This window comes from Pseudomonas sp. Sample_16, from assembly GCF_004307665.1.
In the GTDB taxonomy this organism is placed as follows: domain Bacteria; phylum Pseudomonadota; class Gammaproteobacteria; order Pseudomonadales; family Pseudomonadaceae; genus Aquipseudomonas.
The window spans coordinates 1-55923 of sequence record NZ_RCOB01000068.1 but is presented as its reverse complement, the minus strand read 5'-3'; the positions used below and the strand labels follow the sequence as shown (position 1 = coordinate 55923).

The following is a 55923-nucleotide window of genomic DNA, read 5'->3' as shown; positions in this document are numbered from 1 at the left end:
ATGATATTTCGGCTGTTGCTTCGCGGCGGGGCATTAGGCGCGAAGTTTTTGCTGGTGTTGGCCATCACCCATTACCTGGGTTATGAAGCACTGGGCTTTTACGGCGTGGTGGTCGCGGCGTCGTTGATCGCCTCGAAGTTCTACAGCGTCGGGTTCAGTTCCGAGATCAATCGATTGATCAGCGTGGGTGGGACGTCGCGGCGGGTGGTCGACAAGGTTTTGCTGTTGTATCTGGCGGTGGGGTTGCTGCTGTCGGTGGTGACAGTGCTGGTTTACTCGCTGTTCCAGGCCGTCGAGGCGACGACTGCGCTGATCCTCTGTGTGACGCTGGTACTGCTCACCGAACACCTGTCCTTCGAAATCAATTCCTTCGTGTTTTCCGCGCAGAAAGCCACGGCGGGTGCATTGCTGTTTTTCGTCAAGACCGGTCTGTGGGCGGTGCTGGCGGTGGGCGGGATGATGCTCGGCTGGGTGTCCGGCATCGCCAGTGTGTTGTGGCTTTGGGTGGCGGCGAACGTGTTGGTGATCGTCGCCGGTTATCTGATTGTGGTGAACGTGCACAAAGGCCGGGTCAGTGGCACGCTGGCCACCGCAACCGTGTGGAAGGCCGGGCTGCCGTTCTATCTTGGCACAGGCTTGATCGCGCTCAGCCAGTACGCCGAGCGCTTTCTGATCATCGATCTGGAGCCCTACGCCAGCCTCGGTAAATACGTATACGCCTGGTCGGCGGCCAACACCTTGCAAGCGCTGTCCTACGCGGTGGTGGCAGTAGTGGGTATTCCGGTGCTCGCCAAGCGGTTTCAGGCGGACCAACAGCCGTTCACGGTCAGGCAATTGTTCGTCAACAAATGGGTGATGCGCTCGCTGGTGGTGTCTGCCGCGGTGGCGGTGCTGATTTATCTGTTCTTCAATGTTCTGCTCGATTATGTCGGCGCGGCGGTTCCGCGACCGGACAACGCAATCCTCGGCGTGCTGATTTTTTCCTTTGCCTTGCGCGCAATCGGCGACATCGTCTGGGGTGGGTTGATCGCCTCGAAAAACAGTCGGGTGTCATTGGCGAGCGCAGTCATATGCCTGCTGGTTTCAGTGCCGGTCAGCTACCTGCTGATCAAGCACTATTCGATCTACGGCGCCGCCTGGGGCAACGTTTTCGCAATCATTGTGCAGCTCGGGGTCATTGCGCTGTTGACCCGTATGACCGGCGCAAAAAAGGCAGCACTGTCATGGGCCTGAAGCTGCCGTGCATCGAGTTCCGCGGCAAGAAGCTCGACTCATCGATTTCCTTCCTGATTCTGTTTACCGGGTTGTTCCTGTCGGTGGCCATGCCGATGTTGGTCCCACGCGCTCCCGGCCCTGATGCCATGACCTTGTGGTCGTCCTACGCGCGAGCCGACAACTGCAATTTCTGGAACCCGTTCTCGCCGGATCGCTCTTCCTATGAGTGTTCGGCATTCCTGTTGCGGCCCACCGGGATCAACCTGACCAATGCCTGGGCCTACGGCATGTTCTGCAATTTTTTGCTCACGGCGATTCCGGTGGTGGTGTTTCGCCGCATGCCGTTGGCGATTTTCGGCACTCTGTGTCTGTGGGGCATTGTCCGTTCGTTTTTCCTGGAGAACCTGACCAAGGAAATCATCGTGTCGGTGGCGGTGTTGAGCATTCTGCTCAGTTCGTTGACGCGCAAATATCGCGGCGGATTTTTCCTTTCGGCAGTGATCTACGGCGTGCTGATCCGGCCTTACTGGATTCTGTTTTCACTGTCCTGGGTCGGCGTCTGCGTGATGAAGAAATACGTCTCGCGCTTCACCTTCTTCCTGATGCTGTTTCTGTTCTACCTGGCGGTCGCCATGGCGATCCAGGTCGCGCTGGGCTTTCCGGTGTCGTCGATTCGCGCCAGCAACAACGAACTGCGCACGGCGGGGGAGGAGGGTTCCAAGTCGTTGATCGTTTCGTGGCTCAGCGGCAGCGACTTCGTTTCCCAGGCCCTGGACTCGATGATCATCTTTTTTCGGTTGTCGTTCCCCGTGGAGCTGATTTTGCTGTCGGGGCCGGGCCAGGTGATCTTCGTGGCGTTGATGATCATGACCGCGTTGCTGCTGTTCAAGGTCATCACCTCGACCGATTACAAGGGTGCGCCGATCCAGACCAAGCCTAAGGAACTGATCGCGATTCCGCTGGCATTCCTGCTGGTTCAAGGCCTGTTCGAGCCGGACTTCGGCTCCTTTGCCCGGCACTTCTCGATGGTGGTGCCTGTGTTGTTCGTGGGCCTGGGATTGATGTTGCGGGCAAACAAACCGGTACAGGTTGAATCACGCGTTCTGAATTGAGGCTTGTTTTATGTCGAGCAAGAAAAAGTCCCTGGAGATCGAAACCCTGCGCGGTCTGGCGTGCCTGCTGCTGGTGCTCTATCACGTCATCGGCCCACTGGGCGGCGGCTTGAAGATCGACCTGGGCTCGCCGTTCCGGGTGATCGCCGACTCCATGGTGTATGTGCGCATGCCGCTGTTCACCTTCATCTCGGGCTACATCTACTCCATCTACAAAATCCGCGGCAATGACCTTTCCGCATTCTTCAGCGGCAAGGTTCGACGGTTGATCGTGCCGCTGTTTTGCGTAGGCATACCGTTCTCGGTGTTGCAGGCGGTTGGCCCGGGCGTGAACAAGGATGTCGGCGTGATCGACGCGTTGTTGTCGTTCTGGGTACCGATCAACCACTTCTGGTTCCTGCAGGCGGTGTTCATCATTTTCATGTTTGTCGGCCTGCTGGAGTGGCGTGGGCTGTTGCGCACCGCGACGCGCTTGAATCTGCTGTTCGCCTTTGCGGCGGTGGTGTTTTTGCTGCCGCCATTCACGCTCGATGCCTTCGGCATCAACGGCGCGATCTATCTGCTACCGTTTTTTGTGGCGGGGATGATCGGCCAGGAAAATGTCAGCGCGTTGAAGCAGCGGTTCAAGGTGATTGGCCCGCTGGTGTTCGTGATGATCACGCTAACGCTGCTGTACGTGGCGGCGGTCGACCGGGAGTTGATCGTCGACCGCCGCAGCCTGATCGGTTTGACGGTGGGTTGCGTGTCCTGCATGGCGCTGCTGGCGAGTGACCTGCGTTCGAAGGCACTGACCTGGCTGGGCGGCTATTCCTATGCGATCTTCCTGTTCCATGTTTTGTTTGCGGCGACATCGCGGTTTGTCCTGGGGCGGTTGGGTGTGAAGGATGAGAGTCTGCTGGTGTTCGGCGGCGTGACTTGTGGTTTGCTGGGACCGGTGGTGCTTTCGATGATTTTCAGTCGATTCAACTTCACCTCCGTGCTGTTTCTGGGTGAGCGTGCTGCGACAAAAAAGCCTGCGGCGAGCATCGCTCCGGTGGCGCAGACCCAATGATTGTCCGAGGGAAGGAAGCAATGCATGTTGGCAGTTGATGACATTCAGCCCGTTGCTGCGTCGGTGATTGAGGTTGGCGACGCGCGCGAGCGGTTTGCTCAGTGGCGTGAAGGCAAGGCTGGCCAGGTACTGTCGATCTCGGTGATCGGCGACAGCTACAGCGCCGGGCAGGATTTTTATCTGAACAAACTGGTGCAGCGCGTGGCCGGGGAGGTTGGTTTTGCCGGCCCTGGCTATGTCGGCTTCAACCACGGCGCGGCGCTGGGTGGCACGCATTTCAAATACACCCGCAGCAGTGAAAAGTACTTCGGCGGGGATTGGCAAGTGTCCGGCCTCGGCCAGGCCAGTCCCGACAGCCGCACGGTAATGGGCCGCCCCGGCGCATGGCTGCAGATCGATGCCAGCCCGACGCCGGCCATCAGCACCGCCGTGACTCAGGCGAAATTGCTTTACCTGGGCAACGGCGAGCCCAACGAGATCCGCTACCGCTGGACCCCGTCGCAAGACTGGCAACGCTTGACACTCGCCGGCTCAGGGGTTCAGGAGGTGCCGCTGCCCGGCGTATCGCCGGCGCCGGACTGGGCGTTCCGGCTGGAAGTGGTGAAGGGCACGCCAACCCTGTTCGGTCTGTGGATGAACAACGATCAGGGCGGCGTGCGGGTTTCCAAGCTGGCAGCCTCCGGCGCCGCATCCGGGGACTTCTACCACAGCGATAGCCACTGGCAGACGCAGTGGAAGGCGGCGGTGTCGAGCATTCCTGCGGACATTTACCTGATCATGCTCGGTGGCAACGATCAAGGCTTCGGCGTCAAACCCGAGCAGTATCTGAAGAACGTTCAAGGGCTGGTGGGGATGGTGCGCCAGATCCAGCCGAAGGCGAGCATCAATCTGATCCTGCGTCAGGACACCACACGCTCCAGTGCTTACCCGATGTCGGCGTATGCGCAGGTGTTGCAGCCCTGGGCGCAGGCGGAGCATCTGGGTTATCTCGATTTGCAGTGCGCGTTCGGACCCGACGTCAAACGCTATGCCGCCGCCATGATCGGCCCGGACAAGATTCATCCGATTCCGGCCACGGGTGGGCGGGTGATTGCCGATTACTTCTATCGCTGGATGGTGGGCGGGCAGGACCGTTGCGACGCGTCGCTTTGACTGCTGTTGCCACAGAACTGCAGGAGCGAGCCTGCTCGCGAAAAACTCAATAACACCGTAGTCCTTCAGGATGCGCGCGTTATCGTTGACGACCATCGCGAGCAGGCTCGCTCCTACAGGAGAGCTGTTTCGAAGTGCTGCAAATGACTCAGCAGTTCTGCCGTTTTGAGCGGCATCAATTGCGTGGCGCAGCGGGTTTCCACATTGATGATGATGGCCGGTTCGTTGCAGCAAATGCGCACCCGGAACCGCCAGTCGCTGAAAATCACTTTCAAGCCATCGCGGTCGTCGACTTCCAGAGCCTGATCGCCATACAGCTTTTTCAAGTGGGCGAGGAGGGGGTAGGGGTTGCGTATCGGCCGGCGAATGTCTCCGGACGAGGGAAACATGCCGATCCGTTCCACCAGCAGCGTGCTGCCCAACCAGGGCTCATTGGCGCTGGGTAATGGCTGATGGCGCGACAACCAGGTCATCACGCCGAGGTTGCCCACCTCCAGTTCATTGTCTGCCGAGTGTTTTGCGTTGTTCATGATGGCTTGCCTGAATGAAGAGTGGGCGTGTGGTTGGTGTGGAGCGTTGGATCGGCTTGGGCCAGGTCAGAGACCCTTGAGGTACACGTTGTCGTAGCAAAAATTGGTCGCTTCGAGATAGCCCTCCGCGCCGCCGCAATCGAAGCGCATGCCTTTGAACTTGTAGGCCAGCACGCAGCCGTTCTGGGCCTGCTTCATCAATGCGTCGGTGATCTGGATCTCGCCACCTTTGCCGGGTTGGGTGTCGGCGATGAGGTCGAAGATATCCGGCGTCAGAATGTAGCGGCCGATGATCGCCAGATTGGACGGGGCGTCTTGCGGGCTGGGTTTTTCCACCATGTTGTTGACCCGGTAGATGCCTTCGGAGATCAGCTCGCCAGCAATTACGCCGTACTTGTGAGTCTGGTCGCGCGGCACTTCCTGAATGGCCACGATTGAGCAGCGGAATTTTTTGTAGAGCTGGATCATCTGCGTGAGCACGCCGTCACCTTGCAGGTTCAGGCACAGGTCATCGGCCAGCACCACCGCGAAGGGCTCATCGCCGATCAATGGGCGGCCGCTGAGAATCGCGTGGCCCAGGCCTTTCATTTCGACCTGACGGGTATAGGAGAAGGTGCAGGTGTCGATGAGTTCGCGGGTGCCAGCGAGGAACTTCTCTTTCTCGGTGCCACGAATCTGGTGCTCCAGTTCATAGCTGATGTCGAAGTGGTCTTCCAGTGCACGCTTGCCCCGCCCGGTGACGATTGCCATGTGCTGCAGGCCGGCGTCCCGGGCTTCTTCAACGGCGTACTCGATCAACGGCTTGTTGACGATCGGCAGCATTTCCTTGGGCATGGCTTTGGTTGCCGGCAAGAAACGCGTGCCATAGCCGGCAGCGGGGAACAAACATTTACGAATCATAAAAGTATCCTGGACAGTCACGGCACATCGTCAACGAGTGCGCGCAATAACGAGTGATTGCAAGTTTCAATGAGTATTGAAGGTGTACTTTAATACCCGAGTCAGGTTGTTAATGGCAATTAGTGGTAGTGGCAGAATGCGCCAATGTTATGAGATGTCGGATAGATACTTGTTAGTTATTTTTAGTCGGTATCTGTTGATAGTGAGGAAGGCGTTGGAGTGCTAATAAGTACCGGGCAATACAGTTTGACCTGCAAAAATATTTATTGCCAGTCGTTGAACTAAATTTGTTTTAGGTTGTTGTCGCCCTGTTTGTGTGGTTCACGACACATCTTCAATACACGGGGCTTGACACGCTATTGAGTACTTTCCTCTCTATGGACCGCACTATGAAAATTCTGGTAACGGGTGGAGCCGGATATATCGGCTCGCACACCACACTCGCGCTGCTTGAAGCAGGCTATGAAGTTGTAGTGCTGGATAATCTTTGCAATAGCAGTGATGCGGCGCTGCATGCGGTTGAAGCCATTTGCGGCAAAAGTGCGTTGATGATTCGCGGCGATGTGTGCGACAGGGCTTTGCTGGATCGGATTTTTCAAGAGCATGCCATTGATGCAGTGCTGCACTTTGCCGGGCTCAAGGCGGTGGGCGAGAGCGTGCGCAAGCCGCTTGAGTACTATGAGACCAACGTCAGCGGCAGCATTACGCTGTGTCAGGCGATGGCTGCTGCCGGGGTGTTCCGGCTGGTGTTCAGTTCATCGGCCACAGTCTATGGCGCGCCGGATCAGATGCCGATTCGCGAGGATTTCCCCACGGGCAATCCGACCAATCCCTACGGCCAATCGAAGCTGATCGTCGAGAATGTGCTGCGCGACCTGAGCCTGGCGGAGCCGCGCTGGAGCATCGCGCTGTTGCGCTATTTCAATCCAATCGGCGCGCATGACAGCGGGCAGATGGGTGAAGACCCTAATGGCATTCCCAATAACCTGGTGCCTTACATCAGCCAGGTCGCGGTCGGCAGTCTGCAAGAGCTGTCGATCTTCGGTGACGATTACCCGACGATCGACGGCACTGGCGTGCGTGACTACATCCACGTCGTGGACCTTGCGGACGGGCATCTCAAGGCATTGCAGTCCATCGCCGGGCGTACCGGCATTCATACCTGGAACCTCGGTACGGGCGATGGCTACAGCGTGATGCAAGTGCTGCGGGCTTTCGAGCAAGCGAGTGGGCAGTCGGTGCCGTATCGCGTGATGCCGCGTCGTTCGGGCGATGTTGCCCAGAGCTGGGCTGATCCGTCCAAGGCCGCGAAAGAGTTGGGCTGGAAAGCAACACGCAACTTGCAGCAAATGATGACCGACACCTGGCGCTGGCAATCGAATCATCCCAAGGGTTATCTCGGATGATGTCGTTTTGGCTCAATGTTATTTCCAGTCAGGTTGTTAGATAACGTCGGGAAAATACACTGGAAATGCCTTTTGCATATCCGTAGATATAAACCTGCCGTTTGACGTTTATCAGTCAGGAGTGACTGTGAATGAATGACGGATCTTGTTCGCACTTTTTGCGACTTGAACTCTACCACCTCTAACGGAACGCCCGGTGTTAATCGGGTTGAATGTTAGAAAGGAGTTGATATGAGAAAAGTGATGGCAGTTGCCCTGTTGACGATGTTGAGCAACTGGGCTGCCGCAGCTGAAGCGCCGCTGACTGCGGTGACCAATGTAGTTGGCAGTGTAGCGGCTTCTCAAGCCCCTGCAGCTAGTACTGCAATGGTTGCCAGTGCAATAGCGGCGTCAAACAGCGGTGGCAGTGCCAACGGCGGTACCACCGGTACGACCGGTACCACAGGTACCACCGGCACGCACAACTAACAGAAGTTTTGTTAGTGCAGTACAGGGTCGCCCGACGCAAGTCGGGTGACTTCTTTTTTAGATTCGCCCTTGAATAGCGTAGTGCCATTATGACTCGTAGTTTTTCTCTTTTAATGTTGGCAAGTCTCGCTTTACAAGGTTGCATGTTTTCCCCCGGCCAATACCTGAGCACCAGTGATATCACCCGCCAAGGGGCCAGTGAAAGCAGCAGGGTCGAGCTGATCCCGATTACCCCCAAGCTCATATCCACCACCCGCGCCACGCAAAAGCGTGAGTCGCTGCCGGCGGAGCTGTTGGCGACTCCGGCCGAGTACCGCATCGGTAACAACGATGTCTTGTACATCACGGTCTGGGATCACCCTGAACTGACAGCCCCGTCCGGCGCGCAACAACAGATCGATGCCAACGGACGGCTGGTGCGCGCCGACGGCACGCTGTATTACCCCTTCATCAAAGAAGTCCAGGCTGCCGGGCGTACGATCCAGCAACTGCGCGCAGACATCGAACAACGGCTGTCGGCGTTTATCGCCGAGCCGCAGGTAGATGTCGCAGTGCTGCGATTCGCCAGCCAGAAAGTCGTGGTCACCGGCGCCGTGACCAAGGGTGGCCCGCAAGCGATTTCCACCAACCCGCTGAGCGTGGTCGAGGCCCTCGGTTCCGCTGGAATCGATACCAACAACGCTGACTTGTCCGGCCTGACGCTGACGCGCAACGGGCGGGTGTACCCGCTCAATCTCGACTCGCTCAACCAGCAGGACTCCGAGTTGCAGGGCGTCTATCTCAAGGGTGGTGATCAGTTGTATCTGCCGTACAACGACAACAAGCGCATCTACGTCATGGGCGAGGTCAACCAGCCGCGCGCGTTGAGCTTCAAGACCGCCACCATGAACCTGTCCGATGTCCTCGGCTCGGTTGGCGGCTTGAGTCAGACCACTTCCAACGGCAACGCGGTCTACGTCATCCGCGGCGTTGAAAACCTCGACGTGGAGCCGGCGAAGATCTACCAGTTGAACGCTCAATCGCCGACCGCCATGGCGCTCGCCACGCACTTCGAAGTGCGCCCTCAGGACGTTGTCTATGTCGGGCCTGCCAACGTGACTCGCTGGAACCGCTTCATCAGCCAATTGGTGCCATCGGCGTCGATTGTCGGTACGGGTGCTTCCGCTGCGAAGAACTGGAGCGAATACAGTAACAACAGCAAATAAGGTCGCCGACAGTGAACACGTTGAAAGTTGGCGTCTGCCTGAGCGCGGCCCTGTTGTTGTGTGGCTGCAACCCGTTGATGAACGCTTCGTTGAACAACCTCAAATCGGCGGTGATCGGACCGGATGAGGTGGACGTGACCCCGGCCCAGGTGGCCGAGGTCAACTATCCGCAGATCAAACTGACCACGCCGTCCGGCTCCGGGGTATTGGCGCTGGTGCGCGAGCGTGAAGATCTGCAGTTCTGGGTCGCCTCCGGCAAACAAGTGCTGCTGCTGCGCAATGGTCTTGCCGTGCGCAGCATTGGCCTGGGCCAGGAGGGTGATCTGGACGGTACGCGTCTGCCGGATACCTCACCGTTCAAGCAAGGCCTTCATCAAGTCGCCGATGGCTACACCTCCCGGCGCTGGATCGATCTCTACAAGGGCCAGGAAGTGGGAGTGATCGTTAATAGCCGCTTCTCCCGAAAGTCCATGGACACCCTGACCATTCTCAACAAGGAATACAGCGTGCTGCGTGTCGATGAGCAGATTGATGCCCCGGCCATCGGTCTGCGGGCGACCAATCGTTATTGGGTCGATCCCGTCGACGGTTTCATTGTGCAGAGCGAGCAACAGCTGACGGCGCAGTTGCGCGTCAGGATCGTGCAACTGACCCCCAACCGCAGGCATGTCCCGTGAAGCGCTTGAGAACGCTATCGGCGTGTTTACTGTTGATCACCAGCGTGAGCCAGGCCGCTGTCACGGTCACCGGTGACGTCGCCAACCCCGGGCCGGTCGAGCTCTCGGCAGGCGGGCGTTTGCTCGATGTGATCAACGTGGCCGTGCCCAATGCCGAAGGTTATTGGCTGGCGGGTGTGTTGTTGCGTCAGTCGTTGTTGCAAGAGCAGGCGCGGCTCAAGGCGGGCGTGTTGTTTGATCTGGACGTTTTGCAGCGCATGGCTTCGCTCTTCGACAAACCAGGCCGTGCAGCGCTGGCAGTGCGTTTGTCCGAGCAAGTGCGGCAGATGCCGGTCACCGGGCGACAGATCGCCAATCTGGATCCGGTCGCAGTGGAAGTCGGCTTCGCGCGCAACATTCGTCTCGACGATGGCGATCGCCTGATTTACCCGAAACGTGTCGATGAAGTCGAAGTGCTCGGTGCTGTCGCTGAAACCTGCCACTTGCCATATCAGCCGTTACTGGAGGCTCGCGAGTATCTGCAAGGTTGCACGCCGCTGGACGATGCCGAGGCCGATTACCTGTGGCTGATTCAGCCCGACGGCGTGGTCCGGCGGGTGGGTATTGCGCACTGGAATCGCGAGAGCGGGCACTTTCCCGTTGCCGGCAGCAAGATTCTGGTGCCGGTCAAAAACGATGACCTTGATCCGCCTGTCCCTGAACTGAATCAGCAGTTGGCCGAATTCATTGCCACGCAGCTGGCTGAGGTGGTTCGTTGAATTTACGTTTTGCAGCCGTATTGTTATTGCCGTGTGGTCTGGCTTATGCAGAACCACGTATTACTCAGAATGATTTTGGTGGCGCTGGTTTGTTGCAAACGCCGACCGCGCGGATGTTGCCGGCCGGTGAGTTGAGCGTGAATGCCAACCGTACCGATCCCTATAGCCGATACAGCGTGTCGCTTCAGCCGTTCGAATGGCTGGAAGGTTCGTTCCGCTATACCGCCATCACCAACCGCCCTTACGGCCCCGACTCGCTGAGTGGCAGCCAGAGCTATAAGGACAAGGCGGTCGATATCAAGGCCCGACTGTGGGAAGAGAGCCATTGGGCGCCGGAAGTGGCGCTGGGCTTTCGAGACATCGGTGGTACCGGTCTGTTCTCCAGTGAGTTTGTGGTTGCCAACAAACGCTATGACGATTTCGATTTCAGCGCCGGCATTGCCTGGGGTTACCTGGGCAATCGAGGCGACTTCGATAACCCGCTGGGCGAGCTCGCTGACCGCTTCAATACCCGGCCCGACAGCGAAGGTACCGGCGACGTCAACGCCGGGTCGTATTTTCGCGGCAAGCCTTCTTTGTTCGGCGGTGTGAGTTATCAGACGCCATGGGATCGGCTCAGTCTGAAACTGGAATACGAAGGCAACGATTACAAGCACGAACCCAAGGACAACGAAATCAAGCAGGATTCGCCGATCAACCTCGGTGCGGTGTTCAAACTGACCGACTCGATCGACGTCAGTGCTGCGTGGGAGCGCGGCAACACCGCGATGTTTGGCGTCACCTTCCACACCAATTTCGTCAGCCGCAAGGCGCCGGCGAAGACCTTCGATCCGCCGGCTGAACCGCTACCGGCGAAGGCGCCGAGTACGCAAATGCAGCAGGTCGATTGGGCCGATGTGTCAAGGCGCCTGCAGCAAAACGCCGGCTACAAGGTTGAGCGCATCAGCCAGCGCGGGTCGGAATTGTTCGTCTATGGCGAACAGCAGCGTTATTTCCATTCCGCCAAAGCGGTTGGCCGGGCGAGCCGGATTCTGGACAACAGCGTCAACGACGACATCGACTGGTTCACCGTGGTGAACAAGCGCTACGACCTGCCGCTGGAAGAGACCAGCGTGCCTCGGCAAACCTTCCGTGAGGTGATCAACAACGAGGAGCCATTGCAATCGCTGCATCGCACCACCGAGATCAACCCGGCGATGCCGCACAACGAAAAAACCATCTACACCGAAGCCCTTCAACCATTCAGCTATGGCGTCGGGCTGGGCTTCAAGCAGAACGTCGGCGGTCCTGATGGCTTGCTCTATCAATTCAGTGCCGACGCGGACGCCGAATACCGCTTCAACCGCAACACTTGGTGGAGCGGTTTGCTCAGTGCCAATCTGGCGAACAACTTTGACAAGTTCACCTATGACGCTCCCAGCGACTTGCCCCGTGTGCGCACGGACTTGCGCCAGTACCTGACGACTTCCGAAGTGACCATGCCGTTGTTCCAGGTCAGTCACGCCGAACAGTTGGACAAAGATTTGTACGGCATGGTCTACGGCGGCTATCTGGAATCAATGTTCGCCGGGGTAGGTGGCGAGGTGCTGTTTCGCCCGACCGGCGAGCGCTGGTCGCTGGGCGCGGACTTGAACTATGTGCGTCAGCGCGAATTCGACCAGGGCTTTGGGCTGCGAGATTATTCGATCGTCACCGGGCACATCACCGGCTACACCGACTTGCCGTTCGATACGCTCGCGGCAGTCAGTGTCGGGCGTTATCTGGCCGGTGACTGGGGCGGCACGCTGGATATCTCGAAGGAGTTTTCCAATGGTGTGCGATTTGGCGCCTGGGCAACGATTACGACTGCTACTGGCGCCGAATATGGCGAAGGTAGCTTTGACAAAGGCATCTATCTGTCGATCCCGTTCGACGAACTGATGAGCATGTCGACCATGCGTCGCGCCAACCTCGTCTGGTCGCCACTGACCCGGGACGGCGGTGCACGACTCAATCGCAGCTTTCAGTTGCACTCCATGACCGACAGCCGTGACGACGACATGTTCTATCGCAACTTCGAGAAGATCACTGAGTAACACCTGGCTCGTACCTCGAAGCTGCAGGGGCGAGCCTGCTGGCGATGGCGTCAGCAACATCCAGCTTCAATGCTGACTGACCCGACGCCATCGCCAGCAGGCTGGCTGCTAAACTGCTCATTGCCGTACCCGATACCCAAATCACACCCGATACCCTGTGGCAGCAAGCTTGCTGGCGATGACGTCAGCCCAGTCGACACAACCTTGCCTGCCACGCCATCGCTTCCACGAATTGCGCCCACAAAAAAGGGGACTTGCGTCCCCTTGCGGTGTTGCGCTGTGCAACGCTAATCCATCAGTAGATGTCCTTCGACAGCAACGTGAACGGCGTCTTCACCAGGATCTTCAGGTCCAGCCACAACGACCAGTTGTTGATGTACTTGAGGTCGATCTCGACGCGCTTCTGCATCTTGTCGAGGGTATCGGTCTCGCCTCGGCAACCGTTGATCTGCGCCAGGCCGGTGATGCCCGGTTTGATTCGATGGCGCGCCATGTAAGCGAGGATTTTCCCGGAGTAGTAGTTGTTGTGCGCGACGGCGTGCGGCCGTGGACCCACCAACGCCATATGCCCTTGCAGCACATTGAACAGTTGCGGCAGTTCATCCAGCGAAGTGCGGCGGATGAAGCGGCCAACGGCGGTGATACGCGAGTCGTTGCGGCTGGCCTGCTTGACCTCTTTGTCATCGTGGACGCGCATCGAGCGGAACTTCCAGACCTGAATCACCTTGCCGTTCCAGCCATGTCGGTCTTGCTTGAAGAACACCGGGCCGGGCGAGTTGAGTTTCACGGCCAGTGCGATGACCAGCAAAACCGGGCTCAACAGGATGATGGCCAGCAGCGCCACGCTTTTTTCCACCAGGCTTTTGCTCAGTGCAGCGGTCGGCCGGCTGGTCAGCGGGCTTTCGTTCAGGTAAATCGCCGGCAGACCGTCCACGACCTTCACCGAGTGATTGAGCAGCGTCAGACTGTTCAAGTCCGGGACCCAGACCACGTCAACGTTGGCACCGAGCAAATCGAGGTACATGGCTTCGATTTTGGCAGCTTCGGACAAGGGCAGGGTGATGTACAGGCGACGAATGTCATGGGCTTTGATCAGGTCCAGCAGATCTTCTTGAGCACCGACGACGCGCGGCGCGCCCGGCTCCAGCGATGGCACGCTGCCGTTGCTGACCAAGCCCACCAGTGGCAGGTTTTCCAGAAGACTCAGCTTGTTTGCCAGCCCCAGTGCCAGTTCGCCAGTGCCGACGATCAGGGTCTTGTGCTCGCTTTTGCGCGAACGCTGGTAGTACTTCGAAAACGCATGCAGGGGCGCATACAGCAATGCCTGGCCGAGGAAACCGTACACTGCCCAGCCAAGAATCACTTCCCGTGAAAACAGCGCATCGGCTTTGCAGATGAATGCAATGCAGGCCAGCGCAGCCATGGTCATGGACCAGCCCATGAACAGGCGTCCCAGCCCTGTCAGGTAGTTGTCTCTTTTTCGATATACACCGCTGAACGTGTAAGCCGGAACCGAGGCAAGTACCGCCAGCGTTGCGCACATTCGGTAGTAGAACTCGACCGAGCCAGTATGTCGCTCAGCAAGTATGAACAGCAGTGAAACAACAAAGCCCTGTGCCAATGCCCATTGGCCCCAAAAGGTTAGTCCCTTGAGGCCGGTGTTTCGATTGATACGAAGAGAAAGATCCATACGAATATCCCCAAAAGACGTCCATTCAGGTTTCGACAGTTGAAATCCGAGTTGTTAATAGACTTTTTATTGTTGTTGTAGCGAGTGTCCTGAGGTAACAACGCCGATATGCGGAACTGTCGTCAGTCAATAGACTAAGTTATTGACGGGGATGCTGTCTGACGAGTTCTAACAAGGTGGCAGGGTGCCAACTTTCATTAAGGGCAAATAGCCGAACGTTAGAAATGGTCGATCAGCAGGGGGTGAATATTTGATGTTGTATTGGGTATTGTAGGAGGGGTGGAGGCAGGCGGGTTTGAATAGAGTTTTCAAGCGGGGAAAACAAACTAAGTGCTATTTTTATTGTTGTTGTCGCACTGTTGATGTTTGTGTTGTTTGTCCGGATCAGGCGTTCAGTACACCACTTCCTGGATCAGGCAGTAGCCGCGGTTTCTCACCGCACGAAACAACCGCTCACCATTGCTGGCACTTTTGAATTTATCTTGCAGTCGACTGAGGCACATCTCCAGGCCGCGGTATTGCTCCGGTTCCCTGCCGATACTGAGGATCAGCTCATCTCGACTGACAACGCGTTCTTCATGGTTGAGCATTTTCCTGACGAGTGCAGTTTCCAGTCCGGTCAGGTTTATCTCGATACCCGCTTTCACCAGCGCGCCCTGATCATCGTCGAGTTGCCAGACTTCGCTGCAAGGTGCGTGACCTTCTATCGCTTGTGCGGTGTTACTGGCTTCCGCAATCATTGCCGGCTTGCCGTGAAAAGGATTTTCCGATTGCGCTGCCAGCCATTCAGATTCAAGGGTGGCCAATATTCTCTGCGTATCGTGTTCGATACTTTGCGCAACTTTTTTCCTTGTCACGCTTGGGTAAGTGAACTCCATCAGCACCGGGGCAGTAGAGGACGAGGCAACACCTTCAACAAACATTTGTGCCTGGGAGGTTCCGAATGAGTTGAAACGCTCACTGGACAGAATGCTCTCCAATTCGCGTTGCGACGTAGTGCTGTGGGTTACGACGACGAAATATTTTCTTGGGAGGGGTGTACTAATTTCCATGTCTCTCTCCTGAAGTACGCACCAAATTTGGCAAAAAATGATCGGCAGGGGAGTAGAGACTCCCACGGAAGTAATCGAAAAGGCAGGGTTTGGGCGCAAAAATGGCCCTCGATAGGTTCCACGCGATCTGCTATAGAATGACTTCTTATTGTTATGGTTCAGTGTTGCCACGGTCATGGAGTCGATAAATTGGCATGAAGTATAAAATACAAATCAAACAATGAAACCGATATCTTTGTATAGTTGAAAAAACATTCCCTTAGATGATGTCAAAAAGCCTTTGAATTGCTGGCTCAGACAGTCGATATCAACCCTCTCATCAGGCGGTAGCCGTACCCCCGAATGCTCTGGATGGCGTTTGTACCGTACACGTCTTTGATTTTTCCGCGCAAGCGACTGATTGATTTTTCCAGTGCTCTGGGGTCGTAGAAATTGGTATTCAGACCCATGATGCCGGCGATTTCATCGTGACTTAGTATGTGGTTGCTGGTTTGCGCAAATGCTTCCAGAATCTTCATTTCTGCAAATGAAATATCCAGTTTTTTGTCGGAGCCCAATAAGCAGATGCGGGTGGGGTCCAATATCAGATTGATATCCCTTTGCCATTCCTCACTGCTGAAAAAATCGGCAAGTAACTCGGCGCCTTCTTCAGACAGGGTATTGAACTTGAGACAAAAGTCGGCCCCGGCAAGATAATATTTCATCTTGTTGAAGGTGCCGCGGCCTGTGATGACCGCACATATGATCGGTTTCAAGTGGGTAGTGCGCAGGCTTTCCACCAGCGCAAGGCTTTCCTCGAGAGCCTGGGGGCTATCGATGATGATGAAGATGGCTCGATACGAACCTAAGTACTCGTTTTTCTTATACGAAAGTGTGTACGAACTGGCATCCAGTGCCATATCGGCCTGCACATGCCTTGCGATTAGCGCTCTAAAATGTTCAGCCACGCCACGCGTTCGACCCAGCGTGAGAACACCGGGTTCGTCGTTTGTCTGGCGCAGGCTTCTAGTCGCTAAGTTCCCTGTAAGCATCATGCATTGACTCGAATAGGTGCTGACATCGGGATGTTAAAGCACCGGTTCTCATCTGTGACTGACAATTGGTAACATTCAAGCGAATTTTAGACGTGGCTCTCGAGTTTTCTAACAATAATTAAGCTTTTCAAGCTTTTAGTTGATTTTCTCGGCGGGGTGAACTAGTGAAAATCCCTCGTTAGATGGTGGCAATATGGAATTGTGCCATTACTTTGAGTCTTTGGCGATGGTTTTTTAATGTCTTTTTGCCACTGTTTGTACGCTGAGTTCGTGATTTACAGAATTTAGTCCTTTTGTGCAGAAATATAAATAGTGTGCGGTGGGTCACGTTTTATTGAGAGCGAGCGCGCTACGAGCTCAATGTCGAAATCCATTTTCGATTAATTATTCAGTCGGACGATTATTAACAAGCCTTGAGTGTGTTGTTTGATAAGACCTATTCTCCGTCGCTGGGTCGGGTAAAGGCTGTCAATTTGCCAGTTACGCTTGGTCCAGTTGCTCAATACCTGAAAAGTAGTTAACGGGGCGCGCTTCGAGGGCGGTCTGACGGAGGATTAATGGAGTTCTTGACCCTTTTAAAGGTGTTGGTTTTAGGTGCGGTAGAAGGCCTTACGGAGTTTTTGCCCATATCCAGTACGGGGCATCAGATTATTGTTGCAGATTTATTGGAGTTTGGCGGTGAGCGCGCCATGGCCTTCAATATCATTATTCAGCTGGGTGCCATTCTTGCCGTTGTCTGGGAGTTTCGTCCCAGGATTTTCGATATCGTCAAAGGCTTTCCGACCCAGCGCAATGCACAACGCTTTACCCTCAACCTGCTGATCGGTTTCCTTCCGGCAGTTGTTCTGGGTGTGTTGTTCGCCGACGAGATCCATGAATACCTGTTCAATCCGATAACCGTGGCTGTCGCATTGGTCGTGGGTGGCATTGTCATGTTGTGGGCTGAACAACGGGATCATGTAGTGCAGATCGAGCACGTGGACGATATGCGCTGGTCAGATGCGCTGAAGGTGGGTTTCGCACAATGCCTGGCGATGGTACCGGGGACTTCCCGCTCCGGATCGACCATCATCGGCGGCTTGCTGTTTGGCCTGTCACGCAAGGCCGCTACCGAATACTCGTTCTTCCTGGCGATGCCAACCATGGTCGGCGCCGCGGTGTACTCGGGCTACAAGTACCGCGACCTGTTCCAGAACAGCGATCTGCCGGTTTTCGCCCTGGGCTTTGTAACCGCATTCTTTTTCGCGATGATCGCTGTGCGCGGCCTGCTCAAGTTCATTGCGAACCACAGTTATGCCGCATTTGCGTGGTACCGGATCGCCTTTGGATTGCTGATTCTGGCAACCTGGATATTCGGCTGGGTTAACTGGACAGCGGCTGCAGCGGCGGGCTGACAGCAATACCAGGCGGTTCATACCGCCTGGTTTTTATCACCGGGGTTATCGCCCTTCAAGCAATCCAGCGGCTTGATCCAGCAGTGCCAAGGGCTCCTTGGTCTTGTGAATGTCCACCGACAACAACTGCCGAAACTTGCGTGCTCCCGGAAAACCGGTGCCCAGACCCAGCACATGTCGGGTGATGTGGTGCATCGAGCCGCCCGCATCGATGTGCGCAGCAATGTAAGGGCGCAACTGCGCCAAGGCTTCGGCACGCGTGATCACCGGCGCTGTGCTGCCGAACAATTGCTGATCCACCTCAGCCATCAGATACGGGTTGTGATACGCCTCGCGGCCCAGCATCACACCGTCGAATGTCTGCAAATGTTCATGGCAGGCATCCAGCGTCTTGATCCCACCATTGAGAATAATCTCCAACTGCGGAAAATCCGCTTTCAGCCGCGCCGCTACGTCGTAACGCAACGGCGGAATGTCACGGTTCTCCTTCGGCGACAAACCTTCGAGAATCGCAATCCGCGCATGCACGGTAAAACTGGTACAACCGGCATCTCGCACCGTACCGACGAAGTCACACAGTTGTTCGTAACTGTCGCGACCGTTGATGCCGATACGATGCTTGACCGTTACCGGAATCGACACCGCATCACGCATCGCCTTCACGCAATCGGCCACCAATTGCGGATGCCCCATCAGGCACGCGCCGATCATATTGTTCTGCACCCGATCACTCGGGCAGCCGACATTCAGATTCACCTCATCGTAACCATGCTCCTGGGCCATCCGCGCACAGGCCGCCAAATCCAGCGGAACACTGCCACCCAACTGCAACGCGAGCGGGTGCTCAGCTTCGTCATGCCGCAGAAAACGCTCGTGATCACCATTGAGCAAAGCACCGGTGGTGACCATTTCGGTGTAGAGCAGGGCATTTTTCGACAACAAGCGCAGGAAAAAACGGCAATGGCGGTCAGTCCAATCCATCATCGGTGCCACGCTGAAGCGGCGAGAAAGCGGGGCGGGTGCAGCAGTGTTTACGGACATGGAGATCTGGAGTCGGTGAGGCTGGGAGATCGGGGAGTTTATCAGGATTGGGCTAATAGGGCTTGGACGTGTCTAGCGCCGGTTGAATCCACACCATATTGCTGATCTTCTGTTCACCCCGTCGCTGCAAAATCAGCGACAAGGGTGTGGACGCCCCACAAATCCAGGCGCACATGGCGTCTTGAATTTAAGCAGGCGTTTTTCATGTGAGGCCTATTTTGTTTTGGCGTTGGAAAATAGATCTGTCCCCTTTTTTGCAGTCCCCTTTTTTGCACGCATGATCCGGAAAACAAGGAAGCCGGCCACGGCGAATGCGCTATTCAGAGCAACCATCGGGAAGGCTGTATTGTCCTGCAGATGGCTCAGCAGCAAGCCAGAAACAGTCGCGCCGGCCATCTGGGAAAAACCGATAAAGCCCGCTGCCAGCCCGGCGCGAGTCGGATTGGGAATCACTGCGCCAGCAACCGAACCCGGCAAGACCATGCCCGAACCCAGCGTCAACAGCATCTGCGGCAGCATCAGGCCGGCCACCGACGGGCCGATGAGTTCGTGCAGTATCAGCCCTGAACCGGCGCCAACCGCGACCAGGCTTGTACCGATGGCAACGATTTTTTCCGGACCGTACTTAATGATGGTGCGGTTGGTGAAGATCGCGCCGGCAATCAACCCCGAAACGATGCCGCCGAAAACCAGGCCATACTGGGTTGGACTCAAGCCGAGTTGCCCGACTAATACGCGCGAAGAGCCGGCAATAAAGCTGAACATTGCGCCGTAGGTGCAGGCGATGGCGATGGCGAAGCTTCGCAGGGATGAGTCTTTGAGCAGCAAGGCGTAGTTACCCAGCAGCGTCTTCAGCCTTCCCGCCTGCGCGTCGGGCTGCAGATTGGTCTCCTTGAAAAATAGTGACCCCGCGAGAGCCGCACCGCCAAACAATACGGTTGCGAACGAGACCGCGCGCCAGCCACCGGCATGGGTGGCAATCAGCCCGCCTAGAACCGGTGAGAGCATAATCGCGCTGAGCATCCCAATCACCGTGATGGCCATGACCGGGCCGGCTTTTTCCTTCCAGACATCGCGCACGACGCTACGTGCTACCACCAGCGCAACACAGGCTCCCAAACCCTGCAGCGCACGGCCCGCAATGAACTCGGGCATGCTTTGGGCAAACGCCATCCACAGAGAGGCGAGCACGTAAGTGGTAACACCGACGAGCAGCATTGGTCGACGACCGATGCGGTCTGACAGCGGGCCGAAGAAAAGTTGGCCGAGACCAAAGGCAGCAACAAATACCGATAATGCCGTCAAGGAGGAACCTGGCACGGCGCCGAGCCCTGCTTCAAGGTCGCGCAGGCTGGGAATCAGCATCTGGGTGGAAATCTCACCCAGTGCGCAGAGCCCGATCAAGAGTGCAAGCAATACGCTGGAACGGCTGGGAAGGTTCATGATTTTTATCCAAGGCTGTAATGGAAGGATGCGCACCCAACTCCGTTGGGGTTCAAGGACTGACATTCGAGGCGCAACAACACCAAGGTGACAGCGGGGCAAGGCCTGGGATCGATGTCTGAATTCATGGTCGGAATCTCTCGGGGTGCTGCTGCGCAGCCGTGTCGCAGCGGCAAATTAAGCAATCATGAGGCTCTCCCTGTCTGTGCGGGATTATGGGCATAATAAATTCCAGCTGTAAATATGACGCGTGTAATATTTTCATTCGCTGCCAGAGCGAGGGCGTTTTCTCTAGCCCTGAACCGTACCGGGGTGAGCGATGAACGGGGCGTTTGAGGAAGGGAGAAAAGGGGACAGCTTTATTATCACGCGGACTGAACTGGAAGCATTTTAATCCTCGCTTCGTCGGCAGCTGCTATTGGAGGCACAGGCGCAGGCAGATCAATCAGTGTGTATAGATAACTCACAACCAGCGCGGGAATCCCACGACTCGCCATTTCGAGAAGCAAGCGCTTTATTGGCGATGCGGAATACAGAGAGAAGGGCCCGCTCTGCTGCTTCTGCCTCACCTGGAGAGTGAGAGAGCACCTGACGATTGATCGATGCAGAACGGTGGAATGATTTCCGCCGTTCTGCACGCGGGATAAGGCTTAGACGATTCTCAAGCCTTCAAAAGGATTCCAGCCTTGTGAGCCTTTGACCTGTTTCAGGTAGTAGGCGTAGTTGGCGCTCAGCCCGTACATCAGTGCAAAGACGACATTCAGGCCGGTGTTAACGGCTTTGGGTCCTTCGTCGTAACCCAGCAGAGTGAATATCAGTGTCAGGACGAAGGAGATGGCGATGATAATCGCGATGATTGCCAGGTTCTTTTTCCACAGTCCAAGCACGAAAAGATAGATAGGCCCGAAGAAAAAAGCGATGAAGTTCAGGTTGATCAGAATACGCTTGCGCGCCGGCAATTGTTTGAAAGCCGATTTGAACTCAGGGCTTTTGGGGGCTCCGTGCTGATCGAAGAAAGCGAATCTTTCTTGCCATTTCGGACTGGCGTTGTAGGTTTGCAATTCATCCGTGCTGCTCATTGTCTGTCCTTTTTTGAGGGTTTTGCTCGGTCGAGGCATCGACCGAATGATCATTCGGTGCGCTTGTCAACGCGTCTTGCAGGCGACCGGACTGCTACCGGTGCGGGCCAAGTTTCAAGCATGTAACTGGATTTAACAAGCCGTGACAAAGTGCACTAGCGCGCAGTTTGTCACGGCTTGGAGAATTTACAGGGACAGGCACATGGTCATTTGCCTTCAGGTACTGCCAACCACTGTCCCAGCACTTTCTGGTAACTACCCGTTACCTTGGCCAGATGCAGCCACTGGTCCACATAGGATTTCCAGGTGATGTCATCCCGGGGCAACAGGTAGGCTTTCTCGCCATATTGCATGTACTGCGTCGGGTTCACCGCGCAGAGTCCCGGTTTGAGTTTTTGTTGATAGAGCGCTTCGGACGTGTCGGTGATCATCACGTCGGCCTTGTTGTCCAGCAGCTCCTGAAAGATGGTGACGTTATCGTGCAACTTCAGTTGCGCCTTGGGCAGGAAGGCGTGCACGAAGGCTTCGTTGGTGCCGCCGGCCGGTTCGACCAGGCGTACCGATGGCTGGTTGATCTGGTCGATGGTCTGGTACTTCGCCTGGTTTTCACAGCGCACCAGCGGGATCTTGCCGTCGACGTCGAGGGTGGTGCTGAAGAAGGCTTTTTTCTGCCGTTCGAGGGTGACGGAGATGCCGCCCATGCCGATGTCGCATTTGCCGGCGAGCATGTCGGGCATCAGGGTTTTCCAGGTGGTTTGCACCCACTCGACCTTGACGCCGAGGCTGTCAGCGAGAGAGCGGGCCATGGCGATGTCGATGCCGGAGTATTCGCCGTCCTCGGCTTTGAAGGTATAGGGCTTGTAATCGCCGGTGGTGCAAACCCGCAGTTGGCCTTGTTGGATGACGCTGTCCAGATGTGAAGGGACTTGCTGTGCCTGAACACCAAACGACAGGGCGAACAGCCCACCGAGCATCCATGTGCTTTTGTTGTTTTTCATTGTTATCGGGCTTTCTGATTGAGTGACTTGGAGGAGGGAGTGTAGTGAAAACTGTGCGCGACTCAAAAAACGGGCGAACGTTACAGCTCACCCACTTGCGGGCTCAACGTGCCGAGCCACGCCACCAACCCCACAATCAACACCGCTGCGAAGAGCTCCACTCTCACACTGCAGCGAAGCGCATTCGCCGCTACGCGATACTGCCCCTCTCGCAATGATTGTTGCAGTAACGGTCCCAGGTGAAAGCGGTTAATCGCGGCCAGGACGAGCATACCGGCGAACAATGCGACTTTGATCAGCAGCAAAACCCTGTAGGTGCTTAGGAGTACTTCGTCGATGCTGGGTCCGGCGATGTAGAGGTAGTTCACAACGCCGGTGACGGTGATGACAATCACAATCAGCGCCCCCACGGGCTCAAACCGGGTGATGGCACGAGCCAGCAGGCGGATGTGGTTTTCCGATTGCAGGCTGTTGCTGCGTGACATCCAGAAAAACGCGACCAACGCGCCCAGCCAGGCACCCGCGGCCAGCAAGTGCAGAATGTCTGCGGTGAAATGCCAGATGCCTTCATCCATGGCACCATGTCCGCTCCAGGCCACAGAGGCGAGGGCGATCGCACCAGCAATAGCCGCCATCCACAAGCCAGGGGCAGGTGCGCGGGTGTTGAACAACATCGCTAAAGTGGCGATGAACAACGCCGTGATCCGAATCATCCAGGCCATCCCGGCGTCCATTTCAAGCACCATCATTTCAATGTGCGGGCGCAGTTCGCCAAGGTTGGATTCCCCGCTCATGGTGCTGACCATCAGCAGCATGCCAATGACGGATAGCGCCCCCCCGATAATGGCCGCCCCCGCCAATAGCGATCGAAATGGCAGCACGGCCCCCGAAATCCGTTCCGGCCCCCTGAGGCTGTACAACCCGAACAGCGCGACGCCAAACAGCAGCATCAAATCCACGTACAACAAAAAGCGCAGAACGATGTTGGCCGAGTCGCTCATCTATCACTTCACTTTGAATGAAACGTTGCCGGTGATCGGGTGGGTGTCTGACGATACGGCGCGCCACTCTACTTTATAGGTGCCGGCAGGTAGGGGTGACAGCGGAGTAATGAGCATGGTTTTCGGGTCGCTGCCGCCACTGACTTTGGCTTTCATGGGCATGGGCGAGTGGGCCATGCCGGGCATTTCGGTCATGACCAGTTTTGCCCCGGAAAACTGTTTGACCAGGTTTTCCGAAAAGTGCAGTTCGATGATGCCCGGCGCCGCACCGATGGCACCTTCGGCGGGGCTGGACGACAGCAACTTCGGATGGGCTAGAACCAAAGTGCTCAGCAGCAGCCCGGCTGACAGCAAGACAGTGACAGCGGTGGTTTTGATGATGTGCATGCAAGGCCTCTTGCCGCTTAATGCGGCTGGTTATGATTGTTGGTATAGGGGTTCAGAACCACAGGCGCACGCCGAGAACCAGCCGCGCCTCGCTGCGGTCCTCGCCTTCGGCTGCGGCGTAATCGGCGGTTTTGCCGTAGGTGCGGTTCCAGGTCACGCCAATGTAGGGCGCAAATTCCCGGCGAATTTCGTAGCGCAGGCGCAGGCCCGCTTCGCTGTTGGACAGACCGGAGCCAATTCCTCGTTGCGGGTCGTTCTTGCCATAGAAGTTGAGCTCTGCGGTCGGTTGCAGGATGAGTCGGTTGGTCAGCAGGATGTCGTAGTCGCCCTCCAACCGCGCGGCGCTCTGACCGCCTTCGCCGATGAACGCCGTGGCCTCGGCTTCGAAGTTGTACAGCGCCATGCCTTGCACACCAAGCGCTGCCCAGGTTTGCGGGGCGCCGGGTTTGAAGTCCTGGCGGACACCGCTGACCACGTCCCACCATGGACTGATCGCGTGGCCCCACAGCGCCTGGATTTCAGCATCTTCGGTCTTGCCGTTGGTGCGTTCGCCTTCGGAGCGCAGCCACAGACGATCGATGTCGCCGCCGATCCAGCCGGACAAATCCCAGGCCAGGGTGCTGCCGTCGTCGGCGTCCTGCCATTCAAGTTTGTCGGCGAGGAAGAATGAATTCAGCGCGGTGTCATGTATGGCATGGCCGCTATGGCTGCTGAAGACGGCAGCACGGTCGGCGTCGGTCAGGGCCGGGATCGGCGTACGACTTTCGGTCGGGGCTGCTGGTTGCATCTGGCCTTCGTCCATGGTTTGCAGCTCGTCATGGTCCATGGAGTTCATCTGGCTGTGATCCATGCCCTGCATGTCGTCTGTCGCGGCAATCACCGGAGAAAGCGGCAGGCCAGCGCAGATGATGCCCGCGGCGATGGAGGAAATTCTGATCATGGTTGGCACCTCATTCTTCCACGCGAACTTCACGGAACATGCCCATTTCCATGTGGAACAGGAGATGGCAGTGATAGGCCCAGCGCCCGAGCGCATCGGCGGTTACCCGGTAGCTGCGGCGTGTACCCGGTGGCATGTCGATGGTGTGTTTGCGCACCATGAAGTCGCCGTTCTCGTCTTCGAGATCGCTCCACATTCCGTGCAGGTGAATGGGGTGGGTCATCATGGTGTCGTTGACCAGCACCACGCGAATGCGCTCGCCATACTTGAGCCGCAAGGGCTCGGCGTCGGAGAATTTCACGCCATTGAATGACCAGGAAAACTTCTCCATGTGCCCGGTGAGATGCAATTCGATCGTGCGTCCGGGATCGCGGCCGTCGGGGTCTTCGAAGGTACTGCGCAGGTCGGCGTAGGTCAGGACGCGGCGGCCGTTGTTGCGCAGGCCCAGGCCGGGGGCGTCGAGTTTGGGTGAGGTGGACATGGCTTGCATGTCCACCAGCGGGTTGTCGTTTTCCGAGTCGGGATGAGACTGCATCCCGGGCATGGCCATCTGGCTGTGGTCCATGCCGGCCATGCTGCCGTGATCCATCCCGCCCATACCCATGTCCTCCATGCTGACCAAGGGGCGCGGATCCAGCGGTGGCACCGGCGCGGACAGGCCAGGCTTGATCGCAAGGCTGCCGCGAGCGTAGCCAGTGCGGTCCATCGATTGAGCGAACACGGTATGGACGGCATCAATCGGCTCGACGATCACGTCGAAGGTCTCCGCCACGGCGATGCGAAATTCGTCGACGGCCACGGGTTTGACATGCAGGCCATCGGCCGCGACAACGGTCATTTTCAGGCCAGGAATGCGCACGTCGAAGTAACTCATGGCCGAGCCGTTGATGAAGCGCAGCCGCAGTTTTTCCCCGGGACGGAACACACCGGTCCAATTTCCGTCCGGCGCCTGTCCGTTCATCAAGTAGGTGTAAGTGGCGCCGCTGACGTCGGCCAGGTCGGTGGGATTCATCTTCATTTCAGCCCACATCTTGCGATCGGCAACGGTCGCGCCCCAACCGTTGGTGCTGACGTCGTCGATGAAATCGCCCACGGTGCGCTTGTGGTAGTTGTAGTAGTCGGATTGCTTTTTCAGTGTCTTCATCAGACTGGCCGGGTCTTCGTCGGTCCAATCGGTGAGCATCACCACGTAATCGCGGTCGTACTGGAAAGGTTCCGGTTCCCTGGCGTCGATCACCAGCGGGCCGTAGACGCCGGATTGCTCCTGCAATCCCGAATGACTGTGGTACCAGTAGGTGCCGTTTTGCCGGACTTTAAATTGGTAGACATACAGCCCGCCGGGGTCGATACCCTTGAAACTCAGCCCCGGTACGCCGTCCATGTTGGCTGGCAATAAAATGCCATGCCAGTGAATGGAAGTGCTGTCCTTGAGTGCGTTCTTCACCCGCAAGGTAACCGTATCGCCTTCGCGCCAGCGCAGGAGAGGGCCGGGAAGGCTGCCGTTGATTGTCATCGCAGTGCGCGGATTGCCGGTGAAGTTGACCGGGGTTTCACCGATCAATAGCTCGAAATCGCTGCCGGTCAGCACTTGCGGTTCACCGGGGCTGGTGATCGCCCAGACGGGCGGGCGCCATAATCCAAGACCGCCCAGCAGTCCGCCTGCGGCAAGTCCTTTGACGAAGGTGCGTCGTGAAGTGGTGGAGTGCATGCCGATTGTCCCGTCCGTCAGCCTGGTGAACATATCTACGAGGCTAACGGACGGTGCCTTTCAGCTGGCTGAGGCGAAGATTACAGTTTTGTCAGGTAGGTGATGATTACTGGCGCTTGGTAGGTTTGTCGGACGAGGCCACAGTGCCGCCGCCGCAGTTAATGTAAGAAGACGACTTCAGCCAGCGCTGATCCGGGTAGTAGGAAAACAGCAGTTGCCCGTCTTTCATCGAGTCGATCAACCGATGAGCAATCGCCGGCCGAACTGCCGGGCAACCGAGGCTTCTGCCAATCCGGCCGTTCGCCCTTGCCAGGACTGGACTGACGTACGGCGCGCCATGAATGACGATTGCCCGGTCATAGGCGTTATCGTTGAACCCTGGTTCCAGGCCTTCCATGCGCAATGAATAGCCGTTCTGGCCGCGATAACTTTCCTGGGTACGGAACAGGCCGAGGCTGGTGGCGAAGCTTTCGTTCTGGTTGGAAAACTGGGTGGCCATGTTTTCGCCGCTGTTGCGGCCATGGGCGACAAGCTCGTGGAACAGCAATTTGCGCTTTTTCAGATCGAACACCCACAGACGTTGTTCGGTCGAAGGCAGGGAGTAATCGATCACTGCTAGTCTCTGTGCCGCAGCTGCGCCTTGGGCGCGAGTGCATTGGGTAGCACGGACCGCCAGGGCAATGACCTTGGCATTGGCATTTGGAGCAGCTTTGGCCAGCGCGACTTCAAGCGAATCGGCGTAGGCTGTTGGAAGGTAAGCCGACGTCAACAGCAGCGCTGTGTATAGAAAGCCAAAGCGGTGTAGCGTCATAAAAATGTCTCATCAGGAATATTTCGAGTCTAGCAGCGAGTTGGACGCTAGCCCTTTGATTACGGGAGATTAAGGATTATCCATGGGTCAATTAACAAGGTTATTCGTCATAAGCCGTGCACTTTTTATGGTCTTTCTGATCAGCGGCACTGCGTTGGCAGAAACTTCGCCGATCATGCCGGTAACTCCGCCAACCGGTCCGCTGGCCGCCGCGCCCGACGATGTCGTCGGTCAGTCGATCCAGGCAGCGCTGGAACCACTGCAATCTTCATTCCCGCCGCTGCTCACTTCACGCAAGCATCAGCGATTGGATGTCGGCCGTGTAGTGATGGATTTTTATTCCCATCGCAACTTCCGTGCCGCCTGGACTGACGGCCGTGACTTCTCCCAATTGCTCAAGAGCCTGAACGAAACAGAAATCGATGGCTTGGTCCCGACGGATTTCCATGTAGCGGAATTGGCTCAGGCGCAACTGGCGATCCAGACTACCGCACCGACACCGGCCCAGTCGGCCGCTTTTGATCTTGCGGCTACCCGCACTTACATCACCGCGCTGCTCCAGTTGCGTCGTGGCAAGGTCGATCCGGCGCGGCTGGATTTTCACTGGAACTTCGACCCGGTCGGGGTTGATCCCCGTGAGGATGTGAATAGTTTCTTCACCGCCCTGAACGATCACGATGTGGCACGCGCATTTGCTCAAGCGCCACCGCAAGAGGCGGTTTATCGCAGCATGCGGGTGGCCTTGGCGCAGTTGCGCCAGGTCAGGGATTCCGGCGGCTGGCCAAAAGTGACTGAAGGGCAATCTCTCAAACCTGGTATGGACGGCGTGGCGGTGATGCAATTGCGTTCCCGATTGGCGGCGGGTGGCTATCTGGAGCCGCACAACGGAAAACGCACTGATTACGACGACAAAGTCATCGCAGCAGTGAAGAAGTATCAAGTTGAGCAGTATCTGGGCGCGGATGGCGTAGCGGGGGCGGCCACTCTGGCGGCGTTGAACGTGCCCGTGGAAGCGCGGATCGATCAGGTCCGGGTGAACATGGAGCGGGCGCGGTGGTTGCTGTACAAACTCCAGGGTACTTTTGTCGTCGTTGATATTGCCGGTTACAAGGTCGCGCTGTATCGCGATGGTCAACCGATCTGGCGCTCCCGGGTGCAGGTCGGCAAGCCATTTCGCAGCACGCCGGTGTTCCAGTCGGAAATTACCTATGTGACGTTCAACCCCACGTGGACCGTGCCACCAACGATTCTGGTCAAGGATATGCTGCCCAAGATTCAACAGAATCCTGGCTATCTGGCCGCGAACCGAATCAGAGCGCTTGACCGGGAAGGCAATGTACTCGATCCGTCGGGCATCGATTGGTACAACGCACGCGGCATCACCTTGCGTCAGGATGCTGGTCCGGAAAATTCCTTGGGCCAGGTGGTGATTCGCTTCCCCAACGATTACGCCATTTATTTGCATGACACGCCGCACCGCGAGTTGTTTGCCAAGTCCATGCGCGCTACCAGTTCCGGCTGTATTCGGGTGGAGAATCCGTTGCAACTGGTCGAATTGCTGTTCAACGATCCGGTGCGCTGGAACAGCGAAGGTATTAAAAAGCAGTTGGCCAACGGCAAGACCGAAAACATCAAGCTGCCAGTCAAGGTGCCGGTGTTGCTGGCTTACTGGACGGTGGACTTGAGTAACGATGGGCGAGTGACGTTCAAGCCTGACGTCTATGGTTATGACTCTCCAGTCTTGCGCCGGTTGAACATGCCGACGGAGTTGCCCGTACTGGACTTGCAGAAGGCGACAACTTCTTTGGTGGTGACGGGGAAAAACAACTAAGGGCAGGATAGCTCGCTGACGATAAATGCAGCCCTGCGGGAGCAGCGTCAGGCGTCATACGCTGTCAGACGAATGTGTCGTGCGACGCAAGGGAACCACTGGCCAAGCGGTTCCCATTTTTGCTTTGCAAACCCGTAGACTTGGCGCCCGGAACCAAGGGATATGGGCCTGGACTCATGACTTGCCCTTTTCAGGACGCGCTTTTGCCCATTCACCTCGACGACCAGCACCATGCCCCCGGCGATGCATTGAAGCGCCTGCCCTTGCGCAAGGCTGCGGTGCTGTTCATCGCCACGGTGTGTCTTTGCCTGTGTGCCTTGCTTTATCTGCAACTGGAGCAGTCCCGGCGACACGACCTGAATCAGGCTCAAGTGGCATCGTCGAACCTCACGCGTGCCATGGCACAACAGGCCGAAGACACCATCATGAAGGCCGATCTGGTCCTGACCAGCCTGGTGGACTGGATTCAACTCGACGGCTCCAGCCCGGCGTTCAAGTCACGATTACAGAAAACCTTTGTCCGACGGGTGCAGTCGCTGGATCAGTTGCACGGCATCCTGTTGTTTGATCAAAAAGGCCAGTGGATCGTCAGCTCATTCGAGAATCTGCCCCGGGGTCCCGGTGTGGCGGATCGCGAATACTTCAGGTTTCACCAGCAGAATGTCTCGTCCGTGGCGCACATCGGCGCGGCCATTCGCAGTCGCGAAAACGGGGAGTGGATCATCCCGATTTCCAAGCGGGTGAACGGCAGGAACGGCGAGTTCCAGGGCGTTTTGCTGGCCGGAATCAAAATGTCTTACTTCGACCAGTTTTTCAGAAGCTTCAGCATCGACGAAGAAGGCTCGATGTTCATTGCGTTGACCGATGGCACGCTTCTGGCGCGCCGGCCGTTCGTGGAGGCACAGATCGGCACGTCGCTGGCCAAGGGCGAAATCTTTCAGAACCTGTTGCCACGGGCGACCTCTGGCAACGCGATGTTCCCTTCATTGGTGGATGGGATCGTGCGGTTACATGGCTATCGACAGCTACACGCTTATCCGTTGGTGGTTTCGGCGGCATCGTCCAGGGAAGCGATTCTGGCGGGGTGGTACGACACAGCGTTTCGCTCCAGCTTCATCGTCGCGCTGGTGATGCTGGGGGTCGGACTGTTTGGCTGGATGTTTATCCGTCAGGTTCGGGTCGGCGAGCGAGTCGAAGCGGATTTGCGCAGGGCTCAGCAAGCCCTGGAATTGATCGCCACCCACGACAGCCTTACCGGTCTGGCCAACCGCCGCTTGTTCGAACGAGCGCTGGATATCGAGTTCGGCCGCGGCGCACGCCAGCACACTTCGCTAAGCCTGATCATGCTCGACATCGATTTTTTCAAGCGCTACAACGACACCTATGGTCATGTGGTCGGTGACCATTGCCTCGCTCAAGTCGCGCACGCCGTGAAAGGTTGTTGCCATCGCAAGGCTGATCTTGCGGTGCGTTACGGCGGGGAAGAGTTCGCCGTGCTGCTCCCTGATACTGACATCCATGGTGCCATGACCATTGCCGAGCAGATCCGCCGCAGCGTCATGGACAAGAACATCAGCCACGCCGGGTCGCCTACCGGTTTTGTAACGGTCAGTCTCGGCTGTTACTCGTTCATGCCGACGGGCCGCGACAGCATGGAAGTGTTTATCCAGCGGGCTGACGCTGCGCTCTATCAAGCCAAACATTCGGGGCGTAATCGTTCGGCGGTGCTGTCGATGGAGGGCGGTGTGGATGCGCTGATGCGTTCGGATCGGTGAAGGTGCTTTATTGGCTTGTTTCATGTATGCAACACATCTTCCAGCCGACTGTCTGCCTGTCAAATGTCGTGCATTTGATCGTCTAGAGTTGCGTTAGCCCTGCCGAAACCGTCAGGGCCCCCTTCGCATGGACGATCGCCAACATGTTGATAACCCAAGCATTGACAGCCGTTGCCTTGACCCTTGCAGCCTCCGCTATCTTCCCGCTGGTCAGTCACGCGCAATCGAAAATTACATCTGCAGAAGCTCACGCTATTGGCGTTGATGCCTACATTTATTTCTATCCGCTGTTGAGTATGGATATCACCCGAAAGCAGTTCACCAACATCGAGCCGGGCAAGGAATTCGGTAAGGGCCCGATGAACATGTTTGTGAACGTGCCGGAGTATCCACCGGCAAATTTCAAAGGGGTGGTGCGTTCGAATTTCGACACCTTGTATTCCATCGCCTGGCTCGACTTGACCAAAGAGCCGTTGGTCATCGCCGCGCCGAATACTGACGGGCGCTTTTACTTGTTGCCGATGCTCGACATGTGGACCGATGTATTCGCTTCACCGGGCTGGCGCACCACGGGAACCGACGCCGCGCAGTTTCTGGTGACGCCACCGGGCTGGACCGGCACGGTGCCTGCCGGTTTAAACCATTTGCCGGCAACCACGCCTTTTGTCTGGGTCATCGGCCGCACCAAAACCGACGGCGCAGCGGATTACGCGGCGGTGCACAAGATCCAGGCTGGCTACACCGTGACGCCGTTGTCGCGGTTGGGCAAGAGCGCTGAACCGGTCAGCATCAAGATCGATCCGGCTGTGGATATGAAGACCCCGCCGAAGATCCAGGTCGACACGATGTCGGCAGCCACCTACTTCGCCTATGCCGGTGAATTGCTGAAAATGCATCCCGCCCACAGCACTGATCAGCCGATGCTGGCACAAATGAAACGTATCGGCTTCGAGCCCGGTAAAGCGTTTAACCTGGATGCAATGGACCCGGACGTCAAAGCGGCGTTAGAGACGGTGCCTGAAGAGGCACAGGCGCTGATGAAATGGAAATTGGAAACCCTGGCACGAGTAGCTAACGGCTGGTCGATGAACACTGACACCATGGGCGTCTACGGCAACTACTACTTGAAACGGGCGATAGTTGCCCAACAGGGGCTCGGCGCCAATTTGCCCGAAGATGCGATTTATCCTCTGAACATCGGTGATGCCAACGGTAAGCCCCTCGATGGCGTGAACAAGTACGTGATGCATTTCGCCAAGGGTGAGGCGCCTCCGGTGAACGCATTCTGGTCGATCACTCTCTACGATTCTGAAGGCTTCCAGGTCGGCAATGGCCTCAATCGCTTTGCTGTAAGTAGCTGGATGCCTTTCAAAACCAATGAAGATGGCTCGCTGGATATCTACTTCCAGAACGAAAGCCCCGGCAAAGATCTTGAGGCCAATTGGCTACCGGCCCCCAAAGGCCCATTTAACCTGACCATGCGCCTGTACGGGCCAAAGGCCGAAGCGCTGAACGGCAAGTGGAACCCGCCCCCGGTCAAACAGATGTGAACTACGAGCAATGGAAAGCAGCCGATGAAGGACGGTCATCGGCTGCGTTTGTTTGTTCAGCTGCCTGTCCCGCCGCCGGCACCACCGGTTCCACCACCTGCAGAGCCGGTCCCTCCACCCGCGCCTGAGCCGCTACCACTACCACTTCCTGCACTGCCGCTCGAGGAGCCGGTAGCGCCGCCGTCACCGGCGTTGCCACCCGAGGGCGCTGAGGGGGTGTTATCAGGTGGCATGACCGGGCCGCTGGTGGCACCGGATTTGGTGTTGGTTGCATCGGGGCTGTCGGTAGATTCCGCAAAGGTGTGCACGGACATCGCGGACAACAATCCGGCCAGTAACAACGAAGTCATTTTGATGTTCAACATGGTTACGTCTCCACAAAAGTGAGTCGGTTCCTGATGTTGGTGTGGACGGCGGCAGGGTTGGTGCCGGTAGGGTGACGAGCGGCGCAGCCTGTGCCTTGTTGGCGCTGGAATGCCTACAAATGCCTTGCAAATCAGCGGGCCGACGCAACCACTGGCAAGTTCCTGCGGTCACAGCCAGGACAGCCAGGAAATGGAGCGTTGGTCATGAAAAAACTGCGGATCGCGACGTTCAACGTCAACGGTATGCGCGCACGGCTGCCAAACCTGCTTGCCTGGCTCGAACGCGAACGTCCAGACATCGCCTGTTTACAGGAACTCAAATCAGCTGACAGCGCATTCCCCGCAGCGGAGCTTGAAGCCATTGGTTATGGTGCGATCTGGCAAGGGCAAGCCTCGTGGAATGGGGTAGCGATTTTGGCGCGCGATGCGCAACCGCTGGAAAGCCGCCGGGGGTTGCCGGGTGACGACAGCGACAGTCACAGCCGCTACCTGGAAGCTGCCGTGCATGGAATTCTGGTGGGTTGCCTGTACCTGCCCAACGGCAATCCACAGCCGGGGCCGAAGTTCGATTACAAACTGGCGTGGTTCGAGCGCCTGATCCGCCACGCGCAGACGCTGCAAAGCAGTGAGCATCCGGTGGTGCTGGCCGGCGACTACAACGTGGTCCCGACCGATCTGGATATCTACAATCCGCGCTCGTGGCTCAAGGATGCGCTGCTGCAACCCGAGAGCCGAGCGTGTTTTCAGCGTCTGCTGGATCAGGGCTGGACCGACGCCATCCGGCATTTGTACCCGCAGGAACGGGTCTACACCTTCTGGGATTATTTTCGTCAGCATTGGCAGACGAATTCCGGTTTGCGCATTGATCATCTGCTCCTCAATCCGGCCCTGAGTCCTTACCTGGAGGAGGCTGGCGTCGATGCCTGGGTCCGAAATGAACCCCATGCCAGTGACCATGCGCCAACCTGGATTCAACTGGGTACGCGCAAGCGTCATTGATTTGTCCCGCCAGCCGATTGGTTAAATCAATTGTCGTGCGCAGTGGTTCATCCCTTATACCTGGCGGCCATTGGCGGAATGATCCGCCGCTTGCGTGCATAAGGACTGAACGATGAGCGAACCACGCCTGACCAATCGTGCGCTGTATTTGCAACGGCTGGGCTTCGATACACCCCCGGCGCCGACCCTGGAGACCTTGCGTCAGCTTCAATTGCGCCACACCGGGGCTTTCCCGTTTGAAAACCTGACGACCTTGTCCGGCGAGCCGGTGCTCATCGATCTTGGGTCGATCGAGCAAAAAGTCTTGCATCAGGGACGCGGCGGTTACTGTTACGAACTCAATTATCTGTACCTGACCTTGCTGCAGGAACTGGGTTTCGAAGTGCGTGGCATCAGTGGTCGCGTGGTCATGGGCCAGCCCGAAGGCGCATGGACGGCGCGCACCCATCGCTTGAGCCTGGTGACGCTGGATGGCGTGCGTTACATCACCGATGTCGGTTTCGGCGGCATGGTGCCCACCGCGCCGCTGCTGCTCGACAGTCCCGCCGAGCAACCCACGCCACACGAACCCTATCGCATCGAACAGCACGCTGACGGCTACACGCTTCGTGCCAAGGTCGGCGACGAGTGGCGGGCGATGTACATCTTCGATCTGCAGCGCCAGGAAGATATCGATTATTGCGTCGGCAATTGGTACGTCTCGACCCATCCGCAATCACCCTTCGTCCGTCAGCTGATGGTGGCGCGGACCGGGGAGGGTTGGCGCCGCACCCTCAATAACGGCAGCTTTGCGATCCATCGCATCGGCCACGAAAGCGAGCGTCGGCAGATGGCCGACTTGCAGGACCTGCTTGGCGTGCTGGAAGGCGAGTTTGGTATTCGGGTGCCAACCCAGGCGACGTTAATGCACACACTCGAACAGCTTATCAAGCTGCAATAGCGCCATTATCGTGTGCACAAGAAAGGGGCAGATTGCATCAATCTGCCCGTTTTTGTTTATTGGCCAGGGTCTAGGGCCGAGCGTCGGGCTCCATCACGCGATGAATTTCGTTGAGGGCCTCGAGCAGTTTTTTCTCCAGGCTTTTCAATTCCGTGGCCGTGATGCCCGGTTTTAAATGTCCAGTCGTATTCGTTTCAGCCGTTTTGCTCGAATCGGTGAGCAAAGCCCGTCGCAGGATGTTGTTGATTACGGTCTGGTAGCCGTAGCCCTCATCTTCTGCCAACGCGCGTGCGGCCTTGATGACCACGTCATCAAGCATGATGGTGATGCGGGTTTTGCCTTTGCCCGAGGCAACTGCCCCGCGCTTGGCATCGCTAAAATCGTATTCGTCTTTCATGGTTCAAGCCTCCAGATACTGGCGCCGCTCGTTTTTGCTGGCGAGGCGCGCAGAAATGATTCGAACGAAATTCGGATCACGATAGGTGTATGCAACGACCAATAAACGCCCTTTGCCATCCAGCCCAATGGTGATCCAGCGCTGTTCGTCATGGTGGTCGTCCTGCAATGTCAGAGCGCGCTCGTCATGGAAAACCGGTTCAGCCTCGGCGAGGCTGATGCCTTGGTGCTTGAGCTTGTTGGCTGCGTTCTTTGCCTTGTGGTACTGAATTTCGAATGACTTCATTATGCATACTTTATATGTATATGGAAGGAGGCGGTGTCGACCGATCGTCGCCATGCATTCAAAAGACTAGTGGGCGCAGGAGAATGGCTCGGCTGGATGTATTTCAAGGAATTAGGTGAGGCAGGAGCGCGGTGGCACACAGTCTGCATGACTGCTCGTTCATATTTTGACGGGCAAGTTGTATACAACTCTATAGACATTTGTCCTGAGTCTTGCATACAGTGTGCGCATAACAAAAACCAGGGAACCCCCTAACATGAAAACGCCCCATGTTTCACACCAACGGCCCGAAGACGAAAACCTCGGGATCGGCGCGAATATGGCTTACGGCCTGCAACATGTTCTGACCATGTACGGTGGCATCGTCGCGGTGCCTTTGATCATCGGCCAGGCTGCCGGGCTGTCGCCGGCGGACATCGGTTTGTTGATTGCTGCTTCATTGTTCGCGGGGGGGCTGGCCACGTTGCTGCAAACCCTGGGTCTGCCGTTTTTCGGTTGTCAGTTGCCGCTGGTACAGGGTGTTTCGTTCTCGGGTGTCGCGACCATGGTGGCGATTGTCAGCAGCGGCGGCGAGGGCGGGTTTCAATCGATTCTGGGCGCGGTGATAGCGGCGTCCCTGATTGGATTGCTGATAACGCCGGTGTTCTCACGAATCACCAAGTTTTTCCCGCCCCTGGTCACGGGCATTGTGATCACCACCATCGGCCTGACGTTGATGCCGGTGGCCGCACGCTGGGCCATGGGCGGTAACAGCCATTCCCCAGAGTTCGGCAGCATGGCCAACATCGGCCTGGCCGCAATGACGCTGGTGCTGGTGCTGTTGCTGAGCAAGATCGGCAGCGCGACCATCTCCCGTCTCTCGATCCTGCTGGCAATGGTTATCGGTACGGTGGTCGCGGTGTTCCTGGGCATGGCGGATTTCTCATCCGTCAGCGAGGGTCCGATGTTCGGCTTCCCGACCCCGTTCCATTTCGGCATGCCGACCTTCCACTTCGCGGCGATCCTGTCGATGTGCATCGTGGTGATGGTGACCTTGGTGGAAACCTCGGCGGATATCCTGGCTGTCGGTGAAATCATCGACACCAAGGTCGACTCCAAGCGTCTGGGCAATGGCCTGCGCGCTGACATGCTGTCGAGCATGATCGCGCCGATCTTCGGCTCTTTCACCCAAAGCGCCTTCGCCCAGAACGTCGGGCTGGTGGCGGTGACGGGAATCAAAAGTCGCTACGTGGTGGCCACAGGCGGTCTGTTCCTGGTGATCCTTGGCCTGTTGCCGTTCATGGGGCGAGTCATCGCCGCCGTGCCGACGTCTGTCCTGGGGGGCGCCGGTATTGTGCTGTTCGGCACCGTAGCGGCCAGCGGCATTCGTACGCTGTCCAAGGTCGACTACCGCAACAACGTCAATCTGATCATCGTCGCCACTTCCATCGGCTTCGGCATGATCCCGATCGCTGCACCGAACTTCTACGACCACTTCCCAAGCTGGTTCGCCACGATCTTCCATTCGGGCATCAGCTCCTCGGCGATCATGGCGATCGTGCTCAACCTGACCTTCAACCACCTTACTGCCGGTAACTCCGATCAGCAGTCGGTATTTGCAGCGGGTACTGAGCGGGTTCTGCGTTATCAGGATCTGGCGGCGCTGCGTGAGGGTGATTACTTCAGCGACGGCAAACTGCACGACTGCGATGGCAAGGAGATTCCGGTGGTCGAGGCGGACCACGGGCATGGCGAGCCACGGGCAACGCTTGCGAAAGCCAGTGAGCATGTCTGACGGTTGAGTGAATGAAAAAAGGCCGATCTGTTGAATGACAGATCGGCCTTTTTCATTGTCGGTTTCTATTGCCCGCTTTGCGTCCAGCGCCCCATCAACGTATTCGACGGCAGTTGTTCATCCAAGAGCTTTCTCGCCGTTTCCACTCCGGCCACCGGCAGCCCTTCAGGGTTCAACAAGCCGATTTGCACCAGCACGCTGGCTTGGTCCCAGTAGATATGCTCGTGGTAGAGCTTGTCCCCTCGAAACTTGATCACCCCCAACATCGGAATCTCGACGTACTTTCCGGTCGGAGCCACGTTGGGCAGCATCCAGTCGATTTCGCTGCTGTGGGTGAAGCACATGATGAACTCATCGACGATCTGCAATGCGCCAATGGTGCGCGAGATAGGGATGAGCTTCATGTCCGCTGGATTGCCGTGGACAAAATGGTGTTGGTAGAAACGGCTGAGTTCCTTGGCGCCGACGCCGCCGGTCATGGTGGGAATATGGTTGACGTAGGGCTCGGCGACCATGGTCGCCATGGTGGCAGGTACGTCGCGGGTCTCGAACTCGTGGCGGATGTGTTCGTCCCACAGGGCCGACAGATTGAAGTGTGGGCCGATCTCGCGCTTGAGAGCGGCGATGCTGCGTTCATGGGCCATCAGCGAGGACGGCTTGTCGTAGTGTGAGCTGCCGGCCCGGGCGAAAGCGTGGTCGGCGCCTGGGTACACGTAGACTTCGGCTTTGGCATTGGCCGCCAGGTGCTGGCTGATTTGGGCGCGGGCACTGGCGTCGCAATAGCCATCGTTTTCGGCAAAATGCAGGACCAGCCGGCCCTTGAGGTTTTCCGATTCGTGCAGCAGGTGCTCGATACCCATGCCGTAGTAGCCGACAGCGCAGGCCACGTCGGTACGCGTGGCAGTCAGCCAGGCCAGTTTACCCCCCATGCAGAAGCCGACATAACCCAGGCCCGTGTCTTCGACTTCAGGCAGTGCGCGCAGGGTGTTGAAACTGGCGTCGATGTCATTGACGGCCTTGTCCACGTCCAGGCGCTGGAACAGGTCGATGGCCTCGGCGAAGTCCGCTTCGGTGTAGCCCAGGTCAACGCCCGGTTGCAGGCGCCAAAACAGGTCTGGCACCAACGCCACATAGCCTTCCTCGGCATAGAAATCGGCCACTGCGCGCATGTTGGCGTTGATCCCGAAAATCTCCTGGCCGATTACCACGCCGGGGCCTTTGCCGCTGGCCGGCAAGGCCAGGTAACCGCTGAACGTGGCGCAGCTGTCCGTTGCCCGGATCTCAATCATCTTGCCCATGTCATCTACCTCATTCGGTTATCAGGAGTTATTGGCTGTCACGGTGTTGTTGGAACCACGCGCGCGGCGACACGCCACGGTCTGGTCCGAGAATCGAAAAGCCGCCGTCCACCGGCACATCGACACCGGTCATCCAACCGGCACCGGTGCTGCATAGAAAGGCCACGACGCTAGCTATCTCATGGCCGCGACCGATGCGGCCGAGCGGGTGAAAAGGTGCCCCGACCCGATCGGCCAGCTGCGGGTCGTTGTCGCTCAGTTCGGCGACGCTGGGCGACCAGGTCCATGCAGGTGACACACTCAGCACCCGGATTTGTTCCGGAGCCAGGGTCATTGCCAGGTTTTTTGTCAGTTGCAGGATGCCGGCTTTGGAGGCGGGGTAGAGCGCGCGCCCGGCCGCGCCGAACTTGCCACCGGTGCTGCCGATGTTGATCACCACGCCACCGCTGGGCAGATGCACGGCGGCCTTCTGGGTAAAGATCGCCGCCGACACCAGATTGACGTTCAGGGTTTTCAGCCACTGTGCGCGGTTCGAGGCCAGGCCTTGATCGGCGTACAGGCAAGCGTTATTGACCAGTATGTCGAGCCGGCCGAAACGGGCCAGCGTGGCCGCGATGCACGCGTCGATGTCCTCGTCGCGCTCCACGTCACAAGCCGAAAATCCGCAATCGAGTTCCTGCGCCAGTGCCTGGCCACTGTCGGCGTTGCGCCCCACCAGCATCACCCGTGCACCCTCGGTCGACAGCTGCCGAGCAATGTCCAGGCCCAGGCCCTGGGTGCTGCCGGTCACAATCGCCACTTTGCCTTCGAGCATCATGACAAGTCCTCCAGAGCTTCATTGACCTGACGGATTCGGGCGATCAGCGCCATGCTCGCCAGCGATGCCGCGTGTGCGCCGCTGTCTGCGCTGGCGCAGGCATCCGCTGCGACCGTCACCTCGAAACCGCAATCCACCGCATGGCGCACCGTACTTTCCACCACCGAGTGGGTCGCCACGCCGGCTATCAAAAGGTGCGAGGGATTGAATTGGCGCACCACGGTTTCAAGCGGCGAGCCATAAAACGCATTGATCCGCTGATGGGTGACAACGAACTCACGGCGGCTGTTGAGGGGGGCCAGAGCGCCGAGGAATTCCGCGCCCCAACTGCCTTCCCGGACGGCGCCAAGGGTGGCGACCGTGCGCAATATCGGCGCGTTCTGGATCAGGTCGGCGTAGTCCGGTCGGAACGCCACACGCACGTGAACGATTGGCCAGCCCTTGGCGCGTGCGCCGGCGAGCAGTCGGCCGGCAGCGTCGAGCAGCTCAGCACGCACGCCGTCATCGGCGCCCAGCCCGACCTGAATCTTGCCTTCGGGATGCAATACGTCGTTCTGATAATGCAGGGCGATCAGCATCGGCGCGTTCATCACACGAATACCTCAAGATTGGCGAACACATCGTTGCAGTTGATAAGGTCCACGCGCTTGAGCTGGATCTGCCAGCCGCCGCTTTCCCGGGCGGCCAATTTATAGGTGTAGCGACCGGCGAGCTGGCGTTGCTCCAGACGCCATTCGCTGTACTGGAAGCTGGCGCTGACCACCAGCAGGCCCTGGGCATCTAGACCTTCAACCATCACGTTGCCGACCAGGTGCGCGGTTTGCGTCTGCGGTTGCTGCGACCAATTGCGGGCGTTTTCCACGCGGCGGATCCGCACCTCGCGCAGCATGCGGTTTTCCCAGAACAGCGAGATATGGTCGAACGGGTTGGCTTGCTCGTGCTTGTGCGGCACCCAGTACATACCGGTGTCGGTGAACAGCTTGTCCCACTCCCAGAAACGCCGCTCATCGAGCAGGCGCGCCTCTTGGTAAAGAAACTGCTCGAGCTGACGCAGGGTTTCGACGGGAACCTGGGCGGGAGTCAACTGGCGGGTGTCGACGTCGATTCGGCGGTCAAGCAGCATGGGTGCTCTCCTTGGCGATCAGGGTGGCGGTCATGAACTGTTTCCAGGCGGCGAACTGGTTGCGCATCGGCAGTTCGCTGGTGCCGTTGGTGGACACTGCTCCATCTTCCAGCGGCTTATCGGTGCCCGCGTAGCGGTGCATGCTGATCCACTCGCCACCGCGGGTCATGTTGCCTTCCTGACAGCGGGCATAGACTTCGACGTCGTCGGGCATCACGTTGGAGGAGGGCGAGTTGATGACGTTGGCGTAGGTCAGCGCGCGGTCGAACACGGCATCCGGAGCACCCTTGCAGCGGAAGGTCTGGATCTCGACCATGGTCTGGTCCACGGCGATGGGGCGGATGACCCGGAATTGCATGAACACCGTGTGCGGCGATCCGCTGCCGTAAATCACCGTGTTGTGGCGGTTCATGCCCAGAATTTCCTTGGCGCGCTGCTCGCCGTAGGCTTGGCTCAGGCATTCGAAGTGAGCGCGGGAGACCTCGTCGCGCTCGGCGGCGGCCGGGTCGAAGATCGCTTCCATGTAACCGTGGCCGTTGTGGTAGGCGCGCAGTTCGAGTTTTTCCCAGAAGTCGTAGGGTTCGCCGTTGCCGTCCATGATCAGCAACTCGAAGGGCATTTCACCGATGGCTTCGGCTTCGCCACGCGCCGCGTCTACCGACGATTCGTGGGTCACGCGGGCATGCATGGTGTCGTGCAGGTTCTCGTAGAACACCTTCCAGTTGGAACGCTGCTGAACACGGAAGATGCCGCCTGCGACCTCGACTTCACCGATCGGTGAGCGGTCACAGAGGTTGTCGATGGAGGTGATGACGCCGCCCAGGAAAGATTTCAAGTCCGGTCCGAACGCTGCCTGGCTGGCGAACACGAAGCCGCGATAGGTCTCGACGCGGGCAACGCTGACCATGGAAAAATCCGGGTGCTTGGGGTCGTAGCAAGTGCCTTCGAATCCACTTTTGAGCGGTGCCGACAAATGTTGGCCGTCGAGTTTGAAGGTCCAGGCGTGGTACGGGCAGCGGAAGAATTTGCCGACACTGCCGTCACCGTCGGCGACCAGTTTGGCGCCCTTGTGCGGGCAGCGGTTGTACAGCACGCTGACTTGCTGGTTGGCGCCGCGCACCATGATCACGTCCTGATCGCCGATGCGCGTGGTGTGGTAATCGCCGGGGTTTTTCACCTGGCTTTCATGGCCAACGTAGATCCAGGCGTTGCCGTAGATGCGCTCCATTTCCAGCTTGAACAGGGTCGGATCGGTGTAGACGCTCTTGTGTACGCTGTCCTCGCGAATCAAGGCAGCAATTTGCTCGTTGGTCGGTATCACGGGATGTCCTCGGCTTGTCACAGATCGAGCACCAGCAGCGCGCTGCTGGCACGGGAGACACAGGTGCAGAAACTGCCGGTGGCGCGTTCGCGCTCCGACAGGCAGATGTCACGGTGGTCTGGCTGACCGTCGATGACCTGGGCGACGCACACCCCGCAGTCACCTCGTCGGCAATCGAACATCGGGTCCAGGCCGGCCTGGAGCATGGCGTCCAGCACGCTTTGCCCGGCGGCCACCTGCAGGTTCACGCCGCTTTCGCGCAGGTGCACTTCAAAGCCTTGATCGCCGGCCATTTCCAAAGCGCCGCTGAACAGTTCGTAGTGCAGGTGATCTTCTGCCCAGTCCTGTTCGCGAGCGCAGGACAGCACGCTGTTGAGCAGGGCGGTCGGGCCGCAGATATAGAGGTGCAGGCCGGGTCTTGGCGCGGCAAGGATCGCGGCGGCAGGCAAGCGCTTTTGCGGGTCGCCGCCGCTGATCCAGCAATGGTGGTCGAGGCAGGCGCGAGCTTCTGGCAGATAGGCCATCTGCGTTTCGTCGCGACCGGCGTAATGCAGGGTGAAGGACTTGCCCGCTGCTTGCAGTGACCGGGCCATGCTGAGCATCGGCGTGATACCGATGCCCCCGGCGATCAGCAGGGCATGCTCGGTGGTTTCACACAATGGGAAGTGGTTGCGTGGCGCCTCGGCCAGCAGTTCATCGCCGACCTTGAGCGAGTGCACCCAACGCGATCCACCTGTGCTCGACTCTTCGAGCTGAACGGCGATTTCGTAGTGTGCACCATCGGGCAGGTTGACCAGCGAATAGGCTCGGCGTTGAGCGCGACTGCCAGGGACATGCAACTCAAGGTGCGCCCCGGCGGTGAAGCCGGGCAAAGGCTGGGCGTTGCTGGACACCAGCAGCACGCGGCGGATTCTTGGGGTCAGAGGCTCGATCTGTTGGACCCTGAGCGAGAGGCTGGACATACGCAATTCCTGTCTGAATTCGTAGCCACTGTATGAAGCCTCAGAGGGTCAAAAAAGCCGCAAACGGCAAACCGGTATCCACTTCTGGCGAGAGTGATTGTTGCAGGAGCGAGGCCCGCTCCTACCGGTTCAGGAACTCAAGTAAAACCCGCAAGTGTTCACCCTCAGCCTTCGCCAGATCGTCCAGCACTGCAAAGTGATGACACCCTGCAAGCTCGACCAGGCTCACGGCCTGCCCGGCCTCGCGACAGGCACTGGCGTACTCGCGGGAATGGCGTATCAACTCCGGCAACTCATCTGCGCCCACGGTCAGCAGCAGCGGTGCGCCATCGCCGATCAGCCTTTGCGGGCTATAGCGCTGGATGTCTTCGTCGCTCAGTTGCAGCTTGTCGTTCAGCCAGCAACAGCTGATGGGTTCCAGCTCCATCAGGCCGCTGATCGGCATGGCCAGGGTCACCAGCGGATGCCGGCGATGCAACGCAGTCAGGTGGCCACCCGCCGAGTGCCCGCACAGCACCACTTGCTGGCCGATGTTGAAGAGTTCGCAATGCGCCAACAGGTAGTCCAGAGCCTTGCCGATCTGGCCGACGATGGTGCCCATGCTTGCCTCGGGCGCAAGGGTGTACTCCAGCAACCCGACATTGCAGCCGGCCTCGATCAGGCCTTCGGCGATAAAGGCGTAGTCTTCCTTGTCCGAGGCCTGCCAGTAACCGCCGTGGATGAACAGCAGTGTCGGCGCCCCGGCATTCGCCTGGGCGTACCAGTCGAATCGCTCGCGTATGGCATCGCCATACGCCAGGTCACGCTGCCAGGCATGGCGCTTGTAGGTCTGGGCACTGCGTTGACGAAAACCCTGCATGATCTGAGGAAAATTACCCACGGCGGCGACGTTGTTGTAAGCCTGATCGAGGTTCATGTCCGCTCACACTCCCAGGTAGCGTTGTGACAGTTCGGGTTGCGCCGCCAGTTCCAGCGGTGTGCCGTCCCAGACCTGGCGCCCCTTCTCGATGATGTGATGACGGTCGACCACCCGCGCCATTTCCTTGAGGTTTTTGTCGATTACCAGAATCGTCTCGCCCTCGGCCTTGAGGGTGGCCAGGCAACTCCAGATCTGCTCGCGAATGATCGGTGCCAGGCCTTCAGTGGCTTCGTCGAGAATCAGCAGGTTGGGGTTGGTCAACAACGCGCGGCCGACTACCAGCATCTGCTGCTCGCCGCCTGACAGGGTGCGTGACAGTTGGTCCTGGCGTTCCAGCAAGCGCGGAAACAGTCCATAGACCCGCGCCAGATCCCACTTGCCCCGCGTAGCGGTGGCAAGCAGATTTTCCCGCACGCTCAAGGTTCCGAACGCGCGGCGACCCTCCGGCACCAGGCCCAGGCCGGCCTTGGCGATTCGATAGGGCGCAGCTCCACGCATTTCCGTGCCGTTGATGCGGATGCTTCCGGCACTGGGCTTGAGCAATCCCATGATCGACTTGACCGTGGTGGTCTTGCCCATGCCGTTGCGGCCGATCAGCGACACCACCTGGCCCTGCTCGATGCTCAGGTGCATGTCGAACAACACCTGGCTCAAGCCGTAGCCCGCTTTCAAACCTTGAACCTCAAGCATGTTCTTCTCCCAGGTAAGCGGCCCGTACTTGCGGGTCATTGCGCACTTGTTCGACGCTGCCGGTCAGCACCGTCTGGCCATACACCAGCACCGTGATGCGGTCGGCGAGGGCGAATACCGCGTCCATGTCGTGTTCGACCAGCAGGATCGCGTACCGGCCCTTGAGGCTGTGCAGCAGCTCGGTCATGCGCGCAGATTCGTCGGCCCCCATCCCGGCCATCGGTTCATCAAGCAATAGCACCGAAGCTTCCTGGGCCAGTGCGAGTGCGATCTCCAGTTGCCGCCGTTCGCCGTGGGACAGTTCGTGGACCGGGTCTTGCGCGCGAAGACCCAGGCCCACCTGTTGCAAGTAGCCCTGCGCCGGTTCCAGCAGGCGGGTGTCGCGGCTCAGCGGACGCCACATGCCGAACGCCTTGCCGTCGCGGGCAGCGATGGCCAGGGCGACGTTTTCCAGCAGGGTGAACTCGGTATACAGCTGGCTGACCTGGAAGGCCCGCGCCAATCCCAGGCGCGGCCGCTGCCAGGCCGGCACGCGGGTAATGTCCTGGCCATTGAGGTGAATCTGGCCCTGGTCGGGAAAAATCTCCCCGGCGATCTGCGCGATCAGCGTGGATTTACCGGCGCCGTTGGGGCCAATGATGGCGTGCAACTCGCCCTTGGCCAGTTCAAGGCTGGCGCCATTAGTGGCCTTCACCGCGCCGAAGGCCTTGTGCAGATCATGAATCGATAGTTGTGCGCTCATGGGCGTGCCTCCACAGCGGCGTTCGGTTTGATGGCAACTCTCTTCGGTTTGCGCTGCAACAGACTCAGCAGCAATCCGTAGACGCCTTTCTTGCCGAACAGCACCACCAGCAAAAGCAGAGGCCCGAAGATCAGCATCCAGTGCTCGGTCCACTGGCTCAGCACCTGTTCAAGGCCCAGGTAAGTGGCCGCGCCCAGCAGTGGGCCGAGCAGGGTGCCGACGCCACCGAGGATCACCATTGCCATCAGCTCGCCGGACTTGTGCCAGGCGCCCATGTCGGGGCTCACGAATAACGCGTAGTTAGCCCACAAAATCCCCGCCAGGCCACCGCCGGTGCCGGCGATCACAAACGCCGTCAGGCGATAGCGCAAGGGTTTGAGGCCCAGGCTGACGCTGCGCCGCTCGCTTTGCTTGAGCCCGCGCAACACAAAACCGAAACGCGAATTGACCAGTCGCCGGCACAGCAGCAACCAGCCGGCCAGCAAGGCCACGCACAGGTAGTAGAAGTGGTTGGCGTCACCCAGATCCAGCGCGCCGAAGGTATTGCGCTCGTTAAGCAGAATGCCGTCGTCGCCGCCGTACAACGACAGCGAACCGAGCACGAAGTAGAGCATCTGGCCGAACGCCAGTGTGATCATGATGAACTGCACGCCACTGGTGCGCAGCGACAGATAACCCACCAGCAGCGAGAGCAGTGCGCAGACCAGCAAGGCCAGGGGCCACACCACCAGCGCACTGTTGCTGCCTTCCCAGCCCCACAACGGCATGCCTTGCGAAGTATGAAAAGCAACGATGCCAACAATGTAACCGCCCAGGCCGAAGAACGCGGCATGGCCGAAGCTGACCATGGCGCCGTAGCCGATCAGCAGGTCCAGGCTGATGGCCGCCATGCCGTAGATGGCAAGGCGGGTGAAGAAGCTGACCAGGTAAGGTTCGTGCAACCAGTGAGCCAGCAGCGGCATGCAGGCGAATGTCGCCAGGCACGCGAGGTCGATGATGAGGCGTGGTGACATAGCGTTCTCCTCAGGCGCGGGCCGGCAGCAGGCCGCGTGGGCGCACCAGCAGCACCAGGGCCATGACGATGTAGGCGCTGGCGGAAATCAGCCCGGCGCTCAGGGTGCCGCTGGTTTCGCTGGGTAACAGCTGGTCCAGCAGCGGCGGAATGTAGGCACGGCCGAGGCTGTCGACCATGCCGATCAGTAACGCCCCCACCAACGCACCGCGCACCGAGCCGACACCGCCGACGACGATGACCACGAAGGTGGTGATCAGGATCTTTTCACCCATGCCGATTTCCACCGACAGCAGCGGTGCGGCCATGAAACCGGCCAGGCCGCACAGTACGCAGCCGAATACGAACACCAGGGTGTACAGCCGGGCGATGTTGACGCCCAGCGCGCCGACCATTTCGTGGTCGTCGGCACCGGCGCGAATCAGCATGCCCAGGCGCGTGTGGTTGATCAGCAGCCACATGCCGACAGCCACTACCAGCCCTGCGGCGATGAACAGCAGCCGGCTGACCGGGTACATCAGCCCCGGCAGCACTTCGACAAAACTTGAATACCACTCGGGTGTGGGCATCGCCGGTGGGCTGCGGCCGAAGATCAGGGTCAGCAGTTCGTTGCTGAAAAACACCACGGCCAATGTCGCCAGTACCTGATCCAGGTGATCGCGATTGTAGAGGCGGCGCATGATCGAAGTTTCGATCAGCGCGCCGTAACAGGCCGAGCCGATCAGCGCGGCCAGGCCACCCAGCCAGAACGAGCCGGTGGCCATGGCGGTGTAGGCAGCACAGAACGCGCCGACCATATAGAAAGCACCGTGGGCCAGATTGATCACGCCCATGATGCCGAAAATCAGGGTCAGGCCTGAGGCCAGCAAAAACAGCAAGGCGCTGTATTGCAGGCCGTTGAGAATCTGTTCGAGCAATAACATGACTGCGTTCCTCACGAAAACGCCCCGCAGCTGTGCTGCAGGGCGAGGACAGGGCTCAGGTGCCGGTCAGATCGAGCATTGAGCGGCGTAGCTGTCGACGTGGCGGGTCGCCAGGGTCCTGATCGGCACTTCCACCAGCTTGCCGTCGGCACCGGCCTGCACTTGCAGCAGGTACCAGTCGATCACCGGGTGCTGGTTCTGGGCGAAGCTGAAGTCACCGCGAATGGAATCGAACTGGACGTTCTTCATCGCCGCGCGGAAAGCCGGCTGGTCTTTCAGATTGCCCTGGGAAGTTTTCAGGGCGGCGCCGATCAGCCGTGCCGTGTCGTAGGTCTGGGCGGCATACACCGTCGGGGCGCGCTTGTATTTCTCGGTGAAGGCCTTGACGAAAGCCTGGTTGGCCGGGTTGTCCGATTGCGGGTTCCAGAGGGTGACGACGTTGGTGCCCTTGGCCACATCGCCAACGGCGGCGAGCATGCGTTCATCCATGGAGAACACTGGCACCACCATCGGGATTTGCGCCGACAGGCCCGAGCCGCCGTATTGCTTGGCGAAGTTGATGCCGCCACCACCCGGATGAAACTGGAAGATCGCATCCGGTGTCAGTGCACGCACGCGCGCCAGTTCCACCGAAAAATCCAGCTGGTTGAGCTTGGTGTAGATCTCGGTCACTTCGCCCTTGAAGGTGCGCTTGAAGCCGGCCAAAGCGTCCCGACCGCCCTGATAGTTGGGCGCCAGAATCACCATCTTCTTGTAGCCCAGCTCGTTGGCAGCGACACCGGCCATTTCGTGCGGGGTGTCGTTCTGGTAGGAGCCGACGAAGTAGTTGGCCATGCATTTTTCACCGGCCAGGGTCGAGGGCGCAGTGTTGTTGCTGACGTAGAAGGCGTCCTTGGTGGCGGTGTTGATCACGGCCGCCAGCACGTTGGAAAAAATCACCCCGGTATACAGCGAAATGCCGTCCAGGCTCATGCGGTCGGCGATCTGCTTGGCCTTGGCCGGTTGCAGGCCGTCATCTTCCACGATGAGTTGCACCGGCACGCCGCCGAGCTTGCCGCCTTCCTGATCGATCGCCAGCTGGAAGCCGTCTCGCGAGTCTTCGCCCAGGTAGCCGGCGGGGGTGGAGAGGGTGGTGATGAAGCCGATTCGGACAGGCTCCACGGCCTGGGCAGCCGTCGCTGCGCAGAGGGAGGTTGCCAGACATGCACGCAATACCAGGTTTTTCATGAGGCGGCCTATGAAGTAGGTCGTGCCAACGCACGGTAGATGTCGATGAGGGCAGTGATTCGGTGTTCGGTCGGGCCGATTGATTGTTGTTATGGGGTGCTGCGTCAGCTGTTGCTCTCGGTGAACTTCTCCAGGTAAAGACGGCTGTGGTCCAGGCCGTGGTGCTGGCGCCAGTCCTTGATCGACTCGACCATCGGCGGCGGGCCGCACAGGTACAGGTCAAATGGCTGGTCACGCAGTTCGGCCAATTCGAGGTGTTCGGCGATGTAACCGGTCTTGCCCGGCCAGTCGGGGGCGGGGTTGCTGACCACCGGCGTAAAACGGAATCCCGGGATTCGTGCGGCATAGGCTTCGATGCGCGAAACCTCGCACAGGTCCGCGGCCTCGCGTACGCCGTAGTACAGGTGCACCGGGTGGCCGCAGCCTTGCTGCGCGGCGATCTGATCGAGCATCCCGAGGAATGCCGACAACCCGGTGCCGCCGGCTACCATCACCAGTGGCCGGTCGACATGGCGCAAGTAGAAGGCACCCAGCGGCGCCTCCATGTGAATCACGTCGCCGACCTGGCAGCGATCGCGCACGTAGTCGGTCATCACGCCGCTGGGCAGCAGTCGGATGAGGAACTGCAAGTTGCTGCTGCCCGGCGCGCAGGCAAAGGAATACGAGCGCCGATGTTCGGTACCCGGTACTTTCAGGCGAGCGTACTGTCCCGGCAGATAGTCCAGCGCCGCGCCCGCTGCGCCGACTTCCACATGCACGATGGCGGTGGTCGGGGAGACTTGCCGCACCTCGCTCACAGTGCCATGCAGGCTGCTCGGGCCGTTGCTGCCGCAGAGGCTGGAATCGAAATCGAAATAGAAAGCCGCGTCCGACTGCACGCGCGTCTGGCAGGTCAGCATTTTGCGCTCTGCCAGGTCGCTGGCGGACAAGGCCTCTTCGTCCACATAGTCCTGGGTGTACTGCCCGGATTCACAGCGGCCCTGGCAGGTCGCGCAAACCCCTTCGCGGCAGTCCAACGGAATCTTGATTCCACTGCGCAGGGCCGCGTCGAGCAGGATTTCATTGTTCTGCACGTTGCAGAAGAGTGTTTTGCCGTCGGCGAAACTGAAGGCGACCTTGTACGTCATGAGCGTTAATCCGCAGGGTTCAGAGATGGTAGAAATCGAGCACGGAGTTGATCGTGTCGTTGAGCAGAACCACATGTTTGCGGGCGATTTTCCAGCTCTCGCCGTCGGGGCGCAGACGATACGTGGCGTGGCCGAAGAACTGTTCGGCGGTCTGCATGCGGTAGTAGAGGGTGTTCCAGTTGACGCGCACTTCCAGCTCATCGTCCTGCAGCGACGCGATGCGCACATTGCTGATCAGGTGCAGGGTGCGCGGCATCGGGATGGTCGACGCCGCTTTGCCGGTGCGAATACGGAACACCCGGTCTTCCAGGCCGCCCCGGTTGGGGTAATAGATCAGCGACATGCCTTTTTTCGGGTCGGTGGTGTAGACGTGTTCCGAATCCCATTGCGGCAGATGGAATTCGCTGTCGTCGCTGAACATGGCCAGGTAGGTGTCCCAGTCCTGGGCATCGCAGGCTTCGGCTTTACGGTAAAGAAATTGCTCGACGCGGTATTGCAGTTGCGAATTCATCTTCACACCTCACGCAGTTTCAACGGTTGTTGTTCGGCAGCCTTGCGCGCCAGGCCCTCAAGCAAAAAGCGCTGCCAGTTGGCGTGCTGGTTGACGTACAGGCCTTCATGGGTGAATTCGGTGCCGGTCAGTGCCGGTGCGATGCCAATGGTCTCGCTGTTGCGAGTCGGGCCTTCGACCCACTTGCCCTGGCCGCGGGAAATATCGCTCCAGCGCTCCAGGCGCGCCTGGAAACCACGCTGGGCTTCACGGAACTCCACCAGGTCGTCGGGGGTGCCCATGCCGGACACGTTGAAGAAGTCTTCGAACTGACGAATGCGGTTTTCCCGATCCGCATCCGACTCGCCGACGACGCCCAGGCAGAAGCTGTTGATTTCTGTCTTGTTCCAGGCCAGCGGGCGGATGATCCGCAGCTGCGAGCTGATCTGGTCGAGGAAGAACATGCTCGGGTAGACGTTGAGGTTGCGCAGGCGGTGCATCATCCACTCGGCCTTGCCCTGGCCGTGTTCCTGGATCAGGCGCGGCATGATGCTGGCGTAACCCGGGCGCACGGCCGGGTTGGGCATGTCGCTGAACAGCACGCTGTGGCCATTGTGGAAGGCGAACCAGCCGTCATCGGTTTCCTTGTCGCCTGCGCCCAACTTGCTGTAGTCCAGGGTGTCGCTCGCGGTCAGGCCTTTCTCGGCATTGACCTGTTGGCGGTGCTGAACGGTGGCTACGTAGTTGTAGTGAACGGTGCTGACGTGATAGCCGTCCAGGCCGTTCTCGTTCTGCAGTTTCCAGTTACCGTCGTAGGTGTAGGCCGACTTGCCCGGCAGGACTTCGAGCTGACCGGTCGGCGACTGCGCCACCATCATGTCGAAGAACACCTTGGCGTCACCGAGGAAGTCTTCCAGGGTATCGGTGCCCTCTACGTTGAGGCTGACGAACACAAAGCCGTTGTAGCTTTCGATACGGGCTTTTTTCAGGCCGCGGGTGGCCTTGTCGAAACCTTCGGGATACTCGCCCGGCGCCTTGACCTTCACCAGGCGCCCGTCGCTTTTGTAGCACCAGGCATGGAAGGGGCAGGTGAAGGTTGACTGGTTTCCCTTGCCGACGCGGGTGAGGGTGGTGCCGCGGTGCTGGCAGGCGTTGATCAGGGCGTTGAGGCGACCTTCACCGTCACGGGTGATGATCAGTGGCTGACGCCCGGCCCGCATCGTCATGAAGTCATGGTTATTGGCGATCTCGCTTTCGTGACAGGCATAGATCCAGTTCTTCTCGAAAATCAGTTCCATTTCCAGATCGAACAATTCCGGATCGGTAAACATATCGCGGGCAATGCGATAAACACCGTCTTGCGGGCGGAAGTCCAGGCAACTTTCGATATAACTTTTCCACTGTTCGACACTTCGTGCAGTTGTCATTTCCCAGTCCTCGGCCAATGGGCTAATTCGTGCCTTCATTTAATGACGGGGTGGCCGGCAGGGTCTATCCGCTTATTAGTGGAAACCCATCCGGAAAATAAGCCCTGATACGCAGCTGTTGACGATAAATCCCCGTAAACACGGGCTTTCATCGCGATCGCTGGCTGAGCAAACGGCTATTTGTCGTTCAGTAACGGGATAGCCGCTGATGAACTTGTTACGGCTTAATTTCAATCGAAGCACCACCAGAGTGTCTCGCTTCAGGTCACTAAAACTGCCATTGCTCATGGCCCTGGGTTCTGTACCCGAAGTGCCTTCTATTCATGTGTTGCTATATAAGCGGCAGGGGGAAGAAATAATATGTTGCATAAAGCGTGGTTAGTTCGGGGGGTTCAAACAGTTGGCTTGTTGACGCCATTGTTGGCACAGGCAGATGTAGTCAGTGACAGCAAGCTGACGTTGGGTACCCGCAACTTTTACCTTGATCGGGATTACAAGGAGAACAACCCGCCCCATTCGCGAGTGGGCAGTTGGACCCAGGGTTTCGACCTGCGTTTTGCCTCCGGCTATACCGATGGCCCGCTGCAATTCGGCCTCGATGCAGAGGCGCAGTATGCCTTTCGACTGGACGGCGGTGGCGGGCGTGGCGATGACACCATCATCCCGTACAGCCAGAGTCGTCAGGAGCAGGCTGATGAATATGGCCGTGGCGGTGTGACGCTGAAAATGCGCTATTCAAAAACCGAACTGAAAGTCGGTGAGTTGCGGCCGTTTCTGCCAGTGGTGATCATTGACGACTCGCGCCAGTTGGTCACGACCTATCGCGGCGCCTTGCTCGAGTCCAAGGAAGTCGATCGTCTGACATTGACCGCCGGACGCCTGACGGAAATCGGCGCGCGTAACTCCTCCAATTACGAAAAACTGTACCTGCAGACCGGCTCCGGCGTGCGCCACGGCAGCGACGGTCTGAACCTCGCCGGCGCCAGTTATGCCTTGACGCCCTCAGTGACCGGCACCTACTTCTACGCGCAACTGGAAGACATCTATCAACAGCACTATCTGGGTATCACTCACCTGGCGGATCTGGGTGACGGTTATGGGCTGAAGACCGACCTGCGTTACTTCAATAACAACGAAGATGGCGAGGCCCTGTACGGAAACATTGATAACAGCTCCTACGGTGCCATGACCTCGCTCAAAAAGGGCGGCCATCGATTCGGCGTGGGCTACCAGCGGATGCTCGGCGACAGCAACTTTCCGACTTTGGGTGGTTATGTACCCCAGCCGTTTCTGGTGAACTGGTCGCGGGTAGGGTTCATCAAGCCCAACGAAAAATCCTGGCAGCTGCGTTATGACTTCGATTTCGCCGCCCTCGGCGTACCGGGCCTGAACTTCATGACCCGTTACTTCAAGGGTACTTCGGTGGACCGTGGCGACAACCTCAGCCAGGCAGCGGAGCAGGAGCGTAACCTGGTGCTGTCTTATGTGGTGCAAAGCGGTCCGCTCAAGGGCGTGGGTGTGGAAGCCGGCAATGTTGTCGCCAAATTCAGCCACGGCAATGACTGGGTGGAGAACCGTCTGATCACTACTTACACCTGGAAATTTTGGTAACGTCCTGCCCTCAAATCGAACGCGGTTGTGCGCTGAAGTGACGCCTTGGGTAGCGCATTACCCTTGGCGTCGACCTTTATCGGCACTGTTGCCGTGTGCATCAACGACGCGCAACGCGTTCAATATCCAGATTGTTTCCGATTACTAGCCAAAAAATGCGGATATCGCTTGTTCGCGCCGGCTGGGCACAGCCCTTGCAAATCCAATGAGAATACGCGCCGAAGAGCGTGTCGATGTCCATTGCCGTGGGTGTACTGAAATGACTGAACCAAATGTTGCCCAGTTTCGAGATATCCGCATAGATCGCTACGACCTGGCCGGTGCCCGCGCATGGATGGCCGGCATTTGCGGGCCACATGAGTTGCAGACCAGCCAGCCGAACCGGATTCAATTTCACCACAAGGCCAATGTGTTCAAATCCATGTCCACGACCTTGGGCCGGATGGAATACGGCACCGACGTGACCATCGGCGTCGAAGATGCCGAACACCTCAATTGCTACAGCCTCAGCCTGCCGATTCGTGGCGAGCAAGAGTTGCTCAAGGACGGTCGCCGGTTGTACTCCAATCAGGACCAGGGCCTGATCGTCACCCCCCACGAAACCCAGTCACTGACCATGGCCGGTGACTGCCACAAGATCTCCGTGGTGATTACCCGCATGGCCATGCGACAGACCCTGGAAGGCATGCTGCAGCGCCCGTTGGAAATGCCGCTGAAGTTCGAGCCGGTGATGGACGCGGTCAACGGCGCCTCTGCCTCCTGGTGGCGGCTGGCCCGTTATTACATCGATGAACTTGAGCGCGGCCAGGATCTGTTCAATCAGGTGTTCTTCACCCGCGATATCGAAAGCGCGCTGATCAAGGGCCTGATCCTTTCGCAGCCCAACAACTACAGTGCTGAACTGCGTGACCAATTGGGCGCCAAGTTGCCGTACTACTTGATACGCGCCAAGGATTTCATCGAAAGCAACGCCCGCGAAGACATGCACCTGGAGGACATCGAGGCGGCAGCAGGCGTGTCCCGCTTCAAACTGTTCGAAGGCTTTCGCAAACACTTCGGCGTCTCGCCCATGGCTTACCTGAAAAAGTATCGCCTCGGCGCGGTGCGCCAGGAAATTCTCGAAGACGCCTCGGTGCGCAACATCTCGGTGATCGCAATGTGTTGGGGGTTCTCGCATCTGGGTCGGTTCGCCAGCGAATACCGCAAGCTGTTCAACGAAACGCCGAGCGCCACCTTGCAACGCAGCGAAGCCCGTCGCAACCGGTCGCTTTGAAATGACGACTTTACACGCCGCCACCGCCAACAGCGTGGGCCTGAACTTGTCGCTGATGTGCCGCGAGCCGGTTTTCACCAGCCGTTCGGCGCAGGAAACCCAGCGTTTGATGGGGCAAGCGCTGGTGGAGCATGAGCTGGATTGGCCACGGGGCGGTGTCGACACGGCGTTCTATCGCGGCCAGGTCGCCAGCTGCGAACTGTATGCGTTGCGCTACGGTGGCCAGGTGGAGATCCGCCCGCGGCCTTTCGAAGATTTCGTACTGGTACAGATGCCACTGCGCGGCAGTGCCACCCTTGAGTCCGACGGCATGGGCTATGGCGTCAGCCCCGGAGAAGTGGCGATTCTGTCCCCGCGTGAACACGCGCGTGTGGTGTGGGAGGAGGGCTGTGAGCAACTGATCCTCAAATTGCCACGGGCATTGCTCGACGCCAGCCAGAACGCGCTGGCCGACGATTTGCCATCGGACTTCACGCTGGCGCCGGTCAGCCGCCTGCAACGGCCCCTGGCCATGCGCTGGTTTCGACTGGTCAGCGAATTGCTGGAGCATCTACCCGATGGCGAAGCGAGCGCTACGCCTTCGCGCTGGTTGCAGCATCTGGAGCAGAGCCTGCCGCTGTTTCTGCTCAGCCATTGTGGCATTACACAGCAAGAATCCTCGTCGCCGCGCCAGCCCACACGCCAACTGCAGAAAATCGAAGCGTGTATGCGCGAGCACCTTGCCCAGGGCATTACGCTGGCAGAATTGGCGGTTGCCGTCGGGGTAAGCATTCGCAGCTTAAATACCTTGTGCCAGCGCGAATACGGTCAAAGCCCTATGGACCGCTTGCGCGGATTACGCCTGGAAGCCGCCCGGGAGTACTTGCTGGCGAGGCCCTATTCCAGCGTGACTGAGGTGGCGCTGGAATTCGGCTTTGGCCATGTGGGGCGGTTTGCCAATTACTATCGGCAGCGGTTTGGCGAGCTGCCAAAGCAGACGATGAAGTCTCAGGCATGAGCAGGAAACGAGAGCACAAAAAAACCCGCCATAAGGCGGGTTTTTTTGATGGCTGGAGATTTTGATCTCCGAACCTTGTCTGGCTCCACGACCTGGACTCGAACCAGGGACCCAGTGATTAACAGTCACTTGCTCTACCAACTGAGCTATCGCGGAATGGCGCCTATGTTACTGATTCAAAAAGAGAAGTCAAGCGCCTGATATTAACTTCCGCGATTCATGGGGACGGACGGTGGTTTATCGGTGATTGGCGGTTACCAGAATCACTGGCGGGGTCTACCATGGCTGCCCGGAAGTGGTTACACGCGCTGCCGGCCATTCGCCGAAAAGGTACGCGCCATGTCTCGTTTGACCTCCACAACGCCTCGAAACCACGAGGTGCCTGCATGAGCATCACCCAGATCAGTCTGCCCAAAGGGGTTGGTCCGCACGCTGAAAAACTCTTCGACGCAATTACCCAGGCCAGCACCTCTGATGAGTTGAATCGCGCCGGTGGCAAGGCTGAAGGGTTCGTCCTGGGCCTGGAAAGCACCAAGGCGATCAAGAGCCAGGTTGCCGAAGCGCTTTACGTCGCCTATGACGACGCCGCCAGCCAGCGCGCGACCGAGTTGGCCTAGCCGCCGAAAGTGATCGTGCCAAGCATCAGTTTGGCATACAGCGCCGTGGCGCCCAGTTGCACCAGCCACAAGGCCAGACCGCCGAGAAATACGCCGGCAGCGACTTGCATCACCAGGTTGTTGCCGCGTTGTTTGGCCGGGGCGCGAGGGGTGAAGCGATCCAGGTCATCCAGGTCATCGCGGTCAGCACGCAGGTTGTCGTTTTTCATATCGGCTCTCATAAGACATCTCAGGTACAAACACAAAAAAAACCTGTAGATACTCTGTTCACGGTCAAGCTTTCGCGAGATGTTTTTCGCTAAAA

The 55923-nt window shown here is 58.3% G+C and carries 55 protein-coding genes and 1 tRNA gene (1 of these 56 only partly in view); 22 read left to right on the top strand and 34 right to left on the bottom strand.

The features are described from left to right. On the top strand, nucleotides 1-4 hold the end of the coding sequence (locus D8U69_RS10115) for a polysaccharide pyruvyl transferase family protein (RefSeq protein WP_130907238.1). Its footprint begins 1109 nt before the window's first position; the window shows 4 of its 1113 coding nt (coding positions 1110-1113); the start codon falls outside the window, past its left edge; its stop codon occupies nucleotides 2-4. Further along, a complete protein-coding gene (locus D8U69_RS10110) occupies nucleotides 1-1233 on the top strand; it encodes a polysaccharide biosynthesis C-terminal domain-containing protein (protein WP_130907237.1) in 1233 nt (410 codons plus the stop codon). Before D8U69_RS10115 ends, D8U69_RS10110 begins: the two co-directional genes overlap by 4 nt. Continuing rightward, nucleotides 1224-2327 carry a hypothetical protein gene (locus tag D8U69_RS10105; protein WP_056857049.1) on the top strand — a complete coding sequence of 368 codons (1104 nt, stop codon included), beginning with the start codon at nucleotides 1224-1226 and terminating at the stop codon, nucleotides 2325-2327. Before D8U69_RS10110 ends, D8U69_RS10105 begins: the two co-directional genes overlap by 10 nt. Nucleotides 2328-2337: 10 nt before the next feature. Then, nucleotides 2338-3378: an acyltransferase gene (locus tag D8U69_RS10100; RefSeq protein WP_130907236.1), complete on the top strand. Its 1041-nt coding sequence runs from the start codon at nucleotides 2338-2340 to the stop codon at nucleotides 3376-3378. Nucleotides 3379-3402: 24 nt separating this feature from the next. Further along, nucleotides 3403-4530 carry a GDSL-type esterase/lipase family protein gene (locus D8U69_RS10095; RefSeq protein WP_130907235.1) on the top strand — a complete coding sequence of 376 codons (1128 nt, stop codon included), beginning with the start codon at nucleotides 3403-3405 and terminating at the stop codon, nucleotides 4528-4530. 113 nt (nucleotides 4531-4643) lie between these two features. Here the strand turns inward: D8U69_RS10095 and D8U69_RS10085 are convergent, their stop codons facing one another. Next, a complete protein-coding gene (locus tag D8U69_RS10085; protein ID WP_130903733.1) occupies nucleotides 4644-5060 on the bottom strand; it encodes a mannose-1-phosphate guanylyltransferase in 417 nt (138 codons plus the stop codon). Nucleotides 5061-5126: 66 nt separating this feature from the next. Next, nucleotides 5127-5960: a UTP--glucose-1-phosphate uridylyltransferase GalU gene (gene galU, locus D8U69_RS10080; protein ID WP_056857053.1), complete on the bottom strand. Its 834-nt coding sequence runs from the start codon at nucleotides 5958-5960 to the stop codon at nucleotides 5127-5129. Between the two features lie 389 nt (nucleotides 5961-6349). On the opposite strand from galU, the gene galE reads away from it, so the two are divergent. The 6 genes from galE (at nucleotide 6350) to D8U69_RS10050 (ending at nucleotide 12549) form a co-directional block, all read left to right on the top strand. After that, complete coding sequence (gene galE / locus D8U69_RS10075; protein WP_130907234.1) at nucleotides 6350-7366, top strand: UDP-glucose 4-epimerase GalE; 1017 nt, start codon at nucleotides 6350-6352, stop codon at nucleotides 7364-7366. Nucleotides 7367-7597: 231 nt separating this feature from the next. Continuing rightward, a complete protein-coding gene (locus D8U69_RS10070; protein ID WP_056857055.1) occupies nucleotides 7598-7834 on the top strand; it encodes a hypothetical protein in 237 nt (78 codons plus the stop codon). Between the two features lie 143 nt (nucleotides 7835-7977). After that, nucleotides 7978-9039, top strand: a complete 1062-nt coding sequence (locus D8U69_RS10065) for a polysaccharide biosynthesis/export family protein (protein ID WP_056857056.1) — start codon at nucleotides 7978-7980, stop codon at nucleotides 9037-9039. 11 nt (nucleotides 9040-9050) lie between these two features. Next, entirely contained in the window at nucleotides 9051-9716 is a 666-nt protein-coding gene (locus tag D8U69_RS10060; protein WP_056857057.1) for a YjbF family lipoprotein, read from the top strand. Then, a complete protein-coding gene (locus tag D8U69_RS10055) occupies nucleotides 9713-10474 on the top strand; it encodes a capsule biosynthesis GfcC family protein (protein WP_056857058.1) in 762 nt (253 codons plus the stop codon). The genes D8U69_RS10060 and D8U69_RS10055 overlap by 4 nt, the downstream gene beginning before the upstream one ends. Further along, complete coding sequence (locus tag D8U69_RS10050) at nucleotides 10471-12549, top strand: YjbH domain-containing protein (protein WP_130907233.1); 2079 nt, start codon at nucleotides 10471-10473, stop codon at nucleotides 12547-12549. The genes D8U69_RS10055 and D8U69_RS10050 overlap by 4 nt, the downstream gene beginning before the upstream one ends. A gap of 295 nt (nucleotides 12550-12844) precedes the next feature. On the opposite strand, the gene D8U69_RS10045 is transcribed toward D8U69_RS10050, so the two are convergent. The 3 genes from D8U69_RS10045 to D8U69_RS10035 form a co-directional block, all read right to left on the bottom strand. Then, complete coding sequence (locus D8U69_RS10045; RefSeq protein WP_056857060.1) at nucleotides 12845-14239, bottom strand: undecaprenyl-phosphate glucose phosphotransferase; 1395 nt, start codon at nucleotides 14237-14239, stop codon at nucleotides 12845-12847. Between the two features lie 392 nt (nucleotides 14240-14631). Then, complete coding sequence (locus D8U69_RS10040) at nucleotides 14632-15291, bottom strand: helix-turn-helix domain-containing protein (protein ID WP_130907232.1); 660 nt, start codon at nucleotides 15289-15291, stop codon at nucleotides 14632-14634. Nucleotides 15292-15584: 293 nt separating this feature from the next. Then, nucleotides 15585-16325: a winged helix-turn-helix domain-containing protein gene (locus tag D8U69_RS10035; RefSeq protein WP_056857062.1), complete on the bottom strand. Its 741-nt coding sequence runs from the start codon at nucleotides 16323-16325 to the stop codon at nucleotides 15585-15587. A 557-nt stretch (nucleotides 16326-16882) separates the two neighbouring features. On the opposite strand from D8U69_RS10035, the gene D8U69_RS10030 reads away from it, so the two are divergent. Then, nucleotides 16883-17719, top strand: a complete 837-nt coding sequence (locus D8U69_RS10030) for an undecaprenyl-diphosphate phosphatase (protein WP_130907231.1) — start codon at nucleotides 16883-16885, stop codon at nucleotides 17717-17719. 45 nt (nucleotides 17720-17764) lie between these two features. Here D8U69_RS10030 and dusA read toward each other — a convergent pair whose 3' ends face one another. The 9 genes from dusA to D8U69_RS09985 form a co-directional block, all read right to left on the bottom strand. Further along, a complete protein-coding gene (gene dusA, locus D8U69_RS10025) occupies nucleotides 17765-18760 on the bottom strand; it encodes a tRNA dihydrouridine(20/20a) synthase DusA (RefSeq protein ID WP_130903738.1) in 996 nt (331 codons plus the stop codon). A 213-nt stretch (nucleotides 18761-18973) separates the two neighbouring features. Next, on the bottom strand, nucleotides 18974-20203 hold the full coding sequence (locus tag D8U69_RS10020) for a multidrug effflux MFS transporter (protein ID WP_130907230.1): 1230 nt from the start codon (nucleotides 20201-20203) through the stop codon (nucleotides 18974-18976). 650 nt (nucleotides 20204-20853) lie between these two features. After that, the gene (locus tag D8U69_RS10015) at nucleotides 20854-21282 is read right to left on the bottom strand and encodes a DUF2628 domain-containing protein (protein WP_130907229.1); all 429 of its coding nucleotides are present in this window, start codon (nucleotides 21280-21282) and stop codon (nucleotides 20854-20856) included. A 206-nt stretch (nucleotides 21283-21488) separates the two neighbouring features. Continuing rightward, on the bottom strand, nucleotides 21489-22280 hold the full coding sequence (locus tag D8U69_RS10010) for a transporter substrate-binding domain-containing protein (protein WP_130907228.1): 792 nt from the start codon (nucleotides 22278-22280) through the stop codon (nucleotides 21489-21491). Nucleotides 22281-22360: 80 nt separating this feature from the next. Next, nucleotides 22361-23281 carry a copper homeostasis membrane protein CopD gene (copD, locus tag D8U69_RS10005; protein WP_130907227.1) on the bottom strand — a complete coding sequence of 307 codons (921 nt, stop codon included), beginning with the start codon at nucleotides 23279-23281 and terminating at the stop codon, nucleotides 22361-22363. 3 nt (nucleotides 23282-23284) lie between these two features. Continuing rightward, nucleotides 23285-23668, bottom strand: a complete 384-nt coding sequence (gene copC, locus D8U69_RS10000; protein WP_056857069.1) for a copper homeostasis periplasmic binding protein CopC — start codon at nucleotides 23666-23668, stop codon at nucleotides 23285-23287. Between the two features lie 52 nt (nucleotides 23669-23720). Further along, complete coding sequence (locus D8U69_RS09995) at nucleotides 23721-24608, bottom strand: copper resistance protein B (RefSeq protein WP_130907226.1); 888 nt, start codon at nucleotides 24606-24608, stop codon at nucleotides 23721-23723. 10 nt (nucleotides 24609-24618) lie between these two features. Beyond that, nucleotides 24619-26316, bottom strand: coding sequence for a copper resistance system multicopper oxidase (locus tag D8U69_RS09990; protein WP_130907225.1), 1698 nt, complete (start codon nucleotides 26314-26316; stop codon nucleotides 24619-24621). 106 nt (nucleotides 26317-26422) lie between these two features. Beyond that, nucleotides 26423-27127 carry a murein L,D-transpeptidase catalytic domain family protein gene (locus D8U69_RS09985; protein WP_056857071.1) on the bottom strand — a complete coding sequence of 235 codons (705 nt, stop codon included), beginning with the start codon at nucleotides 27125-27127 and terminating at the stop codon, nucleotides 26423-26425. Between the two features lie 82 nt (nucleotides 27128-27209). Between D8U69_RS09985 and D8U69_RS09980 the strand changes: the two genes are divergently transcribed. From D8U69_RS09980 to D8U69_RS09970, 3 genes are all read left to right on the top strand, one after another. Further along, nucleotides 27210-28958: a L,D-transpeptidase family protein gene (locus D8U69_RS09980; protein ID WP_130907224.1), complete on the top strand. Its 1749-nt coding sequence runs from the start codon at nucleotides 27210-27212 to the stop codon at nucleotides 28956-28958. Between the two features lie 203 nt (nucleotides 28959-29161). After that, complete coding sequence (locus D8U69_RS09975) at nucleotides 29162-30733, top strand: GGDEF domain-containing protein (protein WP_130907223.1); 1572 nt, start codon at nucleotides 29162-29164, stop codon at nucleotides 30731-30733. A 143-nt stretch (nucleotides 30734-30876) separates the two neighbouring features. Next, nucleotides 30877-32283 (top strand): DUF1254 domain-containing protein, encoded by a 1407-nt coding sequence (locus tag D8U69_RS09970; protein WP_130907222.1) that lies wholly within the window; start codon nucleotides 30877-30879, stop codon nucleotides 32281-32283. A 56-nt stretch (nucleotides 32284-32339) separates the two neighbouring features. On the opposite strand, the gene D8U69_RS29460 is transcribed toward D8U69_RS09970, so the two are convergent. Further along, a complete protein-coding gene (locus D8U69_RS29460; RefSeq protein ID WP_082557690.1) occupies nucleotides 32340-32648 on the bottom strand; it encodes a hypothetical protein in 309 nt (102 codons plus the stop codon). A gap of 204 nt (nucleotides 32649-32852) precedes the next feature. Between D8U69_RS29460 and D8U69_RS09960 the strand changes: the two genes are divergently transcribed. Both D8U69_RS09960 and D8U69_RS09955 read left to right on the top strand, forming a co-directional pair. After that, nucleotides 32853-33647, top strand: a complete 795-nt coding sequence (locus D8U69_RS09960; RefSeq protein WP_056857074.1) for an exodeoxyribonuclease III — start codon at nucleotides 32853-32855, stop codon at nucleotides 33645-33647. 112 nt (nucleotides 33648-33759) lie between these two features. Beyond that, a complete protein-coding gene (locus D8U69_RS09955; RefSeq protein WP_130907221.1) occupies nucleotides 33760-34587 on the top strand; it encodes an arylamine N-acetyltransferase in 828 nt (275 codons plus the stop codon). Between the two features lie 70 nt (nucleotides 34588-34657). On the opposite strand, the gene D8U69_RS09950 is transcribed toward D8U69_RS09955, so the two are convergent. Together D8U69_RS09950 and D8U69_RS09945 are read right to left on the bottom strand one after the other, a co-directional pair. After that, on the bottom strand, nucleotides 34658-34984 hold the full coding sequence (locus D8U69_RS09950; RefSeq protein WP_056857076.1) for a BrnA antitoxin family protein: 327 nt from the start codon (nucleotides 34982-34984) through the stop codon (nucleotides 34658-34660). A gap of 3 nt (nucleotides 34985-34987) precedes the next feature. After that, complete coding sequence (locus D8U69_RS09945; RefSeq protein ID WP_056857077.1) at nucleotides 34988-35269, bottom strand: BrnT family toxin; 282 nt, start codon at nucleotides 35267-35269, stop codon at nucleotides 34988-34990. Between the two features lie 256 nt (nucleotides 35270-35525). On the opposite strand from D8U69_RS09945, the gene D8U69_RS09940 reads away from it, so the two are divergent. Further along, on the top strand, nucleotides 35526-37043 hold the full coding sequence (locus D8U69_RS09940; RefSeq protein WP_056857078.1) for a nucleobase:cation symporter-2 family protein: 1518 nt from the start codon (nucleotides 35526-35528) through the stop codon (nucleotides 37041-37043). A gap of 65 nt (nucleotides 37044-37108) precedes the next feature. Here D8U69_RS09940 and D8U69_RS09935 read toward each other — a convergent pair whose 3' ends face one another. The 15 genes from D8U69_RS09935 to antA all read right to left on the bottom strand — a co-directional run bounded on the left by D8U69_RS09935 (nucleotide 37109) and on the right by antA (nucleotide 51121). Then, nucleotides 37109-38341, bottom strand: coding sequence for a dienelactone hydrolase family protein (locus tag D8U69_RS09935; protein WP_130907220.1), 1233 nt, complete (start codon nucleotides 38339-38341; stop codon nucleotides 37109-37111). A 28-nt stretch (nucleotides 38342-38369) separates the two neighbouring features. Then, entirely contained in the window at nucleotides 38370-39158 is a 789-nt protein-coding gene (locus D8U69_RS09930) for an SDR family oxidoreductase (protein WP_056857080.1), read from the bottom strand. Beyond that, nucleotides 39155-39748, bottom strand: coding sequence for a cysteine hydrolase (locus tag D8U69_RS09925; protein WP_056857081.1), 594 nt, complete (start codon nucleotides 39746-39748; stop codon nucleotides 39155-39157). The genes D8U69_RS09930 and D8U69_RS09925 overlap by 4 nt, the downstream gene beginning before the upstream one ends. After that, entirely contained in the window at nucleotides 39748-40281 is a 534-nt protein-coding gene (locus D8U69_RS09920; RefSeq protein ID WP_056857082.1) for an aromatic-ring-hydroxylating dioxygenase subunit beta, read from the bottom strand. The genes D8U69_RS09925 and D8U69_RS09920 overlap by 1 nt, the downstream gene beginning before the upstream one ends. Beyond that, nucleotides 40271-41602, bottom strand: coding sequence for an aromatic ring-hydroxylating dioxygenase subunit alpha (locus D8U69_RS09915; RefSeq protein ID WP_056857083.1), 1332 nt, complete (start codon nucleotides 41600-41602; stop codon nucleotides 40271-40273). The genes D8U69_RS09920 and D8U69_RS09915 overlap by 11 nt, the downstream gene beginning before the upstream one ends. A gap of 17 nt (nucleotides 41603-41619) precedes the next feature. Beyond that, nucleotides 41620-42564, bottom strand: coding sequence for a PDR/VanB family oxidoreductase (locus tag D8U69_RS09910; protein ID WP_130907219.1), 945 nt, complete (start codon nucleotides 42562-42564; stop codon nucleotides 41620-41622). A gap of 121 nt (nucleotides 42565-42685) precedes the next feature. Further along, a complete protein-coding gene (locus tag D8U69_RS09905; protein WP_130907218.1) occupies nucleotides 42686-43480 on the bottom strand; it encodes an alpha/beta hydrolase in 795 nt (264 codons plus the stop codon). A 6-nt stretch (nucleotides 43481-43486) separates the two neighbouring features. Further along, a complete protein-coding gene (locus tag D8U69_RS09900; protein ID WP_130907217.1) occupies nucleotides 43487-44173 on the bottom strand; it encodes an ABC transporter ATP-binding protein in 687 nt (228 codons plus the stop codon). Continuing rightward, nucleotides 44166-44915, bottom strand: coding sequence for an ABC transporter ATP-binding protein (locus D8U69_RS09895; RefSeq protein ID WP_056857087.1), 750 nt, complete (start codon nucleotides 44913-44915; stop codon nucleotides 44166-44168). The genes D8U69_RS09900 and D8U69_RS09895 overlap by 8 nt, the downstream gene beginning before the upstream one ends. Further along, nucleotides 44912-45928, bottom strand: coding sequence for a branched-chain amino acid ABC transporter permease (locus D8U69_RS09890; RefSeq protein ID WP_056857088.1), 1017 nt, complete (start codon nucleotides 45926-45928; stop codon nucleotides 44912-44914). Before D8U69_RS09890 ends, D8U69_RS09895 begins: the two co-directional genes overlap by 4 nt. Before the next feature lie 10 nt (nucleotides 45929-45938). Next, nucleotides 45939-46850: a branched-chain amino acid ABC transporter permease gene (locus D8U69_RS09885; RefSeq protein WP_046038155.1), complete on the bottom strand. Its 912-nt coding sequence runs from the start codon at nucleotides 46848-46850 to the stop codon at nucleotides 45939-45941. A gap of 66 nt (nucleotides 46851-46916) precedes the next feature. After that, the gene (locus tag D8U69_RS09880; protein WP_056857089.1) at nucleotides 46917-48077 is read right to left on the bottom strand and encodes an ABC transporter substrate-binding protein; all 1161 of its coding nucleotides are present in this window, start codon (nucleotides 48075-48077) and stop codon (nucleotides 46917-46919) included. A gap of 104 nt (nucleotides 48078-48181) precedes the next feature. Continuing rightward, nucleotides 48182-49204 carry an anthranilate 1,2-dioxygenase electron transfer component AntC gene (antC, locus tag D8U69_RS09875; protein ID WP_130907216.1) on the bottom strand — a complete coding sequence of 341 codons (1023 nt, stop codon included), beginning with the start codon at nucleotides 49202-49204 and terminating at the stop codon, nucleotides 48182-48184. A 19-nt stretch (nucleotides 49205-49223) separates the two neighbouring features. Then, entirely contained in the window at nucleotides 49224-49715 is a 492-nt protein-coding gene (gene antB, locus D8U69_RS09870; RefSeq protein WP_056857091.1) for an anthranilate 1,2-dioxygenase small subunit, read from the bottom strand. 2 nt (nucleotides 49716-49717) lie between these two features. Beyond that, nucleotides 49718-51121, bottom strand: coding sequence for an anthranilate 1,2-dioxygenase large subunit (gene antA, locus D8U69_RS09865; RefSeq protein ID WP_056857105.1), 1404 nt, complete (start codon nucleotides 51119-51121; stop codon nucleotides 49718-49720). Between the two features lie 360 nt (nucleotides 51122-51481). On the opposite strand from antA, the gene D8U69_RS09860 reads away from it, so the two are divergent. The 3 genes from D8U69_RS09860 to D8U69_RS09850 all read left to right on the top strand — a co-directional run bounded on the left by D8U69_RS09860 (nucleotide 51482) and on the right by D8U69_RS09850 (nucleotide 55002). Beyond that, nucleotides 51482-52732, top strand: a complete 1251-nt coding sequence (locus D8U69_RS09860) for an OprD family porin (protein WP_130907215.1) — start codon at nucleotides 51482-51484, stop codon at nucleotides 52730-52732. Between the two features lie 259 nt (nucleotides 52733-52991). Beyond that, nucleotides 52992-54005, top strand: coding sequence for an AraC family transcriptional regulator (locus tag D8U69_RS09855; RefSeq protein ID WP_177336616.1), 1014 nt, complete (start codon nucleotides 52992-52994; stop codon nucleotides 54003-54005). A gap of 1 nt (nucleotide 54006) precedes the next feature. Next, entirely contained in the window at nucleotides 54007-55002 is a 996-nt protein-coding gene (locus D8U69_RS09850; protein ID WP_130907214.1) for an AraC family transcriptional regulator, read from the top strand. A gap of 80 nt (nucleotides 55003-55082) precedes the next feature. Here D8U69_RS09850 and D8U69_RS09845 read toward each other — a convergent pair. Next, nucleotides 55083-55158: transfer RNA gene (locus D8U69_RS09845), tRNA-Asn, on the bottom strand. Nucleotides 55159-55388: 230 nt separating this feature from the next. Here D8U69_RS09845 and D8U69_RS09840 point away from each other — a divergent pair. Beyond that, nucleotides 55389-55619 (top strand): hypothetical protein, encoded by a 231-nt coding sequence (locus D8U69_RS09840; RefSeq protein WP_056857094.1) that lies wholly within the window; start codon nucleotides 55389-55391, stop codon nucleotides 55617-55619. Here the strand turns inward: D8U69_RS09840 and D8U69_RS09835 are convergent. After that, complete coding sequence (locus D8U69_RS09835) at nucleotides 55616-55828, bottom strand: hypothetical protein (protein ID WP_130907213.1); 213 nt, start codon at nucleotides 55826-55828, stop codon at nucleotides 55616-55618. The genes D8U69_RS09840 and D8U69_RS09835 overlap by 4 nt on opposite strands. Between the last annotated feature and the right edge of the window lie 95 nt (nucleotides 55829-55923).

Bases quoted from the DNA above. Each gene is read 5' to 3' on its own strand.
- D8U69_RS10070 (WP_056857055.1), top strand. From the start codon at position 7,598: ATGAGAAAAGTGATGGCAGTTGCCCTGTTGACGATGTTGAGCAACTGG.
- D8U69_RS10100 (WP_130907236.1), top strand. From the start codon at position 2,338: ATGTCGAGCAAGAAAAAGTCCCTGGAGATCGAAACCCTGCGCGGTCTG.
- D8U69_RS09950 (WP_056857076.1), bottom strand. From the start codon at position 34,984: ATGAAAGACGAATACGATTTTAGCGATGCCAAGCGCGGGGCAGTTGCC.
- copD (WP_130907227.1), bottom strand. From the start codon at position 23,281: ATGAGCGACTCGGCCAACATCGTTCTGCGCTTTTTGTTGTACGTGGAT.
- D8U69_RS09850 (WP_130907214.1), top strand. From the start codon at position 54,007: ATGACGACTTTACACGCCGCCACCGCCAACAGCGTGGGCCTGAACTTG.
- D8U69_RS09970 (WP_130907222.1), top strand. From the start codon at position 30,877: ATGTTGATAACCCAAGCATTGACAGCCGTTGCCTTGACCCTTGCAGCC.
- D8U69_RS09905 (WP_130907218.1), bottom strand. From the start codon at position 43,480: ATGAACCTCGATCAGGCTTACAACAACGTCGCCGCCGTGGGTAATTTT.
- copC (WP_056857069.1), bottom strand. From the start codon at position 23,668: ATGCACATCATCAAAACCACCGCTGTCACTGTCTTGCTGTCAGCCGGG.
- D8U69_RS10020 (WP_130907230.1), bottom strand. From the start codon at position 20,203: ATGAACCTTCCCAGCCGTTCCAGCGTATTGCTTGCACTCTTGATCGGG.
- D8U69_RS09885 (WP_046038155.1), bottom strand. From the start codon at position 46,850: ATGTTATTGCTCGAACAGATTCTCAACGGCCTGCAATACAGCGCCTTG.
- D8U69_RS09910 (WP_130907219.1), bottom strand. From the start codon at position 42,564: ATGTCCAGCCTCTCGCTCAGGGTCCAACAGATCGAGCCTCTGACCCCA.
- D8U69_RS09860 (WP_130907215.1), top strand. From the start codon at position 51,482: ATGTTGCATAAAGCGTGGTTAGTTCGGGGGGTTCAAACAGTTGGCTTG.
- D8U69_RS09890 (WP_056857088.1), bottom strand. From the start codon at position 45,928: ATGTCACCACGCCTCATCATCGACCTCGCGTGCCTGGCGACATTCGCC.
- D8U69_RS09945 (WP_056857077.1), bottom strand. From the start codon at position 35,269: ATGAAGTCATTCGAAATTCAGTACCACAAGGCAAAGAACGCAGCCAAC.
- D8U69_RS10045 (WP_056857060.1), bottom strand. From the start codon at position 14,239: ATGGATCTTTCTCTTCGTATCAATCGAAACACCGGCCTCAAGGGACTA.
- D8U69_RS09900 (WP_130907217.1), bottom strand. From the start codon at position 44,173: ATGCTTGAGGTTCAAGGTTTGAAAGCGGGCTACGGCTTGAGCCAGGTG.
- D8U69_RS10110 (WP_130907237.1), top strand. From the start codon at position 1: ATGATATTTCGGCTGTTGCTTCGCGGCGGGGCATTAGGCGCGAAGTTT.
- D8U69_RS09855 (WP_177336616.1), top strand. From the start codon at position 52,992: ATGACTGAACCAAATGTTGCCCAGTTTCGAGATATCCGCATAGATCGC.
- D8U69_RS10105 (WP_056857049.1), top strand. From the start codon at position 1,224: ATGGGCCTGAAGCTGCCGTGCATCGAGTTCCGCGGCAAGAAGCTCGAC.
- D8U69_RS09995 (WP_130907226.1), bottom strand. From the start codon at position 24,608: ATGATCAGAATTTCCTCCATCGCCGCGGGCATCATCTGCGCTGGCCTG.
- D8U69_RS09835 (WP_130907213.1), bottom strand. From the start codon at position 55,828: ATGAAAAACGACAACCTGCGTGCTGACCGCGATGACCTGGATGACCTG.
- D8U69_RS10015 (WP_130907229.1), bottom strand. From the start codon at position 21,282: ATGAGCAGCACGGATGAATTGCAAACCTACAACGCCAGTCCGAAATGG.
- antA (WP_056857105.1), bottom strand. From the start codon at position 51,121: ATGACAACTGCACGAAGTGTCGAACAGTGGAAAAGTTATATCGAAAGT.
- D8U69_RS09920 (WP_056857082.1), bottom strand. From the start codon at position 40,281: ATGCTGCTTGACCGCCGAATCGACGTCGACACCCGCCAGTTGACTCCC.
- D8U69_RS09840 (WP_056857094.1), top strand. From the start codon at position 55,389: ATGAGCATCACCCAGATCAGTCTGCCCAAAGGGGTTGGTCCGCACGCT.
- antC (WP_130907216.1), bottom strand. From the start codon at position 49,204: ATGACGTACAAGGTCGCCTTCAGTTTCGCCGACGGCAAAACACTCTTC.
- dusA (WP_130903738.1), bottom strand. From the start codon at position 18,760: ATGTCCGTAAACACTGCTGCACCCGCCCCGCTTTCTCGCCGCTTCAGC.
- D8U69_RS10040 (WP_130907232.1), bottom strand. From the start codon at position 15,291: ATGGAAATTAGTACACCCCTCCCAAGAAAATATTTCGTCGTCGTAACC.
- D8U69_RS09935 (WP_130907220.1), bottom strand. From the start codon at position 38,341: ATGGGCAAGATGATTGAGATCCGGGCAACGGACAGCTGCGCCACGTTC.
- D8U69_RS10035 (WP_056857062.1), bottom strand. From the start codon at position 16,325: ATGATGCTTACAGGGAACTTAGCGACTAGAAGCCTGCGCCAGACAAAC.
- antB (WP_056857091.1), bottom strand. From the start codon at position 49,715: ATGAATTCGCAACTGCAATACCGCGTCGAGCAATTTCTTTACCGTAAA.
- D8U69_RS09990 (WP_130907225.1), bottom strand. From the start codon at position 26,316: ATGCACTCCACCACTTCACGACGCACCTTCGTCAAAGGACTTGCCGCA.
- D8U69_RS09895 (WP_056857087.1), bottom strand. From the start codon at position 44,915: ATGAGCGCACAACTATCGATTCATGATCTGCACAAGGCCTTCGGCGCG.
- galE (WP_130907234.1), top strand. From the start codon at position 6,350: ATGAAAATTCTGGTAACGGGTGGAGCCGGATATATCGGCTCGCACACC.
- D8U69_RS10010 (WP_130907228.1), bottom strand. From the start codon at position 22,280: ATGAAAAACAACAAAAGCACATGGATGCTCGGTGGGCTGTTCGCCCTG.
- D8U69_RS10030 (WP_130907231.1), top strand. From the start codon at position 16,883: ATGGAGTTCTTGACCCTTTTAAAGGTGTTGGTTTTAGGTGCGGTAGAA.
- D8U69_RS10065 (WP_056857056.1), top strand. From the start codon at position 7,978: ATGTTTTCCCCCGGCCAATACCTGAGCACCAGTGATATCACCCGCCAA.
- D8U69_RS10095 (WP_130907235.1), top strand. From the start codon at position 3,403: ATGTTGGCAGTTGATGACATTCAGCCCGTTGCTGCGTCGGTGATTGAG.
- D8U69_RS09955 (WP_130907221.1), top strand. From the start codon at position 33,760: ATGAGCGAACCACGCCTGACCAATCGTGCGCTGTATTTGCAACGGCTG.
- D8U69_RS09880 (WP_056857089.1), bottom strand. From the start codon at position 48,077: ATGAAAAACCTGGTATTGCGTGCATGTCTGGCAACCTCCCTCTGCGCA.
- D8U69_RS09925 (WP_056857081.1), bottom strand. From the start codon at position 39,748: ATGAACGCGCCGATGCTGATCGCCCTGCATTATCAGAACGACGTATTG.
- D8U69_RS09985 (WP_056857071.1), bottom strand. From the start codon at position 27,127: ATGACGCTACACCGCTTTGGCTTTCTATACACAGCGCTGCTGTTGACG.
- D8U69_RS09940 (WP_056857078.1), top strand. From the start codon at position 35,526: ATGAAAACGCCCCATGTTTCACACCAACGGCCCGAAGACGAAAACCTC.
- D8U69_RS09930 (WP_056857080.1), bottom strand. From the start codon at position 39,158: ATGATGCTCGAAGGCAAAGTGGCGATTGTGACCGGCAGCACCCAGGGC.
- D8U69_RS29460 (WP_082557690.1), bottom strand. From the start codon at position 32,648: ATGTTGAACATCAAAATGACTTCGTTGTTACTGGCCGGATTGTTGTCC.
- D8U69_RS10085 (WP_130903733.1), bottom strand. From the start codon at position 5,060: ATGAACAACGCAAAACACTCGGCAGACAATGAACTGGAGGTGGGCAAC.
- galU (WP_056857053.1), bottom strand. From the start codon at position 5,960: ATGATTCGTAAATGTTTGTTCCCCGCTGCCGGCTATGGCACGCGTTTC.
- D8U69_RS09960 (WP_056857074.1), top strand. From the start codon at position 32,853: ATGAAAAAACTGCGGATCGCGACGTTCAACGTCAACGGTATGCGCGCA.
- D8U69_RS09980 (WP_130907224.1), top strand. From the start codon at position 27,210: ATGGGTCAATTAACAAGGTTATTCGTCATAAGCCGTGCACTTTTTATG.